At 43.5% G+C, this 57671-nt stretch carries 44 protein-coding genes, 1 tRNA gene and 1 pseudogene (1 of these 46 running past the window's edge); 24 read left to right on the top strand and 22 right to left on the bottom strand.

Annotated features, from left to right (window positions below; all coding sequences use genetic code 11):
- Positions 1-116, top strand: partial view of a 4'-phosphopantetheinyl transferase family protein gene (locus tag AAEY83_RS06125; protein ID WP_025646553.1) — the final stretch only. It extends 682 nt beyond the left edge of the window; the window shows 116 of its 798 coding nt (coding positions 683-798); its start codon lies beyond the left edge, outside the window; it ends in the stop codon at positions 114-116.
- A 123-nt stretch (positions 117-239) separates the two neighbouring features.
- On the opposite strand, the gene AAEY83_RS06120 is transcribed toward AAEY83_RS06125, so the two are convergent.
- Positions 240-1103, bottom strand: a complete 864-nt coding sequence (locus AAEY83_RS06120) for a hypothetical protein (protein WP_025646552.1) — start codon at positions 1101-1103, stop codon at positions 240-242.
- 619 nt (positions 1104-1722) lie between these two features.
- Here AAEY83_RS06120 and AAEY83_RS06115 point away from each other — a divergent pair.
- Positions 1723-2484, top strand: coding sequence for an IclR family transcriptional regulator (locus AAEY83_RS06115; RefSeq protein WP_025646551.1), 762 nt, complete (start codon positions 1723-1725; stop codon positions 2482-2484).
- 64 nt (positions 2485-2548) lie between these two features.
- Here the strand turns inward: AAEY83_RS06115 and mmsB are convergent, their stop codons facing one another.
- The 6 genes from mmsB to AAEY83_RS06085 form a co-directional block, all read right to left on the bottom strand.
- The gene (mmsB, locus tag AAEY83_RS06110) at positions 2549-3523 is read right to left on the bottom strand and encodes a 3-hydroxyisobutyrate dehydrogenase (RefSeq protein WP_025646550.1); all 975 of its coding nucleotides are present in this window, start codon (positions 3521-3523) and stop codon (positions 2549-2551) included.
- A gap of 45 nt (positions 3524-3568) precedes the next feature.
- Positions 3569-4810: an enoyl-CoA hydratase/isomerase family protein gene (locus AAEY83_RS06105; protein WP_025646549.1), complete on the bottom strand. Its 1242-nt coding sequence runs from the start codon at positions 4808-4810 to the stop codon at positions 3569-3571.
- 51 nt (positions 4811-4861) lie between these two features.
- On the bottom strand, positions 4862-6022 hold the full coding sequence (locus AAEY83_RS06100) for an acyl-CoA dehydrogenase family protein (protein ID WP_025646548.1): 1161 nt from the start codon (positions 6020-6022) through the stop codon (positions 4862-4864).
- A 46-nt stretch (positions 6023-6068) separates the two neighbouring features.
- The gene (locus tag AAEY83_RS06095) at positions 6069-7556 is read right to left on the bottom strand and encodes a CoA-acylating methylmalonate-semialdehyde dehydrogenase (RefSeq protein ID WP_025646547.1); all 1488 of its coding nucleotides are present in this window, start codon (positions 7554-7556) and stop codon (positions 6069-6071) included.
- 273 nt (positions 7557-7829) lie between these two features.
- Positions 7830-9500: a fatty acid--CoA ligase gene (locus AAEY83_RS06090; RefSeq protein WP_025646546.1), complete on the bottom strand. Its 1671-nt coding sequence runs from the start codon at positions 9498-9500 to the stop codon at positions 7830-7832.
- A gap of 192 nt (positions 9501-9692) precedes the next feature.
- On the bottom strand, positions 9693-10832 hold the full coding sequence (locus tag AAEY83_RS06085; RefSeq protein ID WP_025646545.1) for an MFS transporter: 1140 nt from the start codon (positions 10830-10832) through the stop codon (positions 9693-9695).
- A gap of 505 nt (positions 10833-11337) precedes the next feature.
- Between AAEY83_RS06085 and AAEY83_RS06080 the strand changes: the two genes are divergently transcribed.
- The 4 genes from AAEY83_RS06080 to AAEY83_RS06065 all read left to right on the top strand — a co-directional run bounded on the left by AAEY83_RS06080 (position 11338) and on the right by AAEY83_RS06065 (position 14528).
- Entirely contained in the window at positions 11338-12285 is a 948-nt protein-coding gene (locus tag AAEY83_RS06080; protein WP_025646544.1) for a dienelactone hydrolase family protein, read from the top strand.
- A gap of 171 nt (positions 12286-12456) precedes the next feature.
- Positions 12457-13230, top strand: coding sequence for a hypothetical protein (locus tag AAEY83_RS06075; protein WP_025646543.1), 774 nt, complete (start codon positions 12457-12459; stop codon positions 13228-13230).
- A 179-nt stretch (positions 13231-13409) separates the two neighbouring features.
- A complete protein-coding gene (locus tag AAEY83_RS06070; RefSeq protein WP_025646542.1) occupies positions 13410-14153 on the top strand; it encodes a hypothetical protein in 744 nt (247 codons plus the stop codon).
- A 63-nt stretch (positions 14154-14216) separates the two neighbouring features.
- A complete protein-coding gene (locus AAEY83_RS06065) occupies positions 14217-14528 on the top strand; it encodes a DUF1244 domain-containing protein (protein ID WP_025646541.1) in 312 nt (103 codons plus the stop codon).
- Between the two features lie 46 nt (positions 14529-14574).
- Here AAEY83_RS06065 and AAEY83_RS06060 read toward each other — a convergent pair whose 3' ends face one another.
- From AAEY83_RS06060 to AAEY83_RS06035, 6 genes are all read right to left on the bottom strand, one after another.
- Positions 14575-15018 (bottom strand): SRPBCC family protein, encoded by a 444-nt coding sequence (locus tag AAEY83_RS06060; protein WP_025646540.1) that lies wholly within the window; start codon positions 15016-15018, stop codon positions 14575-14577.
- A 299-nt stretch (positions 15019-15317) separates the two neighbouring features.
- Positions 15318-15848: an Rrf2 family transcriptional regulator gene (locus AAEY83_RS06055; protein WP_025646539.1), complete on the bottom strand. Its 531-nt coding sequence runs from the start codon at positions 15846-15848 to the stop codon at positions 15318-15320.
- Positions 15849-15875: 27 nt separating this feature from the next.
- Positions 15876-17105 carry an NnrS family protein gene (locus AAEY83_RS06050; protein WP_025646538.1) on the bottom strand — a complete coding sequence of 410 codons (1230 nt, stop codon included), beginning with the start codon at positions 17103-17105 and terminating at the stop codon, positions 15876-15878.
- 192 nt (positions 17106-17297) lie between these two features.
- Entirely contained in the window at positions 17298-17735 is a 438-nt protein-coding gene (locus tag AAEY83_RS06045) for a DUF3429 domain-containing protein (protein WP_025646537.1), read from the bottom strand.
- A gap of 32 nt (positions 17736-17767) precedes the next feature.
- Complete coding sequence (locus AAEY83_RS06040; protein WP_025646536.1) at positions 17768-19135, bottom strand: DASH family cryptochrome; 1368 nt, start codon at positions 19133-19135, stop codon at positions 17768-17770.
- 178 nt (positions 19136-19313) lie between these two features.
- On the bottom strand, positions 19314-20420 hold the full coding sequence (locus AAEY83_RS06035; RefSeq protein ID WP_351058688.1) for an RNA-guided endonuclease InsQ/TnpB family protein: 1107 nt from the start codon (positions 20418-20420) through the stop codon (positions 19314-19316).
- Between the two features lie 94 nt (positions 20421-20514).
- Here AAEY83_RS06035 and tnpA point away from each other — a divergent pair.
- Positions 20515-20742: pseudogene (gene tnpA / locus AAEY83_RS06030) on the top strand (IS200/IS605 family transposase); the annotation flags it as partial.
- A 165-nt stretch (positions 20743-20907) separates the two neighbouring features.
- Positions 20908-21138 carry a hypothetical protein gene (locus AAEY83_RS06025; protein WP_025645627.1) on the top strand — a complete coding sequence of 77 codons (231 nt, stop codon included), beginning with the start codon at positions 20908-20910 and terminating at the stop codon, positions 21136-21138.
- Between the two features lie 143 nt (positions 21139-21281).
- Here the strand turns inward: AAEY83_RS06025 and AAEY83_RS06020 are convergent, their stop codons facing one another.
- A complete protein-coding gene (locus AAEY83_RS06020) occupies positions 21282-22769 on the bottom strand; it encodes an aldehyde dehydrogenase family protein (RefSeq protein ID WP_025645625.1) in 1488 nt (495 codons plus the stop codon).
- A gap of 681 nt (positions 22770-23450) precedes the next feature.
- Here AAEY83_RS06020 and AAEY83_RS06015 point away from each other — a divergent pair.
- From AAEY83_RS06015 to AAEY83_RS05995, 5 genes are all read left to right on the top strand, one after another.
- On the top strand, positions 23451-24092 hold the full coding sequence (locus AAEY83_RS06015) for a TetR/AcrR family transcriptional regulator (RefSeq protein WP_025645623.1): 642 nt from the start codon (positions 23451-23453) through the stop codon (positions 24090-24092).
- Positions 24093-24370: 278 nt separating this feature from the next.
- Entirely contained in the window at positions 24371-25585 is a 1215-nt protein-coding gene (locus AAEY83_RS06010; protein WP_025645621.1) for an iron-containing alcohol dehydrogenase, read from the top strand.
- 175 nt (positions 25586-25760) lie between these two features.
- Positions 25761-26810, top strand: coding sequence for an NADPH-dependent curcumin/dihydrocurcumin reductase (gene curA, locus AAEY83_RS06005; RefSeq protein ID WP_025645619.1), 1050 nt, complete (start codon positions 25761-25763; stop codon positions 26808-26810).
- Between the two features lie 158 nt (positions 26811-26968).
- Positions 26969-27646 carry a type 1 glutamine amidotransferase domain-containing protein gene (locus tag AAEY83_RS06000; protein ID WP_025645617.1) on the top strand — a complete coding sequence of 226 codons (678 nt, stop codon included), beginning with the start codon at positions 26969-26971 and terminating at the stop codon, positions 27644-27646.
- 12 nt (positions 27647-27658) lie between these two features.
- Positions 27659-28321 (top strand): glutathione S-transferase family protein, encoded by a 663-nt coding sequence (locus AAEY83_RS05995; protein WP_264673183.1) that lies wholly within the window; start codon positions 27659-27661, stop codon positions 28319-28321.
- Positions 28322-28399: 78 nt separating this feature from the next.
- Here the strand turns inward: AAEY83_RS05995 and AAEY83_RS05990 are convergent, their stop codons facing one another.
- From AAEY83_RS05990 to cysS, 7 genes are all read right to left on the bottom strand, one after another.
- The gene (locus AAEY83_RS05990) at positions 28400-28972 is read right to left on the bottom strand and encodes a D-arabinono-1,4-lactone oxidase (protein ID WP_025645615.1); all 573 of its coding nucleotides are present in this window, start codon (positions 28970-28972) and stop codon (positions 28400-28402) included.
- A gap of 24 nt (positions 28973-28996) precedes the next feature.
- Positions 28997-29176: a hypothetical protein gene (locus AAEY83_RS05985; RefSeq protein ID WP_025645614.1), complete on the bottom strand. Its 180-nt coding sequence runs from the start codon at positions 29174-29176 to the stop codon at positions 28997-28999.
- A 99-nt stretch (positions 29177-29275) separates the two neighbouring features.
- A complete protein-coding gene (pdxH, locus tag AAEY83_RS05980; RefSeq protein ID WP_025645613.1) occupies positions 29276-29917 on the bottom strand; it encodes a pyridoxamine 5'-phosphate oxidase in 642 nt (213 codons plus the stop codon).
- 36 nt (positions 29918-29953) lie between these two features.
- Positions 29954-31327: a phosphoglucosamine mutase gene (gene glmM / locus AAEY83_RS05975; protein WP_025645612.1), complete on the bottom strand. Its 1374-nt coding sequence runs from the start codon at positions 31325-31327 to the stop codon at positions 29954-29956.
- 211 nt (positions 31328-31538) lie between these two features.
- On the bottom strand, positions 31539-33008 hold the full coding sequence (gene guaB / locus AAEY83_RS05970) for an IMP dehydrogenase (RefSeq protein WP_025645611.1): 1470 nt from the start codon (positions 33006-33008) through the stop codon (positions 31539-31541).
- A 226-nt stretch (positions 33009-33234) separates the two neighbouring features.
- Positions 33235-35217 (bottom strand): mechanosensitive ion channel family protein, encoded by a 1983-nt coding sequence (locus tag AAEY83_RS05965; protein ID WP_227501983.1) that lies wholly within the window; start codon positions 35215-35217, stop codon positions 33235-33237.
- Positions 35218-35747: 530 nt separating this feature from the next.
- Entirely contained in the window at positions 35748-37208 is a 1461-nt protein-coding gene (cysS, locus tag AAEY83_RS05960) for a cysteine--tRNA ligase (protein WP_025645609.1), read from the bottom strand.
- 214 nt (positions 37209-37422) lie between these two features.
- Here cysS and AAEY83_RS05955 point away from each other — a divergent pair, with 214 nt between their 5' ends.
- Positions 37423-38052 (top strand): cob(I)yrinic acid a,c-diamide adenosyltransferase, encoded by a 630-nt coding sequence (locus AAEY83_RS05955; RefSeq protein WP_025645608.1) that lies wholly within the window; start codon positions 37423-37425, stop codon positions 38050-38052.
- Positions 38053-38243: 191 nt separating this feature from the next.
- Here the strand turns inward: AAEY83_RS05955 and AAEY83_RS05950 are convergent, their stop codons facing one another.
- The gene (locus tag AAEY83_RS05950) at positions 38244-39200 is read right to left on the bottom strand and encodes a hypothetical protein (RefSeq protein WP_025645607.1); all 957 of its coding nucleotides are present in this window, start codon (positions 39198-39200) and stop codon (positions 38244-38246) included.
- A gap of 443 nt (positions 39201-39643) precedes the next feature.
- Between AAEY83_RS05950 and AAEY83_RS05945 the strand changes: the two genes are divergently transcribed.
- The 10 genes from AAEY83_RS05945 (at position 39644) to AAEY83_RS05900 (ending at position 57613) form a co-directional block, all read left to right on the top strand.
- A complete protein-coding gene (locus AAEY83_RS05945; protein ID WP_037059112.1) occupies positions 39644-40495 on the top strand; it encodes a glycerophosphodiester phosphodiesterase in 852 nt (283 codons plus the stop codon).
- 288 nt (positions 40496-40783) lie between these two features.
- Positions 40784-42181 carry an acyl-CoA desaturase gene (locus AAEY83_RS05940; RefSeq protein ID WP_025645606.1) on the top strand — a complete coding sequence of 466 codons (1398 nt, stop codon included), beginning with the start codon at positions 40784-40786 and terminating at the stop codon, positions 42179-42181.
- Positions 42182-42301: 120 nt separating this feature from the next.
- Complete coding sequence (locus AAEY83_RS05935; RefSeq protein WP_025645605.1) at positions 42302-43768, top strand: protein adenylyltransferase SelO; 1467 nt, start codon at positions 42302-42304, stop codon at positions 43766-43768.
- A 290-nt stretch (positions 43769-44058) separates the two neighbouring features.
- Positions 44059-46380 carry an NADP-dependent malic enzyme gene (locus AAEY83_RS05930; protein ID WP_025645604.1) on the top strand — a complete coding sequence of 774 codons (2322 nt, stop codon included), beginning with the start codon at positions 44059-44061 and terminating at the stop codon, positions 46378-46380.
- Positions 46381-46552: 172 nt separating this feature from the next.
- A complete protein-coding gene (locus AAEY83_RS05925) occupies positions 46553-47728 on the top strand; it encodes a tRNA nucleotidyltransferase/poly(A) polymerase-related protein (protein ID WP_037059109.1) in 1176 nt (391 codons plus the stop codon).
- 3 nt (positions 47729-47731) lie between these two features.
- Positions 47732-48523, top strand: a complete 792-nt coding sequence (locus AAEY83_RS05920; RefSeq protein ID WP_037059107.1) for a pteridine reductase — start codon at positions 47732-47734, stop codon at positions 48521-48523.
- An 81-nt stretch (positions 48524-48604) separates the two neighbouring features.
- Positions 48605-48681 (top strand) — tRNA-Ile (locus AAEY83_RS05915).
- 171 nt (positions 48682-48852) lie between these two features.
- Positions 48853-50124, top strand: a complete 1272-nt coding sequence (locus AAEY83_RS05910; protein ID WP_025645603.1) for a site-specific integrase — start codon at positions 48853-48855, stop codon at positions 50122-50124.
- Positions 50125-50455: 331 nt separating this feature from the next.
- Positions 50456-53989 carry an SIR2 family NAD-dependent protein deacylase gene (locus AAEY83_RS05905; RefSeq protein WP_025645602.1) on the top strand — a complete coding sequence of 1178 codons (3534 nt, stop codon included), beginning with the start codon at positions 50456-50458 and terminating at the stop codon, positions 53987-53989.
- The gene (locus AAEY83_RS05900) at positions 53990-57613 is read left to right on the top strand and encodes an NACHT domain-containing protein (RefSeq protein WP_025645601.1); all 3624 of its coding nucleotides are present in this window, start codon (positions 53990-53992) and stop codon (positions 57611-57613) included.
- Positions 57614-57671: the final 58 nt, after the last annotated feature.

Raw genomic sequence — 57671 nt, 5'->3', positions numbered from 1 at the left:
CTGACAATATTATTAAGAATAATAGTTCTGCTCGTGAGCTATTTATAGAGCTGAACCAGGACGCTCAGCGTAGAGTAGCTTATATTTCAAACTATCAGACGATAGTAGTATTCTGATATAACCAGTATTTAGCGTAATATTCAGTTTAACTAACGCTCTTACCCCATTTAAGCAAACTTAAAACACAAAAAAGCGATCCGAAGATCGCTTTTTTTTATTAGAAAGATTCAGTCTTTAAATTAGAAGCGGTAAGTTGCACCAACTTTAACGATTGGGAACCACTCTAACCAGCTTTTATCTTCTAGATCTTTTTCAGCTTGACGCGCTGCATCTTGCGCCGCTACTACATTTCCGCCTTCACCAGTGTAACGAACGTTTGCATCTACTTTGCCCATATAAGCTGCACCTAGTTCACCAAATAAACCAAAGTTATTAGTGATATTAGGACGGAAGCCTACAGTTAAGTAAGGGGCTAACTTGTTACGGTGCTCAATACTACCTTCTAGGTTACCAACGTTATCACCGCCAAAATCTTCAGCTAAAGATTGGTCAAGAGTTGCATTACCAGCATAGAACTTGTTGCCATCAATACTGTAGTAACCTTCACCTTCAGCATTTGCACGAACATCAATATCGTTATCAGGAACGATGATACCAGCACCCACAGTAAACCAGTTCGCTGCAGGGCGCATCTGTACGCCTAAGTATGGGTTGCTAAAATCTGTATCTACGTCATAGTTGATGTCATTTGCATCGAAGTCACCGCCGAATAGGTCAGCAACGTCGCCACCTGCCCAACCGGCTTGTAGTTCAGTAGTCTCGTTGATGCTCCACGCGATGTTTGCGCCATAACCTAAGCTACCAATCTCTGCACTAACAGCAGCAGGGTTGATTGCTGTGTTAAATAGAGTCTTAGTTGTACCAACGACTGCGCCAGTAGTATTGCGGATGATACCCGCATCTTGGTTATACTGATAAGCAGGAGCAGCTACTGGGTAAGCAACCGTATCATTATCATCTACAACAACGATAGGATCGGCAGCCATAGCAGCAGTTGAGCCTAGAATAGCGGCAGATACTGCCGTAAGTTTAATAAGTTTCATCATTAATCTCCTAAAAATATGAAGTAGCTTGCCCACAGTGAATGACGACTTAGCGTTTTTACAAACCATCATTTTGTTGAGCAGATTAAAACAATTTTGACTCTAAAAGTCATCCCCTAAGAAGCGCTTTTTGTTTGCCATTATGTAAAGATTACGTAGGTATTGTAATTATTACCGTTACACTCTGTCATAAAGCGCATTAGTGTTACAAGATATGTCAAGACAGAATAATTAGCGTATCAATATATCTAGTAAATAATAACTCATCATTACAAAGCGAGTAACCTCGCTAATGAGAACAACGTTTAAAAGCGTAAATAAACGTGGTATCGGTAAGCTAAAAACTCTTAATGACATATCTAAGTAACTGAATACTATTTTGGCTTATTATAATATTTTAAACAGTGTAGCTTATATAACTAATTACTACAGTTTGTTGTGTTATGTGAAATGATGTATCTTAGCGAGCCATAGAGACAAATTGAGTAGTATGGCTGGCTGCTGATACCCTGCCTAGATTATGAAAATAGTAAGCTATACTCTTTATGCAAAACGAGATTAGCGAGTTGCCTGCTGAGCAATCGCATGAATGACACCCCTTAACTATCGAGCCAATATTATGCCTAAAGTATCATCTATTACTCGTGTATTAGAGATTGTAGAAGCCGTATCTTATGCCCAAAGACCGCTCTCACCCCTTGAGCTGTCAAAGGATTTAGACATTCCAAAACCTACTATTCACCGGTTGATACAGACTTTGGTCGAAGAAGGGTTTATTGGAGTGGATATAGGAGGCGGAATAATACCAGGCAAGCGCGTACGTAATCTGAGTATAGAGCTGTGGCAACAAAAGCAGTTCTTTCAGGAGCGGCAGTTGATACTACAAGGATTGGTGGATGATATAAAGGAGAGCTGCGGCATCGCTGTACCGCATCAGATGAGCATGCTATATACCAATCGCGTACAGACTGATCGGCCTATCCAGATCTATTTACCAGCCGGCTCTCAGTCGCCAATGTGGTGTACCGCAACGGGTAAGCTCTATCTTAGTCTTCTGCCTACGCAAACCCGTGCGAAGATGCTGCGACAGCTCCCACTTGATAGGTTTACTGAAAACACCTTTACCGATGTTGATGCTTTAACTGCTGAATTAGACACTATCGCGAAGTCAGGCGTCGGCATAGACAACGAAGAGTTTATCTCTGAGGCCTTATCAGTAGCCGTGCCTATACTCGATAAGGACTCACGCTATTTGGCATCTTTATTTGTAAATGCACCTACTATCCGCGTCTCTTTAGAAGCGCTTCAGACACACGTACCCAGACTTAGAGTCGCGGCGCAGAATATCCAAACGCTGTGCTATGAGTTTGAAATGAAATGATCAGCGGATGTGGCTATCACTCTGTAACGGTACTCTAATAAAATGTGCTCACGTCTTTACGCTGTTAAGGCAGTACTGATGGATCATGAATAGCCATAATGCTCGAGAAGTCCTTGTCACCATGCTCGCCAGTATGAGCGCTATACAGCTGCGCGGCTCGCTGTGCCATTGGCGTGTCGACCTCAGTCTGCCTAGCCGTTTGCAGCGCAAGGTTTAAATCCTTTTGCATCAGCTTACTCATAAAGCCGCCTTGATAGTGGTGGCTAGAGGGGACATTATCCATCACTTGCGGATAAGGGTTGTAGACCTCTAGTGTCCAATTGCGCCCTGAGCTTTGTAGCATAATATCCGAGAGTACTTTGGCATCTAAGCCGTTTTTGACGCCGAGGTTTATCGCCTCTGCCGTGCCTGTCATTAAGATACCAAGCAGCATATTGTTGCAGATCTTAGCCACTTGTCCGGCGCCGTGCTCGCCTGCATGAAAGATATTTTTGCCCATGGCGGTAAGGATAGGTTCGGCTCTAGCAAAAGCCTCAGCTTCGCCGCCTACAATAAAAGTCAAACTACCTGCTATTGCCCCGCCGGTGCCCCCTGATACTGGCGCATCCAAAAAGTCTATACCAAGCGCACTTGCCGCAGCTGCGACTTGCCTAGCGTCTGCTGCAGCAATGGTGCTACTGTCAATCACTAAGGTGTCTTTAGCAAGATGAGATAGCAGTCCTTGTTTCTGTTCGCCGCCTGCTTGCTCTTCATCATTCTCGCTACTTCCTAAATACACTGATAGCACATGCTCGCCTGCGGGCAGCATACTAATCACTACTTGCGCATTAGCAGCCGCTTGCTGCGGGCTATCTGCCACCCTAGCGCCTGCTTGCTGTAGACGCTCGGTCGCAGCCAAAGATAAATCATAGACGCTCAGCGCGTAGCCTGCGCTTAGCAGGTTCTGTGCCATTGGCGCGCCCATATTACCTAAGCCAATAAAAGCGATGTTAGGCTTTTTGTCCTTGACTGACTCACTTGCGTTTGCAGTTTTATTCATTCCATCATTCCTTGATGTCGTTATCGGTTATTGACTCAATAAAGTCTAGCGTACATGCTGCGCGCCTAAAGCATCAGCGGTAAGCCAATCTTGCAAGGGATGCTGATAAGGGGCATAAGGGTTGTCGAAATGCGACTCAATATACGCTTGTCCCTCAGCGCTTAGGCAGTCCGCTAAGGTGCGTGACCACTGCGGCGCTTTATCCTTATCAATGAGCAGCGCGCGCACCCCTTCTCTAAAGTCAGGATTGGCTGCGCAGTGCACGGCGACATTGGCTTCTAAATACAGCACTTGCTCTAGTGATAAAGCGCTGACTTTATAATACAGCGCATAAGTCAAAGCGGCGGTTACTGGGCAGCCGTGACGATAAGTTGCCAGCGCTTTTTGTGTCCATTTATCGGCAGCAAAGTCAGCATCAATCTTAGCTAGAGCGTCATCGTTTTGTAGCAGATGATCAATCTCAGCTAACCCGCCACTATTCATAAGCTTATTAATGGTTTGCCAATATTTGGCCAAATGACTCTCAGGCAGGTCAGTCGCTGGCTGTGCCGCTAAAGCGCGACTAGCAACACTTGGCAACCTACCAAAGCCTTGCTCCATCTCCGCGCGCCAATCGGCAGCTTTTAGGCGCTCAATGATAGATTCATAGTCGCCACTTTGGGCATAGTATTCAGCCAAGTTACCAATGATGGCGTCGCCGGCATGGCACATAGCGCCGGTCAGACCTAAAAACAGCCCTGTATGAGCAGGCATACGCTGCAAGAACCAACTACCAGAAGCATCAGGGAACAGACCTATGGTAATCTCAGGCATCGCAAAGCGAGTACGCTCGGTGACGATACGATGGCTACAAGCTGCCATCAGTCCCATACCGCCGCCCATAATAATCCCGTCACCCCATAAAATCAGCGGTTTGGGATAAAAGTGCATTTGCCGATAGAGGCGATACTCATGACCAAAAAACTCGGTTGCATAAGGATTGGGCAGTGGTGCAGACTCTGACATACTGTCGTAAAGCTTGCGAATATCTCCGCCAGCGCAGAAGGCTTTGTCACCTGCGCCTTTAAGAATGATGGCGACTATTTGGCTGTCCGTCTGCCAAGCTTCGAGCTGCTGTGATAACAGTTGACACATCTCAACGCTCAAAGCATTAAGCGACTTTGGGCTGTTTAAAGTCATAATGCCAAGCTGATGACCGCAATGCGTCTCTTGGGTCTCGAAAAGTACTGCAGCTTCTTGCTCTGGAGAAGCAATGCTTTGATTATTAGATTGATTATTTGTGCTCATAAAACGACCTATGAAACTTTATAGAATTTAAAAACGGGCTAGAAAAGGCTGCTAACGCAAAGAGCTAAGAGCGTCGTCTTGCAACATCTGCCGGGATACGATGACGCGCATGATCTCATTAGTCCCTTCTAGTATTTGATGCACGCGCAGATCGCGCACATGACGCTCAAGCGGATACTCGTTGAGATAACCGTAGCCGCCATGCAGTTGTAACGCTTCATTAGCGACTTCAAAGCTCAAATCGGTAGCCAAGCGTTTTGCCATGGCGCAATAAGTTGCCGCTTGCGGGTCGTTGTTATCAACTTTACTAGCGGCCAGATAGATCATTTGTCTTGCGGTTATGGTTTGCGTGAGCATATCGGCAAGCTTGAATTGTACGGATTGAAAGCCTGCTATTGGCTTGCCAAACTGCTGGCGGTTTTTGACGTAGCTCGTCGCCGTTTCAAGCGCGGCCTGCGCTGTGCCTACCGCACAGATACCGATATTAATACGCCCGCCATTAAGACCTTTCATGGCGATGCTAAAGCCTTGACCTTCAGCACCTAATAAGTTGGATGCAGGGACTTTGACATTGTTAAAGCTAATAGTACGCGTCGGCTGCGCTTTCCAACCCATTTTATGCTCGTTTTTACCATACTCAATGCCGTCGCTTTGGGCATCGACTACAAAGGCAGAAACGCCCTTAGCACCTGTATCACCTGTGCGCGCCATGACGACCAACACATCAGTTGACCCCGCCCCTGAGATAAAGGTTTTCTCGCCATTGAGGACGTAATAATCGCCTTGTCTATCCGCCTTGGTGCGTAAGGACGCCGCATCAGAGCCTGCATTTGGCTCTGTCAGACAATAGCTGCCTAACCACTCGCCATTGACCATCTTCGGCAGATACTGCTGGCATAGCGCGTCATGACCATACTCTCCAATCATCCATGACACCATGTTATGGATGCTCATATAAGAAGCCACCGCAGTGTCGCCCCAAGCTAGCGCCTCAAACACCATCGCTGAGTCCAAGCGCGGCAAGCCTAGACCCTCATAATTAGGATTGGTATAAAGGCCTAAAAAGCCAAGCTCTCCTGATTTTTTGATGACCTCAATAGGAAAGTACGAGCTGCGATCCCATTCAGCAGCGTTGGGTCTTAGCTCTTTTAATGCGAACTGACGAGCGCTGTGCTCAAAAGCTACTTGATCGTCGGTTAGGGAAAAATCCATGCAGTTATCCTTAAATAGTGCGGCAAAATGTAGCTTACAATACAGCTTACATTGAGATGGTAGTATTGACTTTGCCCCGGCTTGCTTCATCATCGAACCAGCGCGCGGTGACTGTTTTGGTTTGCGTATAGAACTGCACTGCTTGCTTGCCATAAGGTCCTAAATCGCCAAGCTTGCTAGCGCGTGAGCCTGAGAACGAGAACATAGGTAGCGGTACAGGAATCGGTAAATTAATACCGATTTGACCGACCATGACGTCCTGCTGGAATTTATGCGCCGCCGCTCCTGACTGAGTAAAAATAGCAGTGCCATTACCGTTAGGATTATTATTAATCAGCTCAATAGCTTCATCTAAGCTACCCACGCGCATGATACAAAGCACTGGACCAAAGATTTCTTGTTGGTAAATCTGCATCTCACTTGTGACATGATCAAAGATCGTCGGTCCAACGAAGTTGCCTTTCTCAAATCCTTCGACCTGAATACCGCGACCATCCAGAAGTAAGCTTGCGCCTTCCTCGACTCCTGTATTAATTAAATGCTCAACGCGAGCTTTTGCCGCAGGCGAGATGAGCGGGCCTAGATCTTTGTCGTTCTTACCTGCAGAGACTACTAAAGTTTCAGCTTTGGCTTTGATGTCATCGATCCACTCGCCTGCTGCGCCGACCAACACCACAACTGACAAAGCCATACAGCGCTGTCCTGCTGCCCCAAAGGCCGCGCCTGCGAGCTGGTTTAGCGTTTGCTCTTTATTGGCATCAGGCAAGATGACGCCATGATTTTTGGCGCCCATCATACACTGAGCGCGTTTACCTGACCGACTTGCGCGCTCATAGACATGTTTGCCAACTGCGGTAGAACCGACAAAAGACACCGCCTTGATGTCAGGATGATCGCAGATAGCGTCAACGGTTGGCTTGCCGCCATGCACGACGTTCAATACCCCTTTTGGCACGCCCGCCTCTACTGCTAGCTCGACTAAACGCATAGTCACCATTGGATCTTGCTCAGAGGGCTTTAAGATAAAGGTGTTGCCCGTGGCGATGGCCATCGGGAACATCCATAGTGGAATCATCGCTGGAAAGTTAAACGGCGTGATACCCGCGCATACGCCAAGCGGCTGCCAAATGCTATAAGTATCTACATCTGAGGCGACGTTTTCGACAAAGTCGCCCATTTGCAGGTTAGCGATACCCGCCGCATGTTCGACCACTTCTAAACCACGAAACACATCACCGCGCGCATCAGCAAGGGTTTTGCCTTGCTCGGCGGTTAGAATTTGCGCAAGCTCATCCATGTGCTCACGAATGAGTGCTTGATACTTTAAGAAGATACGCGCACGAGTGGTGATAGGCGTTTTGCGCCAAGTCGCAAATGCAGCTTTGGCAGTGGCGACGGCTTCGTTGATCTCATCATCGGTGCTTTGTGGTACTTTAGCAATGATGTCTTGAGTGGCAGGATCAGAAATATCAATCCATTCGCTAGTGTTAGATTGGCTGAACTCACCATTGATGAGCTGTTGAACATGATGCATAAGATATCCTTATCTTGTTTGAGTCATCACAAAATATATTATGAAAGATAGCGATTGAGCTGTCAGTGAAGAGTAGATTAACAATTTGATGGTCATCGACTATAACAACAATGTCAAATTAAGGTCAAGCGCTTTAAGGCATCTGGCTGTGAGTGAATACAAATCGCTTGTTAAACTAAAAAAAAGCCCATGAATACTCATGAGCTTTTTACGAGCTGATAATAGACTTATCATTCATCAATAAAATAAACACAGCCACTTAAAGCAAGCCGATTAGCCTTTATTCTGCTCGTTATACTCGTCACGCATGACTTTTTTATCGTGTTTACCGACTGAGGTTTTAGGCAGATCATCGAAGAATTGAAACTCACTCGGGATGCCATATTTAGGAATGATACCTTTAGCAACCGCTTGCTCAGCAACCGCTATAATATCATCAGCAGTGGTGTCTTGATGGCTCGGTTTGAGAACGATCAGGGCTACCGGACGTTCGCCCCATTTTTTATCAGGGACGCCAATGACCGAGACATCGGCTACTGCTGGGTGCAGCGACAAGATAGTCTCAATCTCGAGCGAGGATATCCACTCGCCGCCTGATTTGATCACGTCTTTGAGACGATCGGTGATTTTGAAGTAGCCGTCTTTGGTCATATAAGCGATATCTTGAGTGTGCATGTAGCCGTTTTCCCACAGCTCAGTACCGGCATCGTCGTTTTTGAAGTAGCTTTGCGTCAGCCAAGGCGCACGTAGCACCAGCTCACCAGTATTGTCTGCGCCTGTACCAACTGATTTATTATCGGTACTCCACACTTGCGCATCGACCATCATTACAGGTTTGCCTGACATGCAGCGGCGGGTGATATCTTCATCAACACTCATCTCAGGCTCATCGATAGTGAACTCGGTCAGACCAATGAGCGGCGCAGTCTCTGACATACCGTAACCTGTGTAGACTTCGATATCTTGCGCGAGAGCCGCTTTGGCTAATCCTTCGGTCAATCGCGAGCCGCCGATGATCATTTTTAGACCGTTAAAGCTCTTATTGCGATCTTGGGCTTCTTTTAGCACCATTTGTAGTATCGTCGGAACACAATGCGTAATGCTGACCTTTTCATTGATGATGAGATCGAGCAAAGTATCAGGCGCATAACGACCTGGATAAACTTGCTTGAGACCTGTCATCGTCGCAGTATAAGGAAAGCCCCACGCATGCACATGGAACATCGGCGTCATCGGCATATAGACGTCGCCATAGCTGACGCCTTGCTTATCTGGGAGCATTCCTAAGGTTGCCGCCTCCGCCATGCTGTGCAGTACTAGCTGACGATGGCTAAAGAAAACGCCTTTAGGATTACCTGTGGTACCTGAAGTATAAAAGGTAGTGGCGATAGTATTTTCATCAAAATCTGGAAACTCAAACTCATCACTGGCATCTGCTAATAGCGTCTCATACTCACCAATGACGCGGCTTTGATTATCACCGAACACCCCTTCAACTGTGGTGCCATTATCATCAAGCCAGATAATGTGCTCGATACTGGAGTTTTCGAACTGATAGTCTTTGACTAAAGGCGCAAATTCAGAATTAAGCATCAGCACTTTTGGTTTGGCGTGATTAACCGTATATAGCACCTTTTCAGGCGACAGACGAATATTCACCGTTTGCAGCACATATTCAGACATCGGAATCGCGAAGTAGGACTCAAGATAGCGATGACTGTCCCAGTCCATAACAGCGATGACGTCCCCTGCGTCCAGGTTAAGACTATCTAAGACATTGGCTAGGCGGTTAATACGGGTAAAGAACTCGCTATAAGTAAAGCGTTTTTTGTCGGCATAGATGATTTCTTGGGCTTGCGAGACCGTCTTAGCACGGTTCAATAGCTGCTTGATAATCAGCGGATAATCGTAAGCAGACGGGGCGCTATGATAAGCATTTGACATAAATCTCATTTCCTTTGAGGGTGTTCGTTATTTTCGTGTCTTAACATGGCTTAGTAATTCAGTTTGCAGGTTTTGGCCATTTGAATACTAATAATTTCAAATCAAGATACGCTTAATACTAAAAAAATTTAAATGCGCTGTAAAGTGAGCTTGCGTAAGTGGTAGGCTAACAAGCGATCATAGCTGTATAGGCTAAGCAGCTTTTGACTTGGTTTTTATCATGCCAAAACTTGCAATCAGCAGCGCTAATACTTGTACGAATAATAGCAGCCATACCGTAAATTGCCATTGCCCATAAGCATAAGCTAGACCGCAAAGCCAAGCGCCTACCGTGCCGCCTGCGTAATAGAATAAATAATATAGCCCTGAGGCTAGCGAGCGGCCTTGTTTAACATTGACCGCGATATAGCTGATGGTCGCCGATTGAGTCACAAACACCCCTGAGGACATCACCCCTAGACCGATAACGATCAGCCATAAAGGCGTCGCTAGCGTCAACAACACTCCAAGCATCGAGATAATGACCGCCACTATAATCGTGCGCGCTGAGCCAAAGCGGCGCAATAGAATAGTCGATAGCGGCGTAATGATCACCCCTATCAGATAAACGGCAAAAATATTCGCAAGTGCGCCGGTGCCGAGATTGTATGGTGTATCAGCGAGATATAAATTAATAAAGGTAAAACAGCCCACCAGTGAAAATAGCACGCAAGCGCCAAGTAAGCAGGCGGTGACCACGTAACGATTGACTAAGTGCGAGCCGAGCGTCTGTATCGCCGAGCGAAAGTTTGGATTGGCCACAAACTGCCGCGACGCAGGCAGCATCTTAGTAACCCATAAAGCGCCAAGTAGCGTCATCGCCGCCATCACATAATAGCCTGCACGCCAGCCGATCAGCTCATGCAAATGCCCCAGCAAAAACCGGCCCATAAAGCCGCCGAGTACAGAGCCTGATACATAAAACGACATCAGCTCTGTGACCGCACGCCCCTCAAACTCCTCGCCGATATAAGCAATCGTCACCACCGTGATACCGGGTACAGACAACCCCTGCAAAAACCGCCAAACCCCCATCCAGCCGATGCTCGGGCTTTGAGCGATAAGCGCCGTTGGTAGCGTCAAAAACAATAAAGCACCAACAATAAACACCTTACGGCCGACAGCATCAGACAGCATGCCCAAAAAAGGCGACATAATTGCAATCGCCAGTACCGTCGCGCCAACCACCATACCCGCCTGTACTTCCGTGGCAGCAAAATCTGTGATAAGCACTGGCAAGATAGCCTGCACAGAATAGACCTGCAAAAAAGCAAACATGCCGATAAGCCCCATGGTCAGCTTTAATACCCACGAAGGCGAATGGTGTGGCGTGTTTGCGTGATATGCTCTCTCGCCGTTTGAGTGGTGAGCGTCGGCGACGTTGCGACTTGTTGTATGATGTATTGGTTTCAAAATAGTGCTAACTGTATTGGACGCTAAAAAGCGTAAGTAAAAAGAAAGTAGCGCTCTAGGTATTTTAATTACCTACTAACCCTTAGCGCTTATTAATTAATGAAGCACTATAGCACAAGCGATATCGGTTTTAAGGGCACAAAATGTTATTGATACTTATCACCTAGGCTCTCAAGTGGCTCGGTGTTCTATCTGAGTATGGACATTCTTAAACGTCCAGCAAAACAACGTCCAACAAGTCCTAAGCTTATACATCGCTCCCTTTGACATATTAACTATTAAAACCTACTATAAATCGGCTTTTATCAGCTTACTCTCTTGTTAAGATTGACTATTAAGCAATGCACTGAACTTTTTAAAAGACAACTATCAAAAGACAACTACTATGATAAATTGCCTAACGCGTTTGAGTATAGCTACAATCATAATAGCTACCTACGCGCTACTGTCTACAGCGCCTGCTTCAGCTAAGATTGCACTAACAGAAACGACACAGACAGTGCCAACGCCAACCTCAACGTCGGTAGCATCGCTCAACCAAGATGTAACTTGTATTCCTGACAGTGCAATTAGCGCTGATAATTTAAGTCAAACAAAAAATAACGGACCCTTTAACATTGCTAGCAAAAAAGTACCACGTGAGTTAGTAGACGGCTTTGGCGGTGGCACTATTTACTATCCGACTAACGCTAGCAACTGCGGACGTTTGGGCGCAATTGCTGTGATACCTGGCTACGTCTCTTATGAATCGTCGATTAAATGGTTGGGACCCCGCCTAGCTGCTTGGGGCTTTGTCGTGATTACAATGAATACCAACTCTATTTATGATAGACCCGATAGCCGCGCTAAGCAGCTAAGCCATGCTTTAGATTATGTAATCAGCGATAATACCGTAGGCAATATAGTAGATCCTGATCGCTTAGGGGCAATTGGTTGGTCCATGGGCGGGGGCGGCGCGCTCAAACTAGCATCTACGCATAGCAACGTACGCGCCATTATGCCACTCGCCCCTTATCATGATAGAAGCTATGGTGAAGTAACAACGCCGACTTTTGTTATCTCCTGTGAGTACGATGTTATTGCGGCTAATAACAAGTATACCAATTTGTTTTATAAACAAGCGACAGGGCCTAAGATGAAGATTGAGGTCAATAACGCCAGCCATCTCTGTCCAAGTTACCGCTTGAATGAAAAGCTACTAAGCAAGCCTAGTATCGCGTGGATGCAGCGTCATATCAATGGCGATACCCGCTTTGATCAGTTCTTATGTGGTCGAGAAGACTATAGCATAAGCCCGCGTATATCGAATTATGATTACGCTGACTGTCCGTAACTGACTTACATACTTGGCTTGTATGTTCCCTGTACAACAACAGTTACCGTAGGGATAAGTCTATCTAATTAAGCGTATTATGGTTCCCGAATGAATAAAAAGAATTATTCAAAAACCACTTAAAAGACTACTTTTATACATTCGTGAACGTCATTCACTATAGAGGCTTATATGTCAGAAGAATTTAAAAAAGATCAGATACATGACCTAGGCGCTGGGTTTTGGAACATTAGAGGCTCTTTTGTCAGAAATGGTATGGTCGATATCGGTAATCAATCAGCGCTCGTTAAGCTAGCATCAGGGAAGTTTATTTTGCTAGATAGCTATACTTTAACTGGTGAGGTGCGCGAGCAAGTGCTGGCGCTGACCAATAATGGTAAAGATATTGAAGCGGTGCTCAATGTACATCCTTTTCACACTGTACACTGTGCAAAAGTCGCCAAGGATTTTCCGCACGCTACTTTTTATGGTAGTGCTCGCCATCATAAGCAGGTACCCGAGGTCAACTGGAGCGAGGATTATGTAGAAAGCGAAGCTGTAGCCCAGCGCTATCCTGAGCTTGAGTTCTCCTTACCAAAAGGTATTGATTATATCTCCTCTAACGACTCCGTACATTCAGGCTCACTATTGGTTTATCACCCTGCTAGTCAAAGCATCTATGTCGACGATACCTTTGAGATACCGCCATCAAAGAAGTTTAATGATGTGCAAGCCGGTATCAACCTACATGCGACCACACTTAAAGCATTAAAAGATGAGCCTGATGCTGGCAAAGCGTACTGCGACTGGGCGACAAAGCTTGCTCACGAGTGGCGAGAGGTGCGTAACTTTTGCGGGGCCCATTCTGGTCTAGTCGTTTTTGCAGAAGGTGAGTTTGAAGCTGCATTGCTATCGAGAATTGATAACGCGCGCGCTGATTTAGAAGCGGCCTCTAGCCAGACTTAATCGAAAGGCCTAATCGATATGCAGTTACGGCAACTGTAAAGCTTGGGACAAGTTACAAAAGTTGTGTAACGATACTAGCGGCTTGAATCCATTACTATTTACTAGTGACTTGTTTATCAAACGATGTACTATCATAGAGTTTACAATTAAAATTATTAACATCATTGAGGAGAATAACCATGGCAGAAAAGATACATGATCTAGGGTCAGGGTTTTGGAACATACGCGGCGAGTTTCGCATCGGCGGCGTTATCAATATCGGTACGCAGTGCTCGCTTGTCAAATTAGAGTCCGGCAAGTTTATCTTCTTAGACAGCTATAAGCTGACAGGTGAAGTGCGCGATAAAGTGATGGCATTGACTAATAACGGTCAAGACGTCGAAGCGGTACTGAACGTACATCCATTCCACACGGTTCACTGCGCACAGATGGCAAAAGATTTTCCGCAAGCAATCTTTTATGGCAGTACTCGCCACGCCAAACAAGTGCCTGAGGTTGAGTGGAGCGAGGATTTGGTTGAAAGTACGGCAGTCGCTGAGCGCTATCCTGAGCTTGAGTTCTCTATGTCGCAAGGCATCGATTATATCCATGCTAATGAGATGATTCATGCCGGCTCGTTATTGGCTTATCATCCTGCGAGTAAAAGCCTACACGTCGATGATACCTTTATGAGCCCTCCTTCTAAATTGCTCGAAAAAATGTTGCCAGAGGTGATGCTGCATCCTACTACCAAAAAAGCGCTTAAAGACGAGTCTAATGCCGGCAAAGAGTACTGTGACTGGGCGACTCAAATTGCTCATGACTGGGACGTACGTAACTTCTGCGCCGCGCACTCTTACTTAGTCAAATTTAAACAAGGCGAGTTTGAAGAAGCGTTACTTAAAGCCGTAAATAAGGCTCGCCCTAAGCTTGAAAATGCTTAAGGAAGATTAAGTTTAATAAAAACCTCTGCATTTATAGATGCACAGTAAAGATAAGGAAAAACTATGGCAAAACTAGAGTCCAATATCGAACTAGAAGCTGCGGCATTTCGCCGTTTACTTGCTCATTTAGATGAGCGTAAAGATGTACAAAATATCGAGCTGATGAACCTTGCTGACTTTTGTCGCAACTGCTTGTCCAAGTGGTATAAAGCGGCTGGCGAGGAGCGTGGTATCGACATTGACTATGAAGACGCTCGTGAGCTGATCTATGGTATGCCCTACTCTGAGTGGAAGCAGAAGTATCAACAGCCAGCCACACCTGAGCAGTTAGCGCGCTTCAATGAGCTTGAAGCGGCTAAGAACAAAGCAGAATAGGATTACGAGATACAGCTCAAAATTTAAAATAGACGAAGCCGCTAAATTAGCGGCTTTCTATGGATTTGAGTATACTACTAAACCCTACCGTACCTTGTTTTTGCATCTTGCGATCAAGCAAGCGGCCGATCAGGGGTAATGGTATCACTAATCGACCTTCAGATATCCATGTTACCTGCGTAGTACCATCGCCTAAATCTTTTAAATCTATGCTTCCTTTGCGGTGATCCACTTTAACAGGTCTGGCTTTTTCAATCTTGTACTGCATATGAGTCGGACGCTCAAACGCCGTAATTCGCTCCCAAAATTTGACTGGCCCCGTCTGAATGATACGTAAAGCACCAACGCCGTTACGCTCGTCATCGCCTTTTGTTAGTAGCTTAGCCGTCCCTACCGCTTTGAATAATCCATAACTGGCATGATCGCTTATGGCTTCAAACACCTCATCAATCGGTTTATTTACGGTACGCTCTACTTTTATTTTAAACATCGGATTATCTCTTTTATGGGAAATGAGAAGCTATAGTCAGTTGAAAATAAAACTGTTATATAAATTTAAACGCGCTACTGGTATAAATTTTACTTGCGTGCTGCGTTCCCAGAGGCTGCGCAAAATTCATCCCAGTAGCGCTATGCGCTTTTTAGAGTGCATCGACTATATTTAGGCTAGTTATATATTGTTATAGCACAACTTTTACTACAAAGCAGTACGCTATTACATGATATCGCTGCTTATATGCATCCAAGCTAGATGTTTTATCGCTTCTGATGTTTAGCACGAATACTGAATTAAGATAACAAAGCCTTTAATTCAATTTTATTATTAATGATATCAGCTAAAGTATAGCCCTCTAAAACGCTAACAAAAGCAGTAAGGGCTTCAAAAAACACCCCCTTTAATCGACATACAGGACTGATGACGCAGCCTTGCTTTATAACTGATGAGGCCTTGTTAGCTATCTCATCAGCCGTTTCATCAATCAAGGTTATCGGTAAGCCTTGTTGCGTCGTGGCATCAGTCTTAGGTACAGTTGCTGCAAAGCACTCAACCAACGCAAAGTCCGGCTCTATCTGCTTAATGAGTATACCTAAATTGATATTTTCAGGCGCACGGGCAAGCCTGATACCGCCATTTTTACCGCGGATCGTCTCTATATAACCCAATTGACCTAATTGATGAATAATCTTTGTCAGATGGCTTCTCGAGATATCATAGCTGTTAGCAATATCACTGATGTTCGCTAAAGCCTGCGGCTCAGGCTTTACGGCTAGATAGATTAAGGAGCGCAGCGCATAATCACTATAGTTCGTCAACTTCATGGGCAAATGCTCCTTAACAATTCAAATTCAACCAAACAAACCATCTGGTCTGGGCTTGGACAATATCGGTAAATAGCTGATGCAAAATAGTACAAAGCAGCTAATCCAAGCGCCTTGCGCAATCATCACCCATAATAAGTAATGTTCGACAGCGATAATAGGTAAAAATGCGCGGCTGACAAATACTAATACCATGAGCGCAAACATCACATTGACCATCTTTGGCGGCTGATGAATATTGCGCCCTGTATGCCCTAGTGATACTCGCGCCATCATCGCCAGTGTCATCATACCAACGCCAGCGATAGATAAAGCGTGTACCGCCAGACTGTGACTAAAGCCAAGCCAAGGCTGCAAAGCGTATAAGATAAAGCTCAAACACATGCCAAAAAACGCTAAATACAATGACCAAAGTAAAGGCTTTTGCCAGATCTTTGGGTGATACCAACCGGCTAAACGTATGAGATTGACTATAGCGACGCCAAGAGCAGTGATAGTGAGCAGATATTTATTAGGATAAAATAGATCAATGATAAAAAAAGTCAAGAAAAAAACCAGACTCAAGACATCTTGCCATTTGCTATTGCGCACTTTGACATCAATACCATCATGGGCCAATCCGCGCTCAATAAAAAACGGTACCACGCGCCGGCCAATCGTCAACACCAAGCCGATAATTAGATAAAACCCTAAATACACCCCTATCTTAGTGACAGTCATATCATTAGCAAAAATGCCCCAATAGCACAGTCCGTTGCCTAAGGTGAGTAGCGCAAGTTTGGCCAAAATCCCCATTTGCTTGTATTGCTTAACTTGCAGTACTGCTCGAAACACTACCCATGCCATTGAGGCGACAAACAACATATCAAATATAGCCGCTAATAGTAGTAGCCCCGCACCAATATCTAGACCTAAGCCAAAGGCCAACCAGCTCAAGCGCGCGATTAACCAATAGCTAAAAACAGCTAGCAGCTTATAGCCATAAGGCATCTTCACCCCAGTCCAAGTCTGCACAGCGGTCAATAAAAAACCTGCGACCACGGCTAAAGCATACCCATAAATCATCTCATGACCATGCCAATACAGCGGATTCAATGTCTGCGCGGCGATATCAGTATGACCGGTAAAAACGAACGCCCATAAAGTCATGATAAGTACTGCAAAGACTGCCGCCCCACTAAAGAAAACGCGAAAACTAAGATTGAGAATAGGATGCGGTGAGCTTGGTGGCTGCGTCGGTAATTTGATTGCTTGCATAGCGTTCAGCTTATGATTAGTGATTCATTTAAATAACTGTTATTTAAGATTCATTTTAAATGAATGTTATAAGTTATTCAATGTCTGTCATTCTTTTAATACGTGAGAAGCTAGCTAGAATTTTTAAATCACAAAAAAGAGCCTCCTAAATGGTAGCTCATATATAGCACTCAATGAAATATTCTTAATTATTTATATTTGTACTACAGAAATTATCAATGAGATAACAACAATCAAAGTCACATACTTTCTAACGCTAAAGTATTTAGTGGTGATGATACTCGCTTGATTAAGTCCATAATCAATGAGTAGTAAGCTGATAAACCCTATCACTAACAGCCAAATAAAAGCCGCTGTCGATAACAGTAAAAAGCCAAACCATAATACCAAAGTTATCAGGTTACTCAAGATAGGCAACCTTGCAGCCCAAGGGTTATCGTCCGCTAAAGCCAAATGATTACCCCACTGCGCCCCAGCCATAAAGGTGGCAATCACTAAGCCGTAAGTCGCTAGAATATTGCTAGTTTTTCCTAAAGCTAAAACACTATCGACTCCTACTATGAGTAAGATGGCGCAAGCGATAAAGGGAATGCTACCGGCAAAGGTTAGATAAGGACTGAGTTTTTTCATGATTGACAACTCACACTACATATTAGAATTCATTATGACAGCCATTTATCCATAAACTCGCCATTAGGATCATGCTGCTGGGTTTGTTTTTTTAGATTGAACTGCCTAGAGCCGCGAGGATCCGCCCCTACTCCTGCTAAGTATTGCCAGTTGCCCCAATTGCTCCCAACATCATAATCGATCAGCTGCTGCTCAAAGTAGGCTGCGCCATAACGCCAATCAAGACCTAGCTCATGAATAAAACAGCTCGCCACCAGCTGCCGACCACGATTCGACATATAACCAGTGTGATTGAGCTGGCACATACAAGCATTAATAATTGGATATTTAGTCTCACCATTTTGCCACTGCGCTAAACGCTGATCATCATGACGCGTCGAAGGTCTATAATCGCCAATACCTTTAAATAAAAATAAATCTTCTTGATGCTCTATGGCATACCAGTAAAAATACTCACGCCACAATAGCTCAAACCAGATCCAATAAGTTGAGCCATTGGCCACGACTTCGCGCTCGTACTGACGCAGACGATTGAGCAATACCTTTACTGATAGTGTGCCATTAGCAAGCCAAGCTGAGAACTTCGTTGAATGCGTCCACTCATCCAAAGCGTTACGGGTGGTTTTATAGCTGCTTGGGGCGTTAGAAGCAAAATAGCTTTTTAGATGATTCAGCGCAGCACTTTCACCGCCTTGATATTTGGGTTTATCTTTTTCGTCATTAGGATTTGGTTTGTCAACTGAGGGTAATTGCAGAGCATACTTTGACTCATTAATCAGTGCTTCAGGCAATGGTGACAGCGATCTTGGGGTTTCGGTTATTACTAAATCTGTTTCAGCTTTGAGTAAATCTTGAGCATATTCGACTTTTTTACGAAACTGAGTAAAGCTTTGCGGTAGCTCTTTGGTCGGCATTATAGGATACAAGGTGTTGATCGACTCACTATGCCAAGCAATATTAGTATACTTAGCGCGCAACAAATTATAAACGTTTAACTGCGCATAATCGGCACTATCACTGACAAAAATATCGCTCACTTGCTGCTGCTCTATGAGCTGGCATAACTGATTAAAAGTATTGGCGCTTGATTCTTTATCCGCTTGTCGCAAATACAGTAATTGACTCCCAAGACTCTGCAAAGACCTGTCTAAATCGATCAAACTTTCATTGATAAACTGCTGGCGGGCATGCCCAAGCTTATCGAAATGATAAGCCTGACCCCAAGCCTCTTGATTGAGTGCCTCAGTCAAATCGACAGCATATACCGGCAGTAGATAACCTGACTTAAGGTTGCCTGATTTGGCCTGCTCAGCCGCTTTACTCAATGTCGCATTGTCATGAATACGCAAATCGTTGTGAAATAGCACCATTACTACGTTTTTATTTTGCTCATTAGTCATATCTAATCTGCCATTTGTAATTGTACTTAGCTATTACTAAACCTTAACTAATAATAGTTACTGTTAAGAGTAACTATAATGTGATAAAAAATAAGATACAGTATATGGCGTGTTAAAAGCGGGCTTAGTATTGGCGAATAGTTTTAAATATAACGACTAGATTGACTTCCTCCCCTCCCTAAAGTGAGGGGATTCCTTCTGCAAGACGGTCAAGCCCGACCGCAAGGATGTTCTTGGCGGCATTGATATCTCTATCATGCCATGTGCCACACTCAGCACACCTCCACCCTCTTATTCCAAGATCTGCTCTACCTTTCGGACTACTATCGCTTATTTTAAGGCAGTGCGAACAGGTTTGGGTAGTGTAACTCTCATTTACTATCTCAAGCTGACAACCTGCATACTTGCATTTATATTCCAGTTGTCTTTTGAGTTCAAACCATCCTGCATCGTATGTTGATTTAGCTAGGTTGGTTTTCTTACTTGTGAATGAGCGTGATTTAACATCACCAACCACAATCAAAGCATTGTCTTTAACAAGCTTGGTGGTGAATTTATGAATTGCATCTAGTCTTGAATTTTTGATTTTGGCGTGTATTGCTTTGACACGCTGTTTGTTTTTCGCTCGTTGAGCTATTGCAAGCCTTTCAGCCCACTTTTGCGTTTGTTTGGTTGTCAGCTTGTCACCGTTTGATGTGGTAGCAGATTCCTTTAAGCCTAAGTCAATACCAACGCTGCCCATCCCACTTACTTGTCTAGGAAAATCTTTGACGGTAATACAGGCATACCAACGATTGCGGCTGTCTTGCACTATCTCAAGCGTGTTGATTTGATACAGGCCTAGGTTGTAGCTATCAAAGACATCTATGATGAGCTTTTGACCCTTAGAGAGCGATAGTTGTATGGTTGATTTAAGGGCTTTCTTTCCCGTTTGTCTGGTGTGCAGATGTTTGATTGCTGACTTTTTAAAAGGAATCCAACCTAAACTTTTTCGCTTGGCATCGGGTCGGTTGGTTCGCCAGTTAAGTTTGGCTTTTTTAAATTGCTTACGAGATTTGGCATGAGTTTCGTTTATGGCTTGCAGAGTTTGTGAGTGTAAGCCTAATAGTTCACCACTGCCTTTGGTATATTCGTTTAGGTCGTAGGCACTAAAGAATTTACCGGTACGGTTTAGGTGTTTGTAACTCAGGTCATTAACATAGTTCCACGCATAGTTAACACTCCCAGCTATTTTGTTTAGCTGGTTTACGTGTTTGTCTTTGATGCGTAACTTGAGTGTTTTCATGAGGTTAGTTTATACTGATATTCTCTTTTATTCCATATTGGTCTACTTAATAGAAAATGACTTAAGACGTGGTAGACACGTTGTCTTTAATTTGCATGTGCAGTTGCTGGTGAATTATCCGCCTAAGGTAGCTATCTCAAGCTTGGTTAATAGTTTAAAAGGCGTTTCTAGTCGGCTTATTCGCAAAAAGCAATATCCATCTATTTCTAAGCAGTTATGGGGCAGTGCGTTGTGGTCACCCAGTTACTTTGCAGGCAGCTGCGGGGGTGCTCCAGTTGAGATTATCCGCCAGTATATCGAACAGCAAAATACGCCACACTAAACAGCTTTCTTTGCATAAGCATAACTACTTAAGTTGCCTTATATCCACCCCCTGAAGTGGATGGTTTTACGGCAACGCTGGATAAACATTGACTACAAACAAGCAGCCTGCTTAAATGGTCAATCATTAAACAGATCTTGATAACTATAATTAAAGGAGATAACTGTGAGTGAAGACAATGCTTCGGCAGAAAAACGTAAACTCATCAATAGGTTTTTGACTCAGCTCACCCGTGAAGAACCGCAAATGTACTATGCTTCTACTGCTGAGATCTCCCGCAGTATCTATACTTTGATTAAAGAGCACAGCAACCGCTTAGATGTCGAAGAGCAAGCGTTAGTCAGAAATATGTCAGTCGAGGAGATCCAATCTATTTTGGGCTTTAATCTAAAATAGTAGACTCAACCCATTCGTTTATGAGTGAAATTAACCCTCTTAGGTACAAAAAAAGACTGCTACTAGAGCAGTCTTTTTACGAGTTAAAATATTTATGAAAATGAATTAGAACGCATTAGAAAGCATCAGAACGATCAGAACGATCAGAACGAATAGTCACGCGGTTTGTGCTGATAAGACACCCAGTGCAGACGCGTCATCTCCTCTAGCACCCACTCGCCATTAAAGCGGCCAATACCTGAGTTTTTCTCACCACCGAATGGTACTACGCTCTCGTCATTGACGGTGATGTCATTGACATGAGTCATCCCAGCTCTGATACCACGGGCAAAACGTAAGCCTTTCTCCATATCTGTCGTAAACACCGAACTTGATAATCCATACTCAGTATCATTGGCAAGCTTCAACGCCTCATCCTCATCTTGTGCGCGAATAATGCCAACTAAGGGCCCAAAGATCTCATTACGGAATAAGTCCATATCAGCCGTTACCTCAGTGAAGACATGAGGCGGCACTACTTGACCTTCAATCTCACCGCTGAGTAATGTCTTAGCGCCTTCCTCTTGAGCTTTAGCGATTTTATCTTTTAAAGAGTCGAGCTGATCTTGATTAATGATAGGACCAACAGCCGTATCTTTATCATTAGGATCACCGACTTTGATGGTTTTTACATGTTCAACGAAACGCTCAACGAATTCATCATAGACAGCATCTTCAACGATGATGCGGTTGATAGCAATACAGATTTGACCTTGATGCAAGAACTTACCGAAGACTGCCGCTTTTGCCGCATTATCTAGATCGGCGTCTGCTAATACCACAAACGGATTGTTACCGCCAAGCTCTAATGCGACAGGTTTGATAGTATCGCCGCCATTAGCAAGCTCGCCGATATGTTTGCCAACTGCGGTGGAGCCAGTGAAGGAGACAAAGCTTGGAATGTCGTGCGTGACGATAGCATCGCCAATCTCGCTACCTGCGCCGACGACTACGTTGAGCAAGCCTTTTGGCAAGCCTGCCTCTTCAAAGATTTTGGCAAGTAACAGACCGCCGGTGATAGGTGTATCGCTAGCAGGTTTTAGCACCACCGCATTACCCAAGGCTATTGCAGGGGCAATAGAGCGCTGGGTCAAGTGCAGTGGGAAATTCCAAGGACTAATCACCGCAATCACGCCGATAGGCTCGCGATAAGCGAAGTTTTCTTTACCTGGTATGTTAGACGGCCGAATCTCACCATGCATACGATTAGGAAAAGTTGCTGCCTCTACCGTGATAGCTCGCGCACTACCAAACTCCACCATTGCCTTTATACGAGTACTGCCCGACTCTTTCACCAGCCAATCGACAATCTCCTCTTGGCGCTGATCTAAAATCTCAACTACCTTATATAGTAGGCTTGAGCGCTCAGCAGGCATCGTTTGTGCCCACTGTTGCTGCGCTTTTTGCGCCGCCTTAAAGGCTTCATCAAGCTGATCTTCTGTCGCTTGCTGAATATTAACTAAAGTCTCACCAGTAAAAGGGCTGGTATTCGTATTGACGCTATCATCCTGCCCTTGTTGCCACTCGCCTGCAATGTACTGCAAGTCAAAGTCACTATAAGCGCTTTTTTTGTTTTCAGTATTATTTGACATAACTTTTCCTTTTTATTTATTAGGTTAGGGCGTGTTGAACATTCAAATGTGGCACTGGCGGCGGCTATTTTTTAGGCAATACGCAGTGAAATTTTCGAAGCCTAGTCATTCTAGGATAGACAATTTCGCCATGTATTGGCAAAAAAGAGCCCCGCCCCGAAGGGCTGATGCTAAAATCACCCAAACGGTGTTGTAAACCTAGCTAAGGCCTCGGCTTTATCGTCGGTTTACGCCTAGTTTAGTGCGATTTTATCTATCAGCAGTCCTAATATTTGAATGTTCAACACGCCCTAATGACATGGTATCTGTAAGTAGCTCAGTAGCTCAGTAACTTTATAAATTATTAGTGGCTCTTTTATTAACATTGTTAGTAGCTGTACTCATAGTATTGTGACGAGTTTAAACTCACTTCTCTTAGCTCAATAACTACTTAACAACCACTTAATAACTACTCAACCATTAAAAGTCAGCTTGCTAGACGACTGGTCTAATGCTAACATAGCTACTCTAAAACTCAGACTATTTTGCATTAAAGTTTGTTGACTGAACGTAACTGACGCCTCTTTATTTTTTTTGCCTTCAGTGCTTTGAGTATCTAAGTTCAGGAAAATACAATGACTATAAATTAAAGAGATAACGCTAATATAAGCAAAATTATAAAATTAGGAGAACATAACTTTTATGTCTACCGCTGCTACTTTTGACTCACTACCTTCTTTAGATAGTGGACACTCTGATACAACGTTATCGAACACTAAGACCCATCTGCTAGATACGGGTTATCAGCTTATTGCCTCCAAAGGCTTTACTGCCGTAGGTATTAAGCAAATACTAGACACAGCAGGGGTACCTAAAGGCTCTTTTTATCATTACTTTGCCTCGAAAGAAGCTTTTGGCGAAGAGATTATCACCCACTACTTTACTCGTTATAAAAGACGCTTAGAGCTTATTGCAGACGAAAACAGTAGCGCTCAGCAAAAGATCTATGACTATTTTCAGAACTGGTACGACACTCAGCAAAACGGCTGTGACCATGGAAAGTGTTTAGTCGTTAAACTCAGCGCTGAAGTTGCTGATATCTCAGAGCCGATGCGAGAAGCTCTGCATAACGGCTATCAACAAACGATCAACTGGTTAACTGAGCTTATCAAAGCAGGATGGAGCGATCAATCCATTCCGAAGCTTGATAATGTCTCTGCTGAAAGTATCGCTAAGCGTTGGTATTTTTCCTGGCTTGGTGCCAGTTTGATTGCCAAAATCAGTCAGTCCAACACTTCGTTAGCAGAGGTGTGGCAGATGACAACGGTCCAATTGGGTCGTTAGTCATTAGTCGTTAACTATGGCGACTGGCATTCTCTAACTATCTCCTCTAACTATCTCATAGGCCTCTCTTTCTTACGGTGTTTTGTAACTAAGGCCTATTTTTTTACTTTACTTACTAGACGACTGGTCTAATTTCTGTACAATGCTATTCATCAAAAGATAGTTAATGGCTACTTATGGCTACTTATCAAATAGCGGTTAGTCAAAGCTTTTAAGAAAGCACTGCTAATCACTACTCAGCTCACATTAAATCATCACGCTAATCATTTAGGATTTTTATGAATAACTTTCAATACTACAACCCTGTCCGTATCGTCTTTGGCGAAGGCCAAATCGAACAACTCTCAGATCTTGTGCCGACTGATGCTCGTGTCCTTATCACATATGGCGGCGGCTCAGCTGAGCGTACGGGTACTTTGGACGAGGTTAGAACCGCCTTATCAGCGAACGGTAATCGCGAGGTTTTTGAGTTTGGCGGTATAGAGCCCAATCCAGAATTTGTTACTTTGCTAAAAGCTGCGGATCAAGTGAATGAGCATAATATCGACTTTATCTTAGCGGTCGGCGGCGGTTCAGTCATCGACGGTAGTAAGTTTGTCGCCTTAGTATCTTCACTCAAAGCAGACGATGGTACAGTCTCACGTGAAAAAGCATGGGACGCCCTGATTGGTTATACCAAAGAACTAGATTCAGCGGTGGATCTGGGTGCGGTATTGACCATTCCAGCCACAGGCTCTGAGATGAACTCAGGCGGCGTAGTCAACTATAGCGAACGTCAAGCCAAACTGCCTTTTGGTAACCCACTGGCTTTCCCTAAGTTCTCCATCTTAGACCCTGCCAAAACCCTTACCCTACCCGATAGCCAAGTCATGAATGGCGTTGCAGATGCGTTTGTACATGTGATGGAGCAGTACCTTACTTATCCAGTTAACGCCAAAGTACAAGACGCTTTTGCTGAGAGTCTGCTAAAAATACTTATCGAAGAAGGCCATGCGGTAAAAGCTGATCCTAACAATATGGAAACGCGTAAAAATATCATGTGGACGGCGACGATGGCGCTGAACGGCTTGATTGGTACGGGCGTGCCACAAGACTGGACCACGCACATGATAGGTCATGAGCTGACCTCATTACACGCTATCGATCATGCCCGCACCTTGACGATTGTATTGCCGTCAGTCATGCGCGAGCTTAAAGACAGCAAAAAAGACAAGCTCCTACAGTACGCGCGTAATGTCTGGAATATTGAAGCGAATAATAACCAAAGCGATGATGAGGTTATAGAAGCTGCTATTGTGCGCACCGAAGATTTCTTCCGTGATTTAGGTCTCCCCGTAAGCCTAGCTGACGTCGATCTTGATGACTCTGCTATCGATCCTATCATTGAGCAGTTAGAGGCGCATAAGATGGTCAAATTAGGTGAGCATGATAAGAATGACTTAACAGTCTCACGCCGTATTCTAGAGCGGGCAACAACCAGTAAAGCGTCGTAACGCTTTACCCTCAATAGCCCATAGGAGTAATACGCTGTGAATTGCTAATATGGGTTATTGGGATCAATTTTTGCTACTTATTAAGCCGCGTATGTATCAGTTTTTGTCTACGACCATGAGTTTTAGTGTTGTAGATGTGCAGTTGATCAATAATAAATAGAATAGGAGATCATTTATGAGTTTTGACAAACAACAAAACAAACAACAGAACCGTCAAATTAAGTTAGCCAGTCGCCCTACGGGTGAGCCGAACGCCGATAACTTCGAGATGGCAACAAGTGAGATGCCAAAAGCAGGTAGCAATGAGATGCTACTACGCACCGTCTATTTATCGCTTGACCCTTATATGCGCGGTCGTATGAGCGATGCAAAAAGCTATGCTGATCCGCTAGAAGTCGGTGATGTCATTATGGGTGCGACGGTGGCGCAAGTGGTCGAGTCCAATATCGATAAATTTAGCGAAGGCGATTTAGTGGTCTCTAACTCAGGGTGGCAAGATTATAGCGTCAGTGATGGCGAAGGCGTATTAAAACTTGATAAAGACATGGCCAATCCTTCTTATGGCTTAGGCGTTCTAGGTATGCCAGGTTTTACTGGTTATATGGGTTTGACTGACATCGGTAAACCGCAAAAAGGCGAGACTCTAGTCGTTGCTGCCGCTACAGGCCCAGTTGGCGCGACAGTCGGACAAGTTGGTAATACCTATGGCACACGCACTGTCGGTGTCGCAGGCGGTAAAGAGAAGTGTGAGTTTGCTGTCAATGAGCTTGGCTTTGATGTGTGTATCGACCACTATGCCGATGATTTCGCTGAGCAGCTAAAAGCCGCTTGCCCTAATGGTATCGATATCTATTATGAAAACGTCGGCGGTAAAGTCTTTGATGCGGTCATGCCGTTATTGAACGCCCATGCGCGTATCCCTGTTTGCGGCCTTGTCTCGCAATATAATGCGACTGAACTACCCGATGGTAAAGATCGTTTGAGTGTATTGATGGGTCTGATCTTAAGACAACGTATGACGGTCAAAGGTTTTATTATCTTTGAAGAGTACGGCGAGCACTTCCCTGAGTTTCTAAAAACCATGAGCGAAATGGTAGCCTTAGGCAAAGTCAAAACCAAAGAGTATATCGCTGATGGTTTAGATCAAGCGCCTGATGCTTTTGTCGGTATGCTCAATGGCGATAACTTCGGTAAAACCGTGGTCAAAGTCGCTGATGTTGCTTAGTCAATAGCTCAATTTATTAAATAACTCAACTTGTTAAACCACTTAGTTTACAAATAATATGGCGCTGTTTCTCGGTACGGCTTAATTTTTAGGATGTACCAAGTGGCAGGTCATTAACTCTAAAGCTATTAGCAAAATAACAAACAATAAGGATAACTATGAAGATTTTAATGGTACTAACTTCACATGACGAATTAGGCGATACCGGTAAAAAGACTGGCTTTTGGCTAGAAGAGTTTGCTGCGCCTTATTACGCTTTTATCGATGCTGGCGTTGAAGTCACCCTCGCCTCGCCTGCTGGTGGTCAGCCGCCGCTTGATCCTAGTAGCGATACAGAAGACGCTCAAACCAAAGATACTAAGCGCTTCAAAGAAGATAGCGAGGCGCAAAAGCACCTTGCCAATACCAAAAAACTTGCGGATATGAAAGCTGAAGATTTCGACAGCGTATTCTATCCAGGTGGTCATGGTCCATTATGGGATTTAGCAGTTGATAAAGACTCGATTAATTTGATTGAGACTTTTGTACAGCAAGACAAACCCGTTGCCTTTGTTTGTCACTCTCCTGGAGCGCTCAAGAACGTCAAAGTCGATGGTGAGTACTTAGTCAAAGGTAAAACCGTTACCGGATTTACCAATTCAGAAGAAGACGCTGTCGGCCTTACCGATGTCGTACCTTTCTTAGTAGAAGATGCGCTCAAGGCCAACGGTGGCGACTATCAAAAAGCAAGCGACTGGGAGTCTTATGTCGTTGAAGATGGCCTGCTTATCACCGGTCAAAACCCAGCGTCATCAGAAGACGCTGCCAAACGTTTGCTCAACAAGCTTAATAACTAGAGGAGATAAGGTATCAAACCTAATAGTAATATTCGCTTGCACCACTTAAACCAATCGCGTTCTATGCGCGTTCTGTGGTTGCTAGAAGAGATTGGCGTCCCTTATGAGATCGTCAGCCATCAGCGTGATGCGACAACGCATCTGGCCCCAGACAGCCTAAAAGCAGTCCATCCACTGGGTAAGTCTCCGGTTATCGAGATGGATGGTCAGTTATATGCAGAGTCAGGCGCTATCACTGAGCTGCTGATTGAGCGTTTTGCGCCCAAGCGCCTGCGCCCTGCGACTGACAGTAGCGATTATGGCTCTTATCTGCAGTGGATTCATTTTGCTGAAAGCTCACTTATGGTGCCTATGTTATTAGAGGTGTTTACACGCGGTTCTATAAAGAGCGATGATGTGTGGTTAAATCGCTATATCGCGCGTGAAAAGCATAAGTTGCTCAGCTATTTAGATAAAGTCGTAGAAAATAAGTCCTTTATCGTTGCTAATAAGTTGAGTGGAGCCGATTTTATGCTCTCTTTTGACTTAATTTTGATGGCACGCAATAAAGAATTAGATGACTATGTCCATGTTAAACAGTACGCTTTGCAGCTAGCTAGCTTAGACAGTTATCAGCGAGCGATGCGCCTTGAGGATAACTATGACGAAGCGGTACAACCTAATATGATTAAGTAGCAAAATGCATATTACTATAACTCATGTTTACTAAGTCAAAAACAGCTCTCATTGAGCTGTTTTTTTGCTTAACAGCGGTTAACGTGAAATCTTACGTCCTAAAAACTTCTCTTCAAGCCAGCTATTCATAAATATATTATCAGGATCATACTGCTGTCTGATTTCCAAAAAGCGCTTTAGATCAGGGTACAAAGCGTGCAGCTCATTTGCATTTAACTTATTGACCTTACCCCAGTGCGGACGGCCTTGCCACTTTTTCATATACTCATATAACCAGTCAAATAACGGTTTGCTATCCATGCCTTTATATACGTGAAAGGACAGTACCGCACAGTCCTCACCTTGCGTGGGACTGAGCATACCACTCTCGCCCTTGTGAGTACGTACCTCGATAGGAAAGTGCGAGCCTTTATTACCTTGCAATAAAATATCATTAACCTCAGAGATACAAGCTTCAAAATCAGAGAGCCTTATAAAGTATTCTGACTCGTTGAATTTGACGCCGCGCGGCGTTGGAAACACTTCATAGCTGTAACCTTCGCGTTTAGTATTGGGAATGGAGCTGGCAGATATTTGACTGACCTTTTTGGTCCAGTTTGGGTTCATCCTTGCCATCTCAGATAGCACATAAAAAGCGCCATTTAACGTCACTTTGCTATCGAATTGATCTTTGAATTAATGTGGCGAGTTATCTTTAATGTAGTTGAGCATATCAATAGAGCGAATCGACTTAGTCGCTAAGCGTAGCTTGACGGCTTGGGTTTTTTGATTGACTAGGCTGATATTATAATCGATAGCGTCCATATCAAGCCAAGCACTAGGCGCTTTGGGCGGGATGGTATTAGCAAAATCCATTTCACTATTCCTTGAACATAAATAAAAAACACTCCAATACTAGCTTAAATGGTCATGATAAAACTAGGGCCTGTTAACAGACCCTAATCTATGCACTAGTTAAGGCAATAAGCGTTTGGTCGTCCAACGACTGTTTTCTTTGCTATAAACGATACGATCATGCACGCGATTGGCACGGCCTTGCCAAAACTCAATACGCTCGATAGTAATCTCATAACCACCCCAAAATTCAGGCGTTGGCACTTTGGCATCTTGAGGGTACTCTTGTAATAACTGAGCAAACTTATCCTCCATCACTTCTCGATTGGCCACTTCACCACTTTGTGGTTGACTCACCCAAGCACCAACTTGACTATCGTGCGGGCGCTTCTGAAAATACTCAGCCGACTTATCAGCAGCTATTTTGGCAATAGAGCCACTGATACGCACTTGACGCTCAAGCTCGTGCCAAAAAAACAGGACTTCAGCATTCGGGTTTTGGGCAATGTCTTGACCTTTTGCGCTCTCATAATTGGTATAAAAGACGATACCGGTATCCGTCACTTCCCGCAATAAGACGATACGCACGCTAGGCTTGTTATCTGCGCCGCATGTCGCAAGACTCATCGCATAAGGCTCTTGTACTTTTTGCTCTAGCGCTTCATTCATCCAAGCTTTAAATAGCGTAAATGGCGACTCTGGTACCAAAGACTGATCCAACTCGCCTTTTTCGTAAGACAAACGCTGATCGGTAAAATCCATACTCATAAAGACTCCTTTTGTGACTGTTAAATGCGCCTAGCCCAAGTGAGCTTTGATTTGATCGGCGAGCTCATTCGCCATTACATCACATTCTATCTCATCATCGGACTCGACCATTACCCGAATCATCGGCTCAGTGCCTGACTGACGAATAAGCAGGCGACCACGGCCCTCAAGCTTGGTACGAGCTTTATCAAAAGCTGCGACCAGCTCTGGATTGGCAAACGGATCTTGCATCTTCGCCAGACGCACGTTCACTAGCTTTTGCGGTAAGACTGTGAAATCCTCTATTAAAGCGCTCAAGGCTCTATCTTGTTCTTGCATCACTGCGAGTACTTGTAGCCCTGCTATAATCGCGTCGCCGGTGCGGCTCTTATCCAAACACAGAATATGACCGGAGGGCTCGCCGCCCAATATCCAGCCTTTTGCTTCCAGTTCATGCATCACGTAACGATCGCCAACTTTAGCTCGCGCAAACTCAATACCTTTCGCTTGCAGCGCCAGCTCTAGACCCATGTTACTCATCAAGGTACCGGCAACCCCTTTCGCCAGCTGCTTGCCTTGCGTTGCGAGCACATAGAGAATACCATCACCGTCGACTAGATGACCTAAGTCATCCACCATCACAATACGGTCGCCATCACCATCAAGCGCGATACCGACATCTGCATTGTGCGCTAATACCGCTTTTTGTAGTCCTTCAGGATGTGTGGAGCCGCAGTCAGAGTTGATGTTGATACCGTCGGGAGTATTATTAATCGCTATAACCGTAGCGCCAAGCTCGCGTAACACTCTTGGCGCTACGCTATAACCAGCTCCATTGGCGCAGTCCACGACGATTTTGAGATGGTTGAGGTCATACTGGTATGGGAAACTTCCTTTACAAAACTCGATATAGCGGCCCTTGGCATCATCGATTCGGTGGTTTTTGCCGAGTTTGGCAGGATCGTCAATAGGCATCATCGGCGTCGCCGCATCTGCTGGATCTGCGCTCATAATGGCATCTAACTTTTCATTGATTGCGTTTTGCATCTCATCGGTGAGTTTTTTACCATCACCTGAGAATAGCTTGATACCATTATCGTAGTATGGATTGTGGGAGGCCGAAATCACTACCCCCGCATCAGCATTAAAACTGCGAGTCAGGTGCGCAATTGCAGGCGTAGGTAGCGGCCCTAGCATGTGGACATCAACGCCTGCAGCATTGAAGCCTGCTTGCAGTGCGCCTTCGATGACATAGCCCGACAGCCGCGTATCTTTACCAATGACGACACTTGGCTTACGCGTAGCATTGCTTCGATTTTCTATCAGTACTTGTCCGGTCACATAACCTAATTTCAAAATAAAATCAGGAGTGATTGGTAACTCTCCAAATTTCCCACGTATACCGTCTGTACCGAAATAGCTCATTATTATTACATCCTTACACTTATTTAAAAATACTTGTTTAAAGTATAACCATCCTTTGATAAGGGGCTTTACTACTCCGTTATTTTACGAAAAAAAACAGTCAGCAATGACAGAGCATTGTTGACTGTTTGTATCTAGTATCTAGCTATTATTAAGTCTTTATACAGCATTTATGCGCTAAAACTATCTAGCCAAGCGTATGCTTGTCAGCTTATACACGATAGTTAGGCGCTTCTTTAGTGATTTGCACATCATGGACGTGCGACTCTTTCATACCTGCTGAGGTGACTTTTATGAATTGCGGATTGCTACGCATCTCCTCAATCGTCGCACTACCTGTATAACCCATCGATGAGCGCAGACCGCCGACCAATTGATTGACGATACCGGCGACTGGACCTTTATAAGGTACACGGCCTTCGATGCCTTCTGGGACTAGTTTTTCTACGCCATCTTTGGCATCTTGGAAGTAACGATCCGACGAGCCGTTTGATCCTGACATCGCGCCTAAGCTACCCATACCGCGGTAGGCTTTGTAATAACGGCCCTGAAATAGCTCAACTTCACCAGGAGCTTCTTCGGTGCCAGCCATTAAGGAGCCGACCATAATACAAGAAGCGCCAGCGGCAATGGCTTTTGCCATATCGCCTGAGTAGCGAATACCGCCATCAGCGATTAGCGGAATGCTATCTTTTAGGGCACTGGCCACATTATCAATCGCCGAGATTTGCGGTACACCGATACCGGCAATGATACGAGTGGTACAGATAGAGCCTGGGCCAATACCGACTTTTACCGCATCGGCGCCAGCATCACGTAGTGCGAGTGCTGCGTCGCCTGTGGCAATATTGCCACCGATGACCTGAATATGCGGAAAGTTCTTTTTGATCCAAGATACCTTTTCGATGACACCTTTAGAGTGACCATGAGCAGTATCAACGACTAGTACATCGACGTCAGCGGCAATCAAAGCTTCGACGCGGGTCTCAGTATCCGCGCCAGTACCGACAGCAGCACCAACGCGCAGACGACCTTTGTCATCTTTACAAGCATTGGGGTTATTTTCAGCCTTTGCAAAGTCATTGACCGTAATCAAACCACGCAGACGAAAATCATCATCAATAACGATAACTTTTTCGATGCGATGCTCATGCAGCAATTTTTTGATATTCTCATTGCTCTCACCTTCATGAACGGTCACTAATTGCTCTTTTGGCGTCATGATCTCACTGACAGGCTGTTTTAGATTGGTCTCAAAACGCCAGTCACGGTGAGTGACGATACCGACCACTTTATCGGTGCCTTTTTCTACGACCGGTACGCCTGAGATGTTATTGTCCTCAGTCAGTCTTAGTAGATCGCCGATAGTCATCTCAGGATGCACAGTAATAGGATCGACGACCGTACCGGCTTCAAACTTTTTGACGCGGCGTACTTGCGTGGCCTGCTTGTCGATATCCATGCTTTTATGCAAAATACCAATACCGCCCAATTGCGCCATAGTGATGGCCATCTCAGACTCAGTCACCGTATCCATAGCAGCCGAAACTAAGGGTAGATTCAAAGTAATATTTTTGGTCAAGCGCGTAGTGAGGTCGGCAGATTTTGGCAGGACTTCAGAATAGGCTGGTAACAATAACACGTCATCAAAAGTTAAGGCTTCATCGACAATACGTAACATACATACCCCTAATAGTGGCTATTTTGATGGGTGGGAGCTAATTGCAAGACGATAGAGGCGTAAATATAACGCAGCAGCTATTTTGATGTCATCTTGATATCTTAGTTATCCCTTTAAAATAACGCCATATTATAGCAAATATAACACCCTCTCACAGGTTATTTTTAGCGCTGATTTGCAGGCGCTCTTACACTTTTGGTCTATTTTTACTAGCGATGATATGAGTTTAACTGTCTTTAAAGGTTATCCGCTCCGCTGGCAGGTATGGCTTTTGTTCTGCATGGAGATACGCTAGCATGACCTCACGAACTTCACATTCAAGCGTCCAAGCATTCAGTGGGCTATCAGAAGCTAGCGCGCCGCGTAGCGTAATCGTATCTTCGTTGACGGCGGTGGCGATGAGCTTAGGCTCAGTCTCGCCATCCCAGAGCTTATTGTCTTTGACCACCTCAATGAATTTTTGTCTAATCACCTCAATATCGACGCCATAATCTACATAGAGATAGACCGGTCTTGTTTGATGAGACTCCGTATGCGACCAGTTCTCGACAATCTCAGTGACAAAGTGGCGCATCGGGATGATTAACCGCCGCTCATCCCAAGTTTTGAGTACTGCATAGGTATATCGCAGATCCTCAATAGTCGTCCAATCGCCTTCCATCATCACCGTATCAGCAATGCGTACAGGCTGGGTAATAGCCACTTGCATGCCAGCGATAATATTGCCCAAAGTAGGCTGCGCCGCCACGCCAATTACTACCCCAGCAATACCCGCTGACGTTAATAAAGTCTTTCCTAAGCCCTCGACATTGGTAAACTCACTAATACCAATCCAAATACTGCCCAAGATCATGACAAAAATAAAGACTCGTCTAAATATCGAGACATAAGTGAGACGAATACGGTATTTATCGTACTGCTCTTCACCCAAACTATCGATTTGTAAGTCTTGATAGCGATTGGCAAAAAAATGAATAATCCGAATACCTAGCCATACCGTACTGATGACTAAAAACACCCAAATGATCGGCCGCGTCGCAGTCGCTACTGCATCAAGATAAGGAAAGCCGCCAGAAGCCAAGGTATAGACTAGAGAGAAGCTAATGGTCAAGGTCAAAGGTACCGTCAGTTTACTGGCCAAATCTCTAACACTGCGGCGCCCTACGCTCTCACTTTTTTGCTCATCGTTTTTACTTGCTCCCATATTGATAAGCTTGCCAACGCCTGTACTTAGCAGCCATCCTAAACCCATCGTCGTTAAGAAAAACAACAGCAAAGCACAGTATTCCCATATCGCAATACCGAAGAGACGCGCGGTCAGTATTACGGGGAGATAACGCTCAAACTTAGCGGGCTGATACTGCTCATATAGATTGTCTATATTGCCAACCGTGTGAGCCGAGAACACCCAAACCGGCTGCTGGTCACCGACGCGGACACGCTCTATAGAAATAGGTACTCGGCGCTCACGATAATCCATATAGCCCAAGCGTATCGAGCGCCGCGGGATGCCGCGCACGCTACTACTGCTGCCTATCGTCGGCTCAATCAAACCATCGGGACGATCGGGCATATCATTGAAGACATACAGCTCGTTTTTACGCAATAAATAGTCTAGACGTTTTGCTAGCTCAACGCCGCGGTTTGGCTGGCGCTCACTATCAATCAGGTTCATATTCAGCGCATAAGCGGCCAACCCGAATTGCTGCTTCATAATAGCGGATTGAAAAAACTCCATCGTCGCTAGTGGACTTGATAAATGCGGCGGCTCAGATAAAGGTGGCAAACCTGCGTTAAGCTTGTTTAGAGGGTAATAGTTGGGGTTATAATCTCCTACAATCTCAGTATCGCCTTGTAAATACCCAGCTTGCGGCACCGCTATCTTTTCTGAGGGATCAATAACCTTGTTAATCATTTTGCTAGGGTTGATGTCCTCCAGCTCGATACTGCTAATCTTATCTTCAGCATAATCAACGATATTATCAGGCTGAGTGGTGATTGATATCGGCGAGCTATCGGCCGTATTAGCTTGGCTATCTTGGCTATTTTCTGCAGCATATACAGGTAGGCTGATAAGCAATAGCACTAACCAGGCCATCAATGCATGAACTAGCATCATGCTGCTTGAGCGCACTGAGCGTATTGAGAACACTGAGCACATAGCCACTTCGGCATTAGCGGTGCTATCGAAGCAAGAATTGTTAAGCATAAACGCGTCTCGCTTAGCAGTATAAGGCATCAGCTTGCGCCGCTCAGCACTACGGAGTCTACCAGCACTACAAGGTATAAAGGTATGAAACTTAGTCATATTTATAATTTTCTAGCAAAAGTATGTTGATAAGTTAAAGCAGTCCTTAACATAAAGCCAGTATAGAACTGACTTTATTTGTTAGTCTACGTATATTACCTGCCTTACTTATATAGCCTGCTCTCTACAAAAAACAGGGCTTGAGTATCTTTCTTCATGTCTCTTTTTTACTTTTTACTCTTTATTTTTTAAGCATCTTTGAAGGTAATGCGCTCAGCAGGCAGATAAGGCTTTTGTTTATCATAAAGATAATTTAGCATCTGCTCTCGTATCTCATACTAAAGGTATTGGCATTGAGGGCTATCGCTTATTAAACTACTTTAAACATAAGCTAGTTCAGTCCATCAAAAAAAAGCCAGCTCTAAGCTGGCTTTCTCTATGTGTATTTGTAGTTATCTTGGTAATTTTGTCCGTTTATGGCAGCAGCGGTGTTAAGCGCGGCGCCAAGTCGTGCCAGCGCTACTATCTTCAAGCTCAATGCCCGCCTCTTTTAGCTGCATTCGTATCTCATCAGCCCGAGCGTAGTCTTTGTTGGCTTTGGCATCGCCGCGCTCAGCAATCAGCGCATCGATAGCATCATCACTAAGACCATTCTCTGACTTTTCGCCGATAACGGCTTGCAAAAACTGTTTTGGCGGCTGCTGTAGGATATTTAATGATTTGGCAAGCGCGCGCAGCTGCTGCGCTAACTGCCAAGCCTTGTCCGTATCTTGCGCTTTAGCTGCTTTATTGACTTCACTGGCTAAGCTAAACAACACGCTAATAGCCGCTGAACTATTAAAATCATCATTCATAGCCGCGATAAAGTCTTGACCTGCCGCGCTTTGATACGCTTGGTTGATAAGCTCTTGGTCAGCCTCAAGCGCTTGACTTTGATGTTGTTCAGCGATTTTTAGTGCATTATATAATCTGCTTAGGCTATTATGCGCTTCATCCAAAGCGCTATCTGAGAAGTTGACTTGGCTGCGGTAGTGACTCGACAATAAGAAGAACCGCACGGTCTCAGGATGATATTTGTTCGTGACTTCGCGTATAGTAAAAAAGTTGCCCAAAGACTTAGACATCTTTTCACCATCGACATTAATAAAGCCAACGTGCATCCAGTTATTAGCGTACTCGCAGCCCGTTGCCGCCTCAGATTGGGCAATCTCATTTTCATGATGCGGAAACTGCAGGTCATGACCACCGCCATGGATATCAAAGGTATTACCCAAGCATTTCGTCGACATCGCAGAGCACTCAATATGCCAGCCCGGACGCCCTTGCCCCCAAGGAGAAGTCCACTGCGGCTCGCCCGCTTTTGCCGCTTTCCATAAGACAAAATCAAAAGGATTACGCTTGATATTTTCAACCTCAACGCGAGAGCCTGCTTGCATCTCATTCAGCTTGCGCTTAGAGAGTTTGCCATAGTCGGCGAAGCTATCGACAGCGTAATAGACATCGCCATTATCAGCAGCATAAGCATAATCACCTTCGATTAACGTGGTGATCATTTGCTGCATCTCATCGATGTGATCGGTAGCTCTCGGCTCTGCATCCGGACTCAAGCAGCCAAGCGTGGCAGCATCGTCATGCATCGCTTTTGTGAAGCGCTGTGTCAAAGTGCCGATATCTTCATTATTTTCGATAGCGCGCGCGATAATTTTGTCATCGATATCCGTTATGTTGCGTACATAGTTGACCTCATATCCTAACTGACTAAGCCAGCGCACTACCATATCAAAAGCCACCATCACTCGCGCGTGACCGATATGACAGTAATCATAAACCGTCATGCCGCAGACATACATGCCTAACTTGCCAGCAACTAAGGGCTGCAAGGGCTGTTTGCGAGCTGTCAATGAGTCGTATACAACCAGCCGGGACTGCGCATCGGTAACTGAGGTAGTCATAACAAATTAGCCTTTTGATAAAATGAAGTGATATAAATTTTAACGCATTATCTTAGCGAAAATGGACATAAAATACTACAATGAGCGTAGGACGTTATTAAATAAAACCGTTAATTAACCGCCCTCGCAGCGCGTTATGCAGCTAAAATACAATAAACTGAAATACAATAAACTGAAATACAAAAATCTAGATACAAAAGCTAAGGAGCTCTAAATGGGCAATCGTTTAAGTAAGATATACACCCGCACTGGTGATGATGGTAGCACAGGTATGGCAGATGGTAGCCGCGTCAGCAAAGCCGATATACTCTTTACAGTGATGGGTGATATCGACGAGCTCAACTCGCATGTTGGCTTAGTACGTGCCCAATTAACGCAAATGAACACGGCGGCTACTCAAGAGACAGCTCAGCATTTATCCCTTATCAAAGAGTCAGATTTTGCGCACGCTTTAGTAATTATTCAGCATTTACTATTTAACATTGGCGGTGAGCTGGCGATGCCAGAGTATGAAGGCGTAAACGAGACTCATATAGACTGGTTAGAGCAGCAGATAGATACCATGAATACTCGCTTGCCGCCGCTCAAAGACTTTATTTTGCCTACAGGGTCGGTATTGGTTAGTCAATTGCACATAGCGCGCACTGTATGCCGCCGCGCTGAGCGTCAAGCGGTGTTGTTACAGCAGCAGCGCCCGCAAGCTATCCGTAGTACCGCTGTCAGCTTGATTAATCGGCTATCTGATTGGTTATTTGTCGCGGCGCGTTTTTGTACTGATCCTGCTCAAGTCTCGGAAGTCTTATGGGATAGTCAAGTGTTACAAAAGCTTGATAACGATAAATAATGTTCTGTTATCTGTCGTTTATAATTAATGACTCTTTTTATTAAAACTAGTTTATTAAACTAGCCTTAAACGAAATTCTAAAACCCGCTTTGAAAATAACAAACAATCAAAAAGCGTCTATAACTTCAAGCTATAGACGCTTTTTTTAACCACTGATGCTTAAGACATGATTTTTAAGACAATCATAACCTTTAGTAAGTGGCACTATCGTCTTCGATGATGACCATATCGATGCTCTCATCTTCAGGTACGACTTTTGGAAGTGCAGACTCTACTGGGTTATCATCATTTGTGATAGCCGCTGCCGTACTCTCTTCATTCGCACTGCCGCTTTGATTGATTGATGGCGGCGCTGGTGGTGTTGGCGGCTCGGCTCGACGAATAGGCTCAACTGGCGTCACCGTTCTAGGCTGACGGATGGTCTGATTCTCTTGTCTGTCTGACACAGCAGCTCTACGCTCAGCTGCCGCCTCTGCACGTTGATTCGCTGCTTGTTCATCTAGCACGGTTTTGAGTGATGAGCCTGCCATAACATCAGCGACTATGCCGATTAAAGCCGGTTGTCCTGCGATACGCGCTTGCACTAGGCCGTTTTGAGCACCAATGACATAGCTAAAAGCATCGTCTACTAACATGTTATTATTGATACGGATATTTTCTTTAGCCAATCGTGATTGCAAGCTTGGCTTGTTATTAGATGAATCTATTTGGCTGGCTTGGTATAAGTCTTCGCTAGGCAAAGTCATGCTGACGCTCGCCTGACAAGTGGTCATGCCATTGGTATTGGCTTGTTGTAAAACCGCTGCGTTTTGCACATCAATCTTGATATTACCCACTTTAGTATCGAGCATACTATTACTAATAGCCACGTCTGCGTTGTTGGCATAGTTAGTTGCAAGCGTTTGCGCTTGTTGATCTAACGTGTTCTTTAGTGCGGTTCTGAGACGGTCTTGAACCATAGGATCATCACACTTCATTACGGGTGCAACATCAGCATCATCGGCGGCTTGCTGCTCAGCAGTAATATCCGTAGTATCGGCGCTGTCTTCATCGTCTGGGCGACTACAGCCTGCAACGGCTAAACCACATACTAAACCAATACCAGCAACCTGCTGCCATTTCATCCACTTATTTTTGACTACGCTCATACTCATTTAGCTCCTGAGATACTGACCTTTTTATAACTGCCTTTAAGCTCTTTATCGTTACTTACGCTTTATAAATCATCACCCTTTTACAGATAGTCTTTTACCCAATCTAAGGATAAGCTCTATCTGTTATCTACAGTCTTGTACCATAGATAATTTTAAAATGGCAACTTGAAAGAATAGCGACTTTAAAGAATGGCACTTCATTGAAAATGAAATCATTATACGGGGTTTGGCTAAGATGTTCAGCATGACGATTTCCAGATATACAAATAAAAGCCCTTAATCGATATAAAACTAGCGTTAGTTGCAAAAACACAACACAGAACGCTTAAAGGCACTGTGATTATTTATTGACCGTCAAAGCAAGCAGTCTATCATAAAAGGTAGCTCAGATAGGTATAATAACCTGCTTTGATCATGCAAAAGACTCTTACCTTATTATGATAAATTTTAAAAAAACGCAGCTCCTTGGGCATCGCGGTGCCCGCGTGGAAGCCCTAGAGAACACTTTATTCGGTTTTCAACACGCTAAGCGCTTGCAAGCAAGGGGCTTAGCAGGTGTTGAGCTCGATGTGCAGCTCACCGCTGATGGTCATTTAATTGTTTTTCATGATGACACCTTACAGCGTCTATGCGGCCTGCAAGCAAGAATTGACCAATTAAGCCTGCGCGAGATTCAACGTCACACCCAATCGGGCCATCATATCATTACGCTCGATATGCTAGCGCAGTCTCTACCGCTCTCGATGTTTGCCCCTGCATTCAAACCTCAACGTCAAGCGCTCAATAGTCTGTTAGGTGTTAATACCATCAGCAGTGATAAGGCTTATGAGATCACAGAATTAAGCAGTCAGGCTCATACTTTGAGTCAGTTTACTCATATCGAGCTTGAGATTAAGACTCACAATCGCACTGATCATACCAAGCTTGTGCAAGCGTTACTGCGCTACTTAGTCAATAGCCCGTTATCAAGCCTGCCGTTGGTATTAACGAGCTTTGATAAAACCCTACTCGCCCAATTGCAGCAGCATCCGCAGCTCTCATCGATATCTCGCGGCCTATTAGTGCTTGAGCCGAGTCTTATCTCATCAGCGCCCAATACCGCGCTGCGATTAGGCTGTACTCAACTGGGTATTCATTATCCGCTGCTAAACAAGCAAACCATCGCTAATTGTCATCGTTATCAGTTGCCGGTGAGCGCTTGGACGGTCAACGACATCAGTACGATAAAACAGCTGATAGAATGGCAAGTCGATGTCATTATCACCGATATTCCTTCGCAATTATTATGACCCTAGCGTTGAGAGTTCCCGATTGATATTTTGTTATAAGTTATAGCGTTTGCCTAAATAACAGCATGCGATATCTGCTTTCTAAGCGCGATACCTTGTGTAACATATCTCCGCACAGTTTTACACTTTCGCTGAACACCTGATAGCTAACGTGGTTTTCTCTATAGATATACCATAACTCATACAAGTTATTGTTATTTAGCAATATTTTTCTAGTGCATATCTGTTCACTTTACTGTGTTTTTAGGGTAATATGGACGCTGAAATTAATACCGTTAGGGATATTACATGATTGCTAAAAAAGTAATAGGTTTACCACTTAAAGGCTTACGTCTCGCTATGAAGTCTGGTGATACGCTTATACAAAACGCTGGCACTCAAGCGCTACGTGTTAAGACATGGTTTGACAATAACAAGAGCAACACCAATACAGCAGCAGAAACTCAATTTGCGGCTACAAGCGGCTACAAGAATGCAAACTCTGCAGCCAACTATGAAGGTGTTGACCCTCTTGAGCTTGAATTCCAAAAGTCGCCCATTAATTTAGTACCTGCTATCTTTTTGATAGCAACGCCTATTGCAGCGGCAGTTATTACCCCTTGGTATTTATTGACTCATGAAGTCAGTGCGCCAGTCTGGGGTGTGTTTGGCGCCTTTATGGTCTGGACTGGCCTTAGTATTACCGCAGGCTATCACCGTCTGCTGTCGCACCGTGCGTATAAAGCCCATCCTATTGTCAAAAACTTTTTATTGCTTGGCTCAACCCTAGCGGTACAAGGTTCAGCCTTTGATTGGGTGTCAGGTCACCGCACCCATCATCGTCACGTCGATGATCGTATGGAAGACCCGTATTCAGCGCAGCGTGGGTTTTTCTTTAGTCACATTGGTTGGATGCTACGTAACTACCCTAGCGGCCGTTTTGATTACAAAAACATCCCTGATTTGACTAAAGATAAAGTGCTACAAATTCAGCATAAATACTATGGTCTTTGGGTGCTCGCGACTAACGTAGCTATGGTCGCAGCCGTAGGTTGGTTGATCGGTGACGTTTGGGGTACGCTGGTGTTAGCAGGCCTGCTACGTCTAGTGCTGACACATCATTTTACTTTCTTTATCAACTCTTTATGTCATATGTTTGGGACGCGTCCTTATACCGATACCAACAGTGCCCGTGACAACTTCTTTTTGGCGATATTTACATGGGGTGAAGGCTATCATAACTACCACCACTTCTTCCAATACGATTATCGTAATGGCGTTAAATGGTGGCAGTACGATCCAACGAAGTGGCTGATTGCCGGTTTATCTAAGCTTGGTTTAACCTCAGATCTGCGCACCGTTGATGATACGACGATTAAGCATGCTGAAGTACAAATGCAGTTTAAGCGTGCGCAGCAACAAATCGACAAAGCAACTTCTGAAGGTCTTGATATTCCGCAAGCAATGCAAAATTTCCAAGACCGTATTAAGCTTGAATACGATGCGTTTAAGCAAACCGTTGAAGAGTGGAAAGCGCTAAAAGCCAAAGCGGTTGAGATGAAAAAGACAGACTTTGCCGATCGCTTACACGAAGTGGATGATAAGCTTAAGCACGAATATATTAAAGTTGAGCAAAAAATCTTTGAGCATAATAATAATCTCAAAACCGCATTTCGCTCCATTGGCTTTAACAATAAAGCCGCTTAGTTTGTACTAAGTTAGTGTTAAAGCTAATATTTAAAAATTACTACTTTTCTCCTACCCTCTAACTGTTATAGTTAGGGGGATTTTTTTGCTCAATTTATCGATAAAAAATAGGAAGCCGTTATGCGCTACCAAAATAGCTATGCCCAATTAGATCCGCGTCTATATCATAAGCAGCCACCAAGCGCTCTTAACAACCCGCGCGGCGGCCACTTCAACTCACAAGTCGCTGAGCAATTAGGCTGGTCAACTGATCAAGAGTTAATGGAGCGCTGGGTCGAAATCGTCGGCGGAGAGTATGTGCCTGAGGGTTTTGAGCCGCTGGCGATGGCTTACGCCGGTCATCAGTTTGGGCAATGGGCGGGACAACTGGGCGATGGGCGCGGGTTGCTTATGGCACAGGTGCTAGATAATAATGACACCCTCCAAGACTTGCACCTCAAAGGAATCGGTCTCACGCCTTATTCACGAATGGGAGATGGCCGGGCGGTGCTGCGTAGTACTATCCGTGAGTACTTATGTGGTCATGCTTTTGCGCAATTGGGTATCCCTGCCTCCAATGCGTTAGGGTTTGTGGTCTCAGATACGCCTGTACGCCGCGAAACCATGGAAGCCGGCGCCGCTTTAATGCGAGTAGCAGATAGTCATGTACGCCTTGGTCATGTCGAATGGATAGCGAGCTTTGCACCGGACTTACTCGGTGAGTTTACTGATTATATGATCGATACTTACTATCCGGAGTGCCGCGATGCTGAGCAGCCGGTACTGGCATTTTTAAGTACTGTTGTCGAGCGTACCGCGCGTATGATTGCCGATTGGCAGCTGATTGGCTTTGCCCATGGGGTAATGAATACCGACAATCTATCAATTACTGGCAGTACCTTAGACTTTGGGCCTTTTGGCTTTATGGAGCGCTTTAATCCGGCTTGGATTAATAACCACTCCGATCACACAGGGCGTTACGCTTATCAGAACCAGCCCGCTATTGGATATTGGAACCTAAACGTTTGGCTAACGCATTTTATGCGTCTTGAGGGCGTGACTCGTGAGACTCTAGCAGACTGCTTAGCACCTTATGAGACAACCTTTATGCAGCATTACCAACAAGGTCTGTGCCGCAAGCTCGGACTGCCGCACGAGCAAGACAGTTTAGTGCTAGCGTTTGAGTGGTTAAGCTTATTAGAGGATAACCTGCTCGATTATACCAATAGCTTTCGCGCTTTATTAGGCTTGGTTGCTCCTGATACACACCCTCATGAAAAGCAACTATTAGCGACTATAAGCCATGAACTACCGCCAGAGGCGCTAGCAGTTTGGCAAGACTGGCGGCAGCGCTATCTAAACCGACTTGCTACCTTAGCGACCGATGAGGTAATCGAGAGTTTGAAAAACAACAATCCAGTCTACGTGCTGCGTAACGAGATGGCACAGCGCGCTATTACGGCTGGCCAGCAAGGTCAATTCGATGAAGTGGCTAGAGTTTATGACTTGTTAAGCCGGCCTTATGAAGTACAAGATATCGCCACTGATCTTGATACGACTCCTCCTGCACCTGACGCGCCGCAATTGCCGATTAGCTGCTCTTCATAGATGACTTGTCATGTTATTTTAATTTGTACATTTAGCGCCGGTTGACTAGGCAGTGAATTGACATTGATGCTAGAATAGTTATTTTTTTAGCGCAAGGTGTTTATCTGCCTAGCTAACCCCTGTGTGCTTTTAAAAATTTGGCTTTATCCTAGTCATTATTTTATGGATAACAGCCTGTCACAGTCTTAAGGCGCTGATATTAGCCTTTTTTATGAGTCAGCTCGAAGTACCCTTTTTTATGACCCCTCTGGATCTCCTATAACCATTTTATCCTAACTATGGCCATTATTATGAATGACGATACCTCCTTGAATACGGACAGCCCAGCTTCAGAAATCGAACAGTTTGAACAAGCGGCTCTTCATTACCACTCGCATCCTCGTCCAGGTAAAATCTCAGTCACTCCTATCAAGCAGCTCGCCAACCAACGCGACTTAGCGCTTGCTTATTCACCAGGGGTTGCCGTACCTTGTCTTGAGATCGAAAAAGATCCAAAACTGGCGGCTAAATATACGGCTCGTAACAATCTAGTGGGTGTCATCACTAACGGTACCGCAGTACTTGGCCTAGGCGATATCGGCCCTCTAGCTTCAAAGCCTGTGATGGAAGGTAAAGGCGTCCTATTCAAAAAATTTGCCGGTATCGATGTTTTTGATATCGAAATCGCGCAAAACGATCCTGACAAGTTCATCGAAGCAGTAGCATCTCTTGAGCCGACTTTCGGTGGTATCAATCTTGAAGATATCAAAGCACCAGAGTGCTTCAAAATCGAGCGTGAACTGCGCGAGCGTATGAACATTCCCGTCTTTCATGATGATCAGCATGGTACTTCTATTATCGTGGCCGCCGCTTTACTCAACGCTCTAATATTGATCGATAAAAAAATCGAAGAGATTAAGATTGTTTGTTCAGGAGCGGGTGCTGCCGCTATCTCTTGCCTAGATATTATCTGTGCCCTAGGCGTTAACAAAGACAATATTTTTGTCTCTGATTCACGCGGTATTATATCTACTAGCCGTGATAATCTTGATGAGTCCAAGCAGCGCTATGCCCGCGATACAGATGCGACGACTATCGAAGAGGTTATGGATGATGCCGATATGTTCTTAGGCTTATCGATGCCTGGCATTTTGACTCCTGATATGGTCAAACGTATGGCAAAAGACCCTATCGTCTTTGCACTTGCTAACCCAACGCCTGAGATTATGCCAGAGCTTGCGCACTCCGTACGTCCAGACGTTATTATGGCGACCGGTCGTTCAGACTACCCTAACCAAGTCAATAATGCCCTGTGCTTCCCTTATATCTTCCGCGGCGCCTTAGATGTTGGCGCGACCGCCGTTAACGAAGAGATGAAGATCGCTTGTGTTCGGGCTATTGCAGCTATGGCTCACGTTGAGGCTACCCCTGTCGGTAATGTCAAAAATACGGATAAGATGCGCCGTTTTGGCCGCGATTACTTGATCCCAGGACCACTCGAGCCAAACTTAATCATTGAGATTGCTTCTGCTGTGGCGCAAGCGGCAATGGACTCAGGCGTCGCTAGCCTGCCTATTTTAGATATGAAAGCCTATCGCCAACAGTTGTCTGAGTTTGTCTATAACTCAGCGTTTGTGATGAAGCCTATCTTTGCGCGCGCCAAATCTGATCCTAAGCGTATCGTTTACTGTGAAGGCGAAGATAATAACGTGTTATTAGCTGTACAAGTTGTGGTCGATGAGCAATTGGCTCAGCCTATTCTTGTTGGTCGTCCAGCTGTGATCGAAGCCAATATTGAAAAGCTTGGCCTGCGTCTACAAGACGGCGTCAACATAACTATCGTCAATCAAGATGATGATCCACGCTATAAAGACTACTGGCAAGGCTACTATGAGAAGAACAAACGTAAAGGTGTCAGTATAGAGCTGGCTCGCCGTGATGTTCGCCGTAAGACCTCGCTTATCGGCTCTTTATTGGTCGAAAATGGCGATGCCGAAGGCATGATCTGCGGTACGTTTAGCTATTATCAGCTGCATTTAGAATATGTACAAAACGTCATCGGTAAAAAACAAGGCGTTAGTGATTTTTATGCGATGAACGCGGTACTTATGCAAGATCGTAATATTTTTATTGCCGATACTTATATCCATGAAGACCCGACTGCTGAACAATTGGCCGAGATGACGGTACTGGCCGCAGAACAGCTTGAGCGCTTCGGTATCACCCCAAGAGTCGCTTTGGTATCGCACTCAAACTTTGGCACCTCAAACCGCGAAAGCGCGGTAAAAATGCGCAAAGTCTATCAGTTATTGACCGAAATGAATGTCAGCTTTGACTTCGATGGTGAGATGCAAGGGGATGCTGCGCTTGATGAGCATATCCGTATAGAAGACTTCCCTTCTACCGAATTTAGAGGCGCGGCTAATCTGCTCATCCTACCAACGCTTGATGCAGCAAATATCGCCTTTAACTTGCTAAAGACAGCAACCAATAGCGCTTCCATCGGTCCTATCTTATTGGGTGCTAGTAAGCCTGTGCATATCCTAACGCCATCAGCGACCGCTCGCCGTATTGTCAACATGACTGCGCTTGCCGTCACCGAAGCGCTGGACTTAGAAGAAGAGCAGAAGTAATCTAGCGGTTTTGATAACTGGCCGTTTTGATAACTGGCCGTTTTGATAACTAGCCGTTTTGATAACTAGGAGCACTTACCATTTAGTAATAAGTGCTATGCTATAATAAAACCAGCTAACGTCGCGCGTTGGCTGGTTTTTTTTGGTTAAAATTTAGGTTTTAGAGGTGAGCATGCAAGTGTACTTGGTAGGCGGTGCGGTTCGCGATGGGCTGCTTGGTCGCCCTGTGACTGACAAAGACTTTGTAGTGGTAGGCAGTAGCGTCGAGCAGATGCTAGCTGCAGGGTTTCAGCAAGTAGGCGCAGACTTCCCAGTATTTTTGCACCCAACCTCGCACGAAGAGTATGCGCTTGCCCGCACTGAGCGCAAACAAGGACACGGCTATCAAGGATTTAGTGTTCATGCCAGCCCTGACGTGACGCTACAACAAGACTTGCAGCGCCGCGATTTGACCATCAATGCGATGGCAATCGAGGTGACCAGCTTAACCGATGACACCCCTATCACAGGCGAAGTTATCGATTATTATGGCGGCCTATATGACATTGAACAAAAAACCTTGCGCCATGTCTCAGACGCTTTTGGTGAAGACCCGCTACGAGTGCTGCGAGTGGCGCGTTTTTATGGTCGTTATCATGCCTTAGGGTTTAGTATCAGTAGTGACACTTTGCAATTGATGCGCAAGTTGGCTACTTCTGGTGAGCTTGCGCATTTGAGTTGTGAGCGCGTTTGGCAAGAATCTAGCCGCGCTACTATGCAGGTCTCTCCTCATATTTACTGGCAGACGCTATTTGACATTGGTGCGCTTGATGACTATTTTGCACCGCTGGGCCAAGCATGGCAAAACACCACTGTTAAAGAAACCGTACAAACCGCTTTGTATTTCGCCGGTCAAATGCAGTTGAACCTCTCACAGCGTTGGGCCTTGCTTATGGCGAGTCTCGATGACGCTTTGTTTCATTTAAAAAACGATGCAACCACAGCTTCTAAGAGCATCTCTAGCCTAGGTCAAAGCGCCAAAGTACCCAAAGCGCATACTCAGTTTGCTAGTCTTTTTGTCGAGCAGGCGCAGCAGCTAAATAACATAGATGAGCTGAACGCCGCACAAAAGATTGATCTTATTCAAGCTTGTAGCGCGCACAAAGCCCCTGAGAAGATCTCGCAATTATTAGTCACTAGTCAAGTGCTACAGTTGGCCATTCATCACCGGCAAATGATGCTAGCGCTGAGTAGTTATCATGCTATTGGTATGCCTGATATTGCAGGCGACCTAAAAGGCCCAGCTATTGGGGCGGCTCTGCGCGGCGCCCGTATCCAGCACCTGCAAGCTCAAGATGAGCAAACCTAGCTTATGACAGATCTTGACACTGCCCCCGTTATACTCGTCACTGGCAGCGCTAAGCGTATTGGTGCAGCTATTGTTAAAGCTGCCCATCGTCAGAACTACCGTGTTATTATCCATTGCCATAATAGCCAGTCTGAGGCACAACAACTCAGCGACGAGCTCAATCAGATACGTCCGCATAGCGCCAAAGTATTAATCGCAGACTTATCCGTGATTAATGCTAAAGACCGCTTAGACGCTTTTGTCAAAGCTAGCATCGGTGCGTTTGGTCAGCTTGATGTACTCGTGCACAACGCCTCTCGCTTTTACCCAACTCCTATAACCTCTATAACTAGTATCGATAATGAGCAATGGGATGAGCTGTTTTTAACTAATGCTAAAGCGCCTTTGATACTCAGCCAAGCGCTACTACCCTACTTGCAGGCTCAGCAAGGCTGTATCATTAGCCTGCTCGATATTCATGCGCACAACAAGCCCTTTAAAGATTACACTGTTTATAATATGGCAAAGGCGGCCCAGCGGATGATGGTACAGTCGCTAGCGCTTGATCTAGCACCAAGCGTACGTGTCAACGGTGTAGCACCTGGGGTTAATGTCTTACCTGAGACTGATAGCGATCAAGCGCTTGAGCCTACGCTGCAGCATAGTATCGTTGACTCCATACCTCTACAGCGAATCGGTAAACCTGAAGACATTGCTCACAGCGTACTATATTTAATACAAGCCAGCTATGTCACCGGACAGATTATCGATGTTGATGGTGGACGTGGTCTGACCCTAGCAGGTGGTAAGTATTAAAATTTAGTAAATAGTTATAATTGTGCTTATCTTTTACTTGAAAAATTAGAGAAATCAGGTATCATTGTGCGTCTAACGTTAGGGCCCATAGCTCAGTTGGTTAGAGCAGAGGACTCATAATCCTTTGGTCGTAGGTTCAAGTCCTACTGGGCCCACCACATTCAAACCCTTACAAGCATTGGCTTGCAAGGGTTTTTTATTGTCTAAAATTTATGTAAAAGCATTGATGTAATTGTTTTTTTGATACTATCTTGATACTTTGATCCTTATAGTAATTGAAGTATGATAATTACTGACACTATGGTTATTTGCTGCTGCATAGGTGATATATGAAGGTTAAACTTACCAAAAAATTTATTGATTCAATAGACTATACCGCTAAAGGTACCGATATCTATATGGATGATGTATTGACTGGATTTGCACTACGTGTAGGTAAGCAGTCTAAACGCTATACATTACATAAGCGTATAAATGGAAAGCTATATCGAGATGAAGTAGAAGAAACGCACTTAATCACGCTAACCGAAGCACGTGAAAAAGCCAGTATAATGATGGCAAATATAAAAAAAGGTATGCATGTTTATGACGGGCTTCATGAGATCTTTGAAGACACTAAAGATAAGACTGATAATGTACCAACATTGAGAGATGCATATACCTACTTTAAATCAGCAAAGACTAACTTGGCTAAAAATACTATTACTGATTATGACCGTCAAATACTACAGAATCTGAAAGACTGGCTAGATACATCTTTAAACGATATATCTAAGTCAATGATAAGTGATAAGCATAAAGAGCTCAGCAAGCATAGTAAATCTCAGGCTAACGCAACTATGAGAGCTCTAAGGTCAGTTTGGAATTATTGCCGTGATAGCTTTTTAGATGATAACGAAGACTTTTTAATTAAAGAACAACCAGTACGCATACTTAACGCCAAGAAAGATTGGAATATAGTTAAGCCGCGTACCAAACATGTTGAAGAAGAATATTTAGGTATGTACCTCAAAACACTTTTGAATTATGTTGATAGAAGCTCACACATGCAAGCGCCCCATAGCAATAATGCACGAGATATTATGCTACTTTTTATGTTCACTGGTGTGCGTTTAAATGAAGCGCAGCCCTTAAAGTGGTCTGACGTCGACCTTAAAGCCGGCAGGATAGTATTCAAAGCTACAAAAAATGGCTCTAACTATCATATGCCTACTAGTGATATTCTACAGGCTATACTTAAGGAAAGGTGGAGGTTGAGTTCAGGCAAGCAATGGGTATTTCCAAGTCACTTGAAAGACAGCAATGATCATATAAAAGATTTAAGCCGTAGTTATAAGGCCATAAGCAATCAAACAAACTTATATATTACGCCACATGATTTGCGCCGCACTTTTGGAACGGTAGCTAATAACTCAAGCATCAGCTATCCAGTCCTTAAACGCTTGCTAAATCATCGTGAAGCTAAATCGAGCGATGATGTCACTCTACAGTATATTCAAGTATCACAGCGCCAATTAAGAGACGCTTTAAACTCAATAGAAGCTTTTTATTGTAAGCATGCTGGCATGACGCAAGATGAAATCATCATTAAGTATTACTAATTTAATAAGGTCTTAAGAAGATCACTATAAAAATATCATCAGCTGATTTAGTAAAAACAAGCCGTGATGGCGACCAGTCCCATTACCTGTACTCATTTATAATAGCTCTATTACTGTCGTTTGCAAGAGTTTAATCAACGCAATTAGCGCTTCTCTGTGATGGGTTTTACTACTACTCTATTTTATAAGCAGTATACTTCTTAGTATGATAAATTGGACTTTCATAGCAGTGAGAGCAGTCATTGTTTGATCGTGCTTTACGTTCAGTTTCGGGTACGCTGTGTTTGACTAAATATAATGATAAATATTTAACTATTTACGAGTAGCCATTATGAGTATTAAAAGCTTACCCGACTATCCATTACTAAAAAAGCTCGCCGAAGCTCTTTGGCGAAATGAAACGTCATATCAAGGCGCTGCTATTATGGTGGGCTCTGGTTTTAGTAGAAGCGCTGCTAGTAGTGGTGATATAAATAGTAAGTTACCTTTGTGGAATGACCTTCTAAAGGTACTATCAAAAGATTTAGGATCCGATCCATGGGGCGATCCTCTACGAATCGCTGAGGAATATAGTTCTTACTTCGGCGAACAAGCATTGAAGGATGTAATAGAGCAAACTGTTAATGACCCTGCATGGATACCAGGCGATTTATACGGCTCATTGTTAAAGCTGCCTTGGACAGAAGTGCTTACAACTAATTGGGATACGCTGTTAGAGCGGGCAGCATCTGATATTTATAAACCCATCTACAGTATTGTCAATAAACCTGAAGATCTATCCTCTTCTCGCTCTCCTAGAATCGTAAAATTACATGGCACAGTACAAATTTCTCATAATCTGATATTTACTCAAGAAGACTATCGACAATACCCAAAGACTCATGCAGCATTTGTAAACCTAGCTCGTCAAGTATTTATCGAAAATGAGTTTTGCTTACTAGGATTTTCAGGTGATGATCCTAATTTTTTACAATGGGTTGGTTGGGTCAGAGATCATCTAGCTAGTCATGCTCGTCGAATTTACTTAGTGGGCGCCTTAGATCTGAGTCCAGCTAAGCGCAAATACTTAGAGTCAATCAATGTGGCACCTATTGATTTATCAACTCTAGTTAGACACTTGGACAACCATGATGAAAAACATCGTAAAGCAACCAAGATGTTTCTCGACACTCTTCAGATACTCAAGCCTAAAGATAGCTGGGATTGGCGACCAACTTCGATTACTCGTAAAACTATTCCAGAAAACGAAATAAGTAGAGTCCATAAGGATCATAGCTATGCAGCAACGTTACTAGAGAATCAGCTAGATCAACTTACTAAAGATAGAGAGTCTTATCCAGCATGGTTGGTATGCCCTTCTAGTATAAGGTCGAGCTTACAGAATCAGATTAATGATCCTTTTCCAAACTCTAAAAACTTGTCTGAAATGGAACCTGATTTGCGTTCAAAGATGCTTTACGAAATCGTATGGCGTAACATCATTACCTTCAGTGTGGATGCCATACATCTAGCTGAAGAGCTTCTAGAAATTTGTGATCCTTCTCAACCTAGTGGACTAACCAGCAAACAACAGATTGAAATAGCATTATGGCTTTTTAGGAGTACACGCTGGTTTGATGATAACGATTATAAAAAGATTAACTCAAGAGTAGCTCAGATTTTAAACACAGTTAAACTAAACTCTTTAGAAGTGAAAAATGAAATACACTATCATAAAGCTATCTTAGCTAGAGAAAGCTTTGATTACTCTGATTTAGAAAAATTAGTTGAAGAGATTGAAGTCATAGACCCATCATGGGGTATGAAAAAAGCATCGCTTCTAGCCGAGTTAGGTAAATTTGACGAAGGTGAAAAACTTTTAAAAAATGCATACAAAGAACTCAAATTACAATCTCGAAATGATCCAACGTCAGTTTATGTCTTATCACGTTTAGCTTGGGTTAGTTTTCTTCTTCAAGGAGCTAGTTTCTTTAACCGTAATGATTTAGAAGTAAAGCCTAATGATTTTGATTTTATGAAATCAAACCCTTGGAGCTATCTTGAAAATATTAGAAAAGAGTTATCAAAAGACTTGGGCGAACAAATAAAAAACAATAGTGTAGAGCCTGCTTTTCAACCTGGAGTATATACAGATCATACTAAGTCAATAGTATTTAATAACGGATTGCCTTCTATTCTACTCGTTGAAGGACTAACAAATACTGTTGGAATCCCTATCAAATGGAGAAACGTCAATATCATTGGTGATATGATAGCGAATTTAGCTAAGCTAGACAGTTTGGAAGATAAAAACCGTTTTTTGTATGCTATACGAGCATCAAGCTCAGACTCCACAGACATACTCAAAACAACCTTATCACGAATTAATATTGCAAAGCTAACAGGAGAGGATTCAAGATATTTATTAGATCAGACGTTTAAAGGTTGTATTTATTGGCTAGAAAAAATCATTCAAACTAATAATGAGTCTGCATACTATTATTTTAGTAGATTACAAGTTTTTATGGAGGCTTTAGCTAGGTTCGTTATACGGGCGGAGCCGGATATGGCTATAGAAGTATTTAAGTGGAGTTGTAGTATTGCAATCATAGATAAAATTAAAAACTTTTGGTTGTCTAAACCTTATAGCCATCTCATAGAATACAGTTTACTAGCTATACCAGATAATCGAAAGTTGGAGATATTTGAAGATGCTCTCTTATTTCCTGTAGCTACCGAAGTGAGTATTGATAATGATTTTGGTCAGAGATGGCCAAACCCTGTTGTAAAATCACCTCCCGTAAGAAATGATAGTCTTAAAATCAGTTCACGTTTAGATGAAATCATAAACCATATTTCTCCGAATAATGAGGACAGCGTTCATGCTTTAATAAAGCTATTTCCTTTAATTGAAAACAACTATTTGAATGCTAACGAGTTAGAATCTATAAAATGGAAAATATGGGGAAATCCAGCCAACTACAATTTCATTCCTAAACTAGGTATTTTAGACCATGCTTTGTTAGGACTATCTGGCAATGATAGTAAAGCGTTGGCTTTAGTTGTCAGAAAACATCTTTTTAAAAGTAATGATCTAATTAATATCCATACGCTTATAGCGATTAAAAATCTTGTTTTGAATGAAAAATATAGAGAACTGCCTACGAAGAAACAGTCTAACAAGATATTCAATACTTTAATTGCATGGCGGCCCACTGCAAAAGACACTGATATTCCTGAATTTTTTATAGATAATACGGAAGAACGTTTGGCCAAGGAAATTGCATATACTTTGAACCATGCTATAACACCTTATTTAAGCAAATCGAAATTAAATGAAAATAATTTGAATAAATTGATTAGTTTTTATAAAGAAACAGAAGGTTTTGAGGTGCTATCATCGTTTATCTATTTTACTAAGAGTTGTGATGTAGCTATTGATATTCTTACAAAAGATATTCGTGAAGGTTTCTATAAAGAAGATACAAGAAGAGTTGTATCATCAGCAACTGCTTTATTGAACTGGTGTAAATTAGACTTTAACGATGCATTGAAGCCATTAATTTCAAAGTTAATTTATTCAATAAATTTGAATCGCACTAGTGGACTTACCTCATTGATATATATAGCTAATGAGCTCTACTCTCTGGCATATTTAAGTAATGAAAATATTTCAACACTAATTGAAGTCATTCCAATAATTTTTGATGGTAGTGCCTACGAAAATGTAAATCCAGCCAGCCATTTAGCGATTAACATTACTTCAGTTAGAACTGAAAGTATTAAACTTGCTCGAAATCTACTAAAAAACTATCCAGATAGTGAATTAAAAAGGATCATCGATGAAGCCAAAACAGACCCTCTACCAGAAGTAAGATTTGCATAAATGGAAAATAAAAATACTTCACAGTCTCCAGAGCTTGCCGGTGGTGATGGCTTTATCTATGAAGGTCATGTCATGGCCTTTTATTTAACTGCATTGTTAGCTGAAGCGAGTGCACCTGGCTGTAATGGTACGGTAGTAAATGTAGCTAGCCAGCAAAGAGACTTCGGCTATCCTTTAGATGACGTCATAATAAAGTGGATAGACGCATCAGATCGAATTGGAACAACTAGCTTGCAGGTCAAACGCGACCTGACGATTAGCTCTGCTGACACTAATAAGAATTTTAGAGATGTAATACGTGATAGTTTAACTAGTTATCAAGATGCTAGTTTTAATAATGGTGTAGATAAGTACGGAGTGGCAGTTAGTGAAATATCCTCTGCTAAATTTCGTGATCTAGGGTTTCTCTGCCAAATAGCTGTTGAAAGTGGTGATATTGAACACTTTGAGCAACGGTTTAGTCCTAATGGGAACGCTAGTGCGGATATTAAAGTTGTTAGAGAAGCCATATACCAGCTATTGGATGAGTTATCTGCTACTCCGTTGATACCTGCTGAAAAACATGATTTTCTAAAACACTTTATTATTGTGAGGTTTGACTTTCTACATGACGGTGAAGTTGACGCTCATGTAGGAACACGATACCTTCAATCGCAATTACCGAATAATAGTAATATATCACCTGTATTGGTCTGGTCCCATATTTACGAGTTAGGAAGAGAGTCTGCAGGAAAGGCAGGTCAGTTTGATAGGGTTCGTTTAGTCCATGAGTTATGTAAGGTTGTTAAACTCAAAGAAGGTAGAACTTTTGAGGAGCAGATTTCAAAAATAAAAGAGCTTACGAATACTTACTTACATCAAATTCAAAGCGATATTGATGGATATAGTTTAGATAGAAGTGGATTAAAATTAAAATTTTCTGAAGTGCTTAAAACGTCCCGTTTTATTCAGATAACAGGTATGCCAGGTACTGGTAAGTCTGCTCTGCTACGTAAAGAAATTGAGAGCTATTTAGAGAGCTCGTTTGTGTTGTTTTTAAAATCCGATCAATTGGTCGGTAAAAACTGGGCTCAATACGCTCAAAGCTCTGGGATACCTTCAACTCATAATCTAAAAGATCTATTAGTTGAAATTAAATCAGCAGGCACACCCATCTTGTTTATTGATGGTATTGACCGTGTTGACAGTCAGAATAGACCAATTATCGATGAGTTAATAAGTTTGATTTTAAATGACTCACTATTAATAGAGTGGAAAATAGTCGTTACCTTACGTGAGACAGGGCTAGAGCCGCTAAGAACATGGCTTGGGTCTGTTCTTAAGCAGGCTTCAATTGGCAACGTCACTGTCAATAAATTAGATGATAATGAAGCAAATATTCTCTCAAAACAGTTTCCGAATTTAAGAGGCTTACTTTTTAGTTCTTCTGAAAATGTAAAGCATGTCACTAGAACCCCATTTTTTGCAAAAATTCTATCTACGCTAAGTCTATCAGATGATACATCCCCAGATTCTGAACTAGATTTGATACATGAATGGTGGAAACGTGGCGGATATAGTGCGACGAGTCAAAAAGTCATAGATAGACAGAACGCTTTACTAGAATTAGCTGAGCATAAGGTTAAAAATCTTAGTAAATCCGTAAAAAGAAGATCGCTTAATAGTAACTCGGAATTAGATGAGTTAAACAGCGACGGTGTGATTAGAGTCGATAGTAAAAAAACTACAGTAGATTTCGCTCATGACATCTTTTTTGAATGGTCATTGTTGTACAATTTACTTGAAGCTGATAATGAATGGCTCAATAAAATTGAAGAGTTCGGTCAACCTCCAGCTATTGCTAGAGTCGTTGAGTTATTGTCTCAGCAGAAACTTGAAGGCGATGAATGGTCTAATGATATAAACAACCCTAAATTTAATGAGCTTCGCTCTCAATGGATGCGTGCGTGGTTGTTGGGAGCCGTCAGCCATCCAAATATAGCACAATACAGTGATCAATTTAGAAGCAAACTGGCTGAAAACGACTATGATCTCTATGAGAAGTTATTGGTTTGGTTTCAAGCAGAAAAGACACAGCCAAACCCGCTGATACTTGCTACTTCCAAAGATATAAAAGTTGCTACCTCTCTTGCGTGGCCGACTGACTTAACCCTATGGTTTCAAGTTATTATTTTTATATTAGAAGATACTCCTTCATTGCCAGAAAACATATATCCAAGAGTTGTCGATGTCTTTAAAGTTTTTCAAAACCTGGCAATAAATTTTGAAAACGCTACACAGCCTTCACAGGTTGTTATTGAGTTTTCATCCAAAATATTACAAATAGCTTTAGATTGGCTATCTGAAATCGAAGGGATAAAAGATCATCCTAGTACTCATAACTGGCAATTAGTTAATGACATAACAGGATTTAAAGATGCGCTACGTAATTTGATTATAGTGTCAGCAAATTCTAATCCAACTTTCATTCAAACCTATTTGAATAGGCTACTCGATCTAGATGAAATACCTAATGAGATTTTTAAATACATAATACATCTTTCTGGGTTTATCGCGCAGAAGCATCCCGAATTACTAGTAGAGCTATGTTTGAAAAAATTGTTATGTGAGCTACCGCTCGACAGGTATACGAGAAAGTGTGAAGAGAAAAATCGATCTCAAGAATACTGGGCACATTTAAATAGTATTCCAGTAGAAGACAGAACTGCTAAACAAAATAAGTCTCTTCAACTTAGATCATTATCTTTAAGTTCGTTTTCAACTGAGAGAATTAGTGATAGTGATTGGAATGACCTTTCTATTAATACTGACTTTCTTGATTTCTATCCTTCCTCTTCAACTAAAGAACCATTCCACTCGTTATTAAAACATGCTCCCGACTCTGGATTAAGACTAATTACAGAGCTATCAAACCATGCTAACACGGCTTGGCGACAGCTTCATGAGCTATCTGATGAAAAGCTCACACCAATTCCTATCACATTAGACTTTCCTTGGGGATCTCAAACTTTCTGGGGCAATGAGCAAGAATATATTTGGTCACGCCCATACTGGGTAAATGATACATTGTCATCAGCATTTATGACCCTAGAAAAATGGTGTTTTGAGCAGTTAGAAGCGCATGCGAATCTAGACGAGTTAATTCAAAAAATAACCAAAGATCATGAATCATTAGCCATCCTAAGTGTTGTGTCTGTACTCGCTCTTGAACAACAGTGCATTAGCGAAAGCATACTTCCTTTGGTGACAAATCAAAAAGTGCTTGATTTAGATTACTATCGATATACTCAAGACATACGTGGTTCATCATCAGACAGGAAAAGCTATAAATTTTGCTTGTCGAATTTACTAAGTGCATTCGTTTTTTCTAAATTTAGTGAGGAGATCAAAAAAAGATTAATTGGACTTGAAAACTTCCTACCATACAATTTTGAAGAACAGATGGATAATGCAGTAGTTACTGAAAGATTAATAGAACGAGCTAAATTTTACGCCGAATATGCAGATGAAGCTACTTATATAGTCCAACCTACTGAAAATGAAAATATAGTCGCTATTTCGCATCATAGCCCTTCTTTAAATAGTAGCAAAAACTTAGAAGAACATATAGTTAAGTCTTTATAAAATCGATACAGCCCATATCATAAAACAGTTTAGGGAGATTATTCTCCATCCACCCTTG

The sequence above is a fragment of the Psychrobacter sp. TB20-MNA-CIBAN-0197 genome, assembly GCF_040309765.1.
Taxonomy (GTDB): Bacteria; Pseudomonadota; Gammaproteobacteria; order Pseudomonadales; family Moraxellaceae; genus Psychrobacter; species Psychrobacter submarinus.
This window is presented reverse-complemented; position numbering and strand designations above follow the sequence as displayed.

Bases quoted from the DNA above. Each gene is read 5' to 3' on its own strand.
- AAEY83_RS06120 (WP_025646552.1), bottom strand. From the start codon at position 1,103: ATGAAACTTATTAAACTTACGGCAGTATCTGCCGCTATTCTAGGCTCA.
- AAEY83_RS06115 (WP_025646551.1), top strand. From the start codon at position 1,723: ATGCCTAAAGTATCATCTATTACTCGTGTATTAGAGATTGTAGAAGCC.
- mmsB (WP_025646550.1), bottom strand. From the start codon at position 3,523: ATGAATAAAACTGCAAACGCAAGTGAGTCAGTCAAGGACAAAAAGCCT.
- AAEY83_RS06105 (WP_025646549.1), bottom strand. From the start codon at position 4,810: ATGAGCACAAATAATCAATCTAATAATCAAAGCATTGCTTCTCCAGAG.
- AAEY83_RS06100 (WP_025646548.1), bottom strand. From the start codon at position 6,022: ATGGATTTTTCCCTAACCGACGATCAAGTAGCTTTTGAGCACAGCGCT.
- AAEY83_RS06095 (WP_025646547.1), bottom strand. From the start codon at position 7,556: ATGCATCATGTTCAACAGCTCATCAATGGTGAGTTCAGCCAATCTAAC.
- AAEY83_RS06090 (WP_025646546.1), bottom strand. From the start codon at position 9,500: ATGTCAAATGCTTATCATAGCGCCCCGTCTGCTTACGATTATCCGCTG.
- AAEY83_RS06085 (WP_025646545.1), bottom strand. From the start codon at position 10,832: ATGGGGCTTATCGGCATGTTTGCTTTTTTGCAGGTCTATTCTGTGCAG.
- AAEY83_RS06080 (WP_025646544.1), top strand. From the start codon at position 11,338: ATGATAAATTGCCTAACGCGTTTGAGTATAGCTACAATCATAATAGCT.
- AAEY83_RS06075 (WP_025646543.1), top strand. From the start codon at position 12,457: ATGTCAGAAGAATTTAAAAAAGATCAGATACATGACCTAGGCGCTGGG.
- AAEY83_RS06070 (WP_025646542.1), top strand. From the start codon at position 13,410: ATGGCAGAAAAGATACATGATCTAGGGTCAGGGTTTTGGAACATACGC.
- AAEY83_RS06065 (WP_025646541.1), top strand. From the start codon at position 14,217: ATGGCAAAACTAGAGTCCAATATCGAACTAGAAGCTGCGGCATTTCGC.
- AAEY83_RS06060 (WP_025646540.1), bottom strand. From the start codon at position 15,018: ATGTTTAAAATAAAAGTAGAGCGTACCGTAAATAAACCGATTGATGAG.
- AAEY83_RS06055 (WP_025646539.1), bottom strand. From the start codon at position 15,848: ATGAAGTTGACGAACTATAGTGATTATGCGCTGCGCTCCTTAATCTAT.
- AAEY83_RS06050 (WP_025646538.1), bottom strand. From the start codon at position 17,105: ATGCAAGCAATCAAATTACCGACGCAGCCACCAAGCTCACCGCATCCT.
- AAEY83_RS06045 (WP_025646537.1), bottom strand. From the start codon at position 17,735: ATGAAAAAACTCAGTCCTTATCTAACCTTTGCCGGTAGCATTCCCTTT.
- AAEY83_RS06040 (WP_025646536.1), bottom strand. From the start codon at position 19,135: ATGACTAATGAGCAAAATAAAAACGTAGTAATGGTGCTATTTCACAAC.
- AAEY83_RS06035 (WP_351058688.1), bottom strand. From the start codon at position 20,420: ATGAAAACACTCAAGTTACGCATCAAAGACAAACACGTAAACCAGCTA.
- AAEY83_RS06020 (WP_025645625.1), bottom strand. From the start codon at position 22,769: ATGTCAAATAATACTGAAAACAAAAAAAGCGCTTATAGTGACTTTGAC.
- AAEY83_RS06015 (WP_025645623.1), top strand. From the start codon at position 23,451: ATGTCTACCGCTGCTACTTTTGACTCACTACCTTCTTTAGATAGTGGA.
- AAEY83_RS06010 (WP_025645621.1), top strand. From the start codon at position 24,371: ATGAATAACTTTCAATACTACAACCCTGTCCGTATCGTCTTTGGCGAA.
- curA (WP_025645619.1), top strand. From the start codon at position 25,761: ATGAGTTTTGACAAACAACAAAACAAACAACAGAACCGTCAAATTAAG.
- AAEY83_RS06000 (WP_025645617.1), top strand. From the start codon at position 26,969: ATGAAGATTTTAATGGTACTAACTTCACATGACGAATTAGGCGATACC.
- AAEY83_RS05985 (WP_025645614.1), bottom strand. From the start codon at position 29,176: ATGGATTTTGCTAATACCATCCCGCCCAAAGCGCCTAGTGCTTGGCTT.
- pdxH (WP_025645613.1), bottom strand. From the start codon at position 29,917: ATGGATTTTACCGATCAGCGTTTGTCTTACGAAAAAGGCGAGTTGGAT.
- glmM (WP_025645612.1), bottom strand. From the start codon at position 31,327: ATGAGCTATTTCGGTACAGACGGTATACGTGGGAAATTTGGAGAGTTA.
- guaB (WP_025645611.1), bottom strand. From the start codon at position 33,008: ATGTTACGTATTGTCGATGAAGCCTTAACTTTTGATGACGTGTTATTG.
- AAEY83_RS05965 (WP_227501983.1), bottom strand. From the start codon at position 35,217: ATGCTTAACAATTCTTGCTTCGATAGCACCGCTAATGCCGAAGTGGCT.
- cysS (WP_025645609.1), bottom strand. From the start codon at position 37,208: ATGACTACCTCAGTTACCGATGCGCAGTCCCGGCTGGTTGTATACGAC.
- AAEY83_RS05955 (WP_025645608.1), top strand. From the start codon at position 37,423: ATGGGCAATCGTTTAAGTAAGATATACACCCGCACTGGTGATGATGGT.
- AAEY83_RS05950 (WP_025645607.1), bottom strand. From the start codon at position 39,200: ATGAGCGTAGTCAAAAATAAGTGGATGAAATGGCAGCAGGTTGCTGGT.
- AAEY83_RS05945 (WP_037059112.1), top strand. From the start codon at position 39,644: ATGATAAATTTTAAAAAAACGCAGCTCCTTGGGCATCGCGGTGCCCGC.
- AAEY83_RS05940 (WP_025645606.1), top strand. From the start codon at position 40,784: ATGATTGCTAAAAAAGTAATAGGTTTACCACTTAAAGGCTTACGTCTC.
- AAEY83_RS05935 (WP_025645605.1), top strand. From the start codon at position 42,302: ATGCGCTACCAAAATAGCTATGCCCAATTAGATCCGCGTCTATATCAT.
- AAEY83_RS05930 (WP_025645604.1), top strand. From the start codon at position 44,059: ATGAATGACGATACCTCCTTGAATACGGACAGCCCAGCTTCAGAAATC.
- AAEY83_RS05925 (WP_037059109.1), top strand. From the start codon at position 46,553: ATGCAAGTGTACTTGGTAGGCGGTGCGGTTCGCGATGGGCTGCTTGGT.
- AAEY83_RS05920 (WP_037059107.1), top strand. From the start codon at position 47,732: ATGACAGATCTTGACACTGCCCCCGTTATACTCGTCACTGGCAGCGCT.
- AAEY83_RS05910 (WP_025645603.1), top strand. From the start codon at position 48,853: ATGAAGGTTAAACTTACCAAAAAATTTATTGATTCAATAGACTATACC.
- AAEY83_RS05905 (WP_025645602.1), top strand. From the start codon at position 50,456: ATGAGTATTAAAAGCTTACCCGACTATCCATTACTAAAAAAGCTCGCC.
- AAEY83_RS05900 (WP_025645601.1), top strand. From the start codon at position 53,990: ATGGAAAATAAAAATACTTCACAGTCTCCAGAGCTTGCCGGTGGTGAT.